This is a genomic window from Aeromonas sp. R7-4 (assembly GCF_040908055.1).
GTDB lineage: Bacteria > Pseudomonadota > Gammaproteobacteria > Enterobacterales > Aeromonadaceae > Aeromonas > Aeromonas sanarellii.
Genome location: NZ_JBFODA010000065.1, coordinates 110,884 through 160,887 on the forward strand (window position 1 = coordinate 110,884; position 50,004 = coordinate 160,887).

The 50,004-nt window shown below is 62.6% G+C and carries 47 protein-coding genes and 1 tRNA gene (1 of these 48 only partly in view); 36 read left to right on the plus strand and 12 right to left on the minus strand.

Annotated features, from left to right (window positions below; genetic code table 11):
* Nucleotides 1–115 carry the final stretch of a protein YgfX gene (locus AB5Y72_RS18725; RefSeq protein WP_219144296.1) on the plus strand. It extends 257 nt beyond the left edge of the window, so the window shows 115 of its 372 coding nt (coding positions 258–372); the start codon falls outside the window, past its left edge; the stop codon is at nt 113–115.
* A gap of 65 nt (nt 116–180) precedes the next feature.
* On the opposite strand, the gene nadB is transcribed toward AB5Y72_RS18725, so the two are convergent.
* Complete coding sequence (nadB, locus tag AB5Y72_RS18730) at nt 181–1,788, minus strand: L-aspartate oxidase (RefSeq protein ID WP_219143522.1); 1,608 nt, start codon at nt 1,786–1,788, stop codon at nt 181–183.
* Between the two features lie 182 nt (nt 1,789–1,970).
* On the opposite strand from nadB, the gene rpoE reads away from it, so the two are divergent.
* From rpoE to pdxJ, 10 genes are all read left to right on the plus strand, one after another.
* Nucleotides 1,971–2,552, plus strand: coding sequence for an RNA polymerase sigma factor RpoE (gene rpoE / locus AB5Y72_RS18735; protein ID WP_042077219.1), 582 nt, complete (start codon nt 1,971–1,973; stop codon nt 2,550–2,552).
* 22 nt (nt 2,553–2,574) lie between these two features.
* On the plus strand, nt 2,575–3,162 hold the full coding sequence (locus AB5Y72_RS18740) for a sigma-E factor negative regulatory protein (RefSeq protein ID WP_042077217.1): 588 nt from the start codon (nt 2,575–2,577) through the stop codon (nt 3,160–3,162).
* A gap of 21 nt (nt 3,163–3,183) precedes the next feature.
* Nucleotides 3,184–4,164, plus strand: a complete 981-nt coding sequence (locus AB5Y72_RS18745; protein WP_325782886.1) for a MucB/RseB C-terminal domain-containing protein — start codon at nt 3,184–3,186, stop codon at nt 4,162–4,164.
* A 90-nt stretch (nt 4,165–4,254) separates the two neighbouring features.
* Entirely contained in the window at nt 4,255–4,716 is a 462-nt protein-coding gene (locus AB5Y72_RS18750; RefSeq protein WP_209794120.1) for a SoxR reducing system RseC family protein, read from the plus strand.
* A gap of 170 nt (nt 4,717–4,886) precedes the next feature.
* Nucleotides 4,887–6,680: a translation elongation factor 4 gene (gene lepA / locus AB5Y72_RS18755; protein WP_042077214.1), complete on the plus strand. Its 1,794-nt coding sequence runs from the start codon at nt 4,887–4,889 to the stop codon at nt 6,678–6,680.
* Nucleotides 6,681–6,683: 3 nt separating this feature from the next.
* Nucleotides 6,684–7,622 (plus strand): signal peptidase I, encoded by a 939-nt coding sequence (gene lepB / locus AB5Y72_RS18760; protein ID WP_219143523.1) that lies wholly within the window; start codon nt 6,684–6,686, stop codon nt 7,620–7,622.
* On the plus strand, nt 7,623–8,294 hold the full coding sequence (gene rnc / locus AB5Y72_RS18765; RefSeq protein WP_042077212.1) for a ribonuclease III: 672 nt from the start codon (nt 7,623–7,625) through the stop codon (nt 8,292–8,294).
* Between the two features lie 58 nt (nt 8,295–8,352).
* Nucleotides 8,353–9,258, plus strand: a complete 906-nt coding sequence (era, locus tag AB5Y72_RS18770) for a GTPase Era (protein ID WP_209794061.1) — start codon at nt 8,353–8,355, stop codon at nt 9,256–9,258.
* Nucleotides 9,259–9,966 (plus strand): DNA repair protein RecO, encoded by a 708-nt coding sequence (recO, locus tag AB5Y72_RS18775; RefSeq protein ID WP_318162624.1) that lies wholly within the window; start codon nt 9,259–9,261, stop codon nt 9,964–9,966.
* Between the two features lie 72 nt (nt 9,967–10,038).
* Nucleotides 10,039–10,776, plus strand: a complete 738-nt coding sequence (gene pdxJ / locus AB5Y72_RS18780; RefSeq protein ID WP_042077208.1) for a pyridoxine 5'-phosphate synthase — start codon at nt 10,039–10,041, stop codon at nt 10,774–10,776.
* A gap of 152 nt (nt 10,777–10,928) precedes the next feature.
* Here the strand turns inward: pdxJ and AB5Y72_RS18785 are convergent, their stop codons facing one another.
* The 3 genes from AB5Y72_RS18785 to barA form a co-directional block, all read right to left on the minus strand.
* Nucleotides 10,929–11,825 carry an N-acetylmuramoyl-L-alanine amidase gene (locus AB5Y72_RS18785; RefSeq protein ID WP_368199418.1) on the minus strand — a complete coding sequence of 299 codons (897 nt, stop codon included), beginning with the start codon at nt 11,823–11,825 and terminating at the stop codon, nt 10,929–10,931.
* A gap of 32 nt (nt 11,826–11,857) precedes the next feature.
* Complete coding sequence (locus AB5Y72_RS18790; RefSeq protein ID WP_042077205.1) at nt 11,858–12,343, minus strand: DUF1456 family protein; 486 nt, start codon at nt 12,341–12,343, stop codon at nt 11,858–11,860.
* 63 nt (nt 12,344–12,406) lie between these two features.
* Nucleotides 12,407–15,142 (minus strand): two-component sensor histidine kinase BarA, encoded by a 2,736-nt coding sequence (gene barA, locus AB5Y72_RS18795; RefSeq protein WP_216990982.1) that lies wholly within the window; start codon nt 15,140–15,142, stop codon nt 12,407–12,409.
* A gap of 272 nt (nt 15,143–15,414) precedes the next feature.
* Between barA and rlmD the strand changes: the two genes are divergently transcribed.
* From rlmD to rpoS, 14 genes are all read left to right on the plus strand, one after another.
* A complete protein-coding gene (gene rlmD / locus AB5Y72_RS18800; protein WP_209794064.1) occupies nt 15,415–16,737 on the plus strand; it encodes a 23S rRNA (uracil(1939)-C(5))-methyltransferase RlmD in 1,323 nt (440 codons plus the stop codon).
* A gap of 320 nt (nt 16,738–17,057) precedes the next feature.
* Complete coding sequence (gene relA, locus AB5Y72_RS18805) at nt 17,058–19,268, plus strand: GTP diphosphokinase (protein ID WP_216990981.1); 2,211 nt, start codon at nt 17,058–17,060, stop codon at nt 19,266–19,268.
* 171 nt (nt 19,269–19,439) lie between these two features.
* Entirely contained in the window at nt 19,440–20,237 is a 798-nt protein-coding gene (gene mazG, locus AB5Y72_RS18810) for a nucleoside triphosphate pyrophosphohydrolase (RefSeq protein WP_325782891.1), read from the plus strand.
* Between the two features lie 219 nt (nt 20,238–20,456).
* Entirely contained in the window at nt 20,457–22,094 is a 1,638-nt protein-coding gene (pyrG, locus tag AB5Y72_RS18815; protein WP_041211063.1) for a glutamine hydrolyzing CTP synthase, read from the plus strand.
* A gap of 89 nt (nt 22,095–22,183) precedes the next feature.
* Nucleotides 22,184–23,485: a phosphopyruvate hydratase gene (gene eno / locus AB5Y72_RS18820; RefSeq protein WP_219143528.1), complete on the plus strand. Its 1,302-nt coding sequence runs from the start codon at nt 22,184–22,186 to the stop codon at nt 23,483–23,485.
* A gap of 177 nt (nt 23,486–23,662) precedes the next feature.
* A complete protein-coding gene (ftsB, locus tag AB5Y72_RS18825; RefSeq protein ID WP_041211065.1) occupies nt 23,663–23,980 on the plus strand; it encodes a cell division protein FtsB in 318 nt (105 codons plus the stop codon).
* Complete coding sequence (ispD, locus tag AB5Y72_RS18830) at nt 23,973–24,704, plus strand: 2-C-methyl-D-erythritol 4-phosphate cytidylyltransferase (RefSeq protein WP_318162629.1); 732 nt, start codon at nt 23,973–23,975, stop codon at nt 24,702–24,704. Before ftsB ends, ispD begins: the two co-directional genes overlap by 8 nt.
* 73 nt (nt 24,705–24,777) lie before the next feature.
* The gene (ispF, locus tag AB5Y72_RS18835; RefSeq protein WP_325782892.1) at nt 24,778–25,254 is read left to right on the plus strand and encodes a 2-C-methyl-D-erythritol 2,4-cyclodiphosphate synthase; all 477 of its coding nucleotides are present in this window, start codon (nt 24,778–24,780) and stop codon (nt 25,252–25,254) included.
* On the plus strand, nt 25,254–26,312 hold the full coding sequence (gene truD, locus AB5Y72_RS18840) for a tRNA pseudouridine(13) synthase TruD (RefSeq protein ID WP_325782893.1): 1,059 nt from the start codon (nt 25,254–25,256) through the stop codon (nt 26,310–26,312). The genes ispF and truD overlap by 1 nt, the downstream gene beginning before the upstream one ends.
* A complete protein-coding gene (gene surE / locus AB5Y72_RS18845; protein ID WP_325782894.1) occupies nt 26,293–27,039 on the plus strand; it encodes a 5'/3'-nucleotidase SurE in 747 nt (248 codons plus the stop codon). The genes truD and surE overlap by 20 nt, the downstream gene beginning before the upstream one ends.
* A gap of 4 nt (nt 27,040–27,043) precedes the next feature.
* Nucleotides 27,044–27,661: a protein-L-isoaspartate(D-aspartate) O-methyltransferase gene (locus tag AB5Y72_RS18850; protein ID WP_325782895.1), complete on the plus strand. Its 618-nt coding sequence runs from the start codon at nt 27,044–27,046 to the stop codon at nt 27,659–27,661.
* Entirely contained in the window at nt 27,658–28,239 is a 582-nt protein-coding gene (locus tag AB5Y72_RS18855; RefSeq protein ID WP_042077190.1) for a YqaA family protein, read from the plus strand. The genes AB5Y72_RS18850 and AB5Y72_RS18855 overlap by 4 nt, the downstream gene beginning before the upstream one ends.
* Nucleotides 28,240–28,248: 9 nt before the next feature.
* Nucleotides 28,249–29,316, plus strand: coding sequence for a LysM peptidoglycan-binding domain-containing protein (locus tag AB5Y72_RS18860; protein ID WP_325782897.1), 1,068 nt, complete (start codon nt 28,249–28,251; stop codon nt 29,314–29,316).
* A 46-nt stretch (nt 29,317–29,362) separates the two neighbouring features.
* Nucleotides 29,363–30,346, plus strand: coding sequence for an RNA polymerase sigma factor RpoS (gene rpoS / locus AB5Y72_RS18865; RefSeq protein WP_209794070.1), 984 nt, complete (start codon nt 29,363–29,365; stop codon nt 30,344–30,346).
* A 79-nt stretch (nt 30,347–30,425) separates the two neighbouring features.
* Here rpoS and tsaD read toward each other — a convergent pair whose 3' ends face one another.
* Entirely contained in the window at nt 30,426–31,439 is a 1,014-nt protein-coding gene (gene tsaD / locus AB5Y72_RS18870) for a tRNA (adenosine(37)-N6)-threonylcarbamoyltransferase complex transferase subunit TsaD (RefSeq protein ID WP_368199423.1), read from the minus strand.
* A gap of 179 nt (nt 31,440–31,618) precedes the next feature.
* Here tsaD and rpsU point away from each other — a divergent pair, with 179 nt between their 5' ends.
* The 5 genes from rpsU (at nt 31,619) to AB5Y72_RS18895 (ending at nt 36,516) form a co-directional block, all read left to right on the plus strand.
* Nucleotides 31,619–31,834 (plus strand): 30S ribosomal protein S21, encoded by a 216-nt coding sequence (gene rpsU / locus AB5Y72_RS18875; RefSeq protein ID WP_005309452.1) that lies wholly within the window; start codon nt 31,619–31,621, stop codon nt 31,832–31,834.
* Nucleotides 31,835–31,849: 15 nt separating this feature from the next.
* Nucleotides 31,850–32,293 carry a GatB/YqeY domain-containing protein gene (locus tag AB5Y72_RS18880; protein WP_368199424.1) on the plus strand — a complete coding sequence of 148 codons (444 nt, stop codon included), beginning with the start codon at nt 31,850–31,852 and terminating at the stop codon, nt 32,291–32,293.
* 88 nt (nt 32,294–32,381) lie between these two features.
* A complete protein-coding gene (dnaG, locus tag AB5Y72_RS18885; protein ID WP_209794073.1) occupies nt 32,382–34,169 on the plus strand; it encodes a DNA primase in 1,788 nt (595 codons plus the stop codon).
* A 183-nt stretch (nt 34,170–34,352) separates the two neighbouring features.
* Entirely contained in the window at nt 34,353–36,248 is a 1,896-nt protein-coding gene (gene rpoD / locus AB5Y72_RS18890; protein WP_318163315.1) for an RNA polymerase sigma factor RpoD, read from the plus strand.
* A 191-nt stretch (nt 36,249–36,439) separates the two neighbouring features.
* Nucleotides 36,440–36,516: transfer RNA gene (locus AB5Y72_RS18895), tRNA-Ile, on the plus strand.
* A gap of 245 nt (nt 36,517–36,761) precedes the next feature.
* Here the strand turns inward: AB5Y72_RS18895 and AB5Y72_RS18900 are convergent.
* The 5 genes from AB5Y72_RS18900 to purH form a co-directional block, all read right to left on the minus strand.
* A complete protein-coding gene (locus AB5Y72_RS18900) occupies nt 36,762–39,338 on the minus strand; it encodes an alpha amylase C-terminal domain-containing protein (RefSeq protein WP_325782900.1) in 2,577 nt (858 codons plus the stop codon).
* Nucleotides 39,339–39,605: 267 nt separating this feature from the next.
* Nucleotides 39,606–40,160, minus strand: coding sequence for a cytochrome b/b6 domain-containing protein (locus AB5Y72_RS18905; protein ID WP_325782901.1), 555 nt, complete (start codon nt 40,158–40,160; stop codon nt 39,606–39,608).
* Nucleotides 40,141–40,515 carry a cytochrome b562 gene (locus AB5Y72_RS18910; RefSeq protein ID WP_042077177.1) on the minus strand — a complete coding sequence of 125 codons (375 nt, stop codon included), beginning with the start codon at nt 40,513–40,515 and terminating at the stop codon, nt 40,141–40,143. Before AB5Y72_RS18910 ends, AB5Y72_RS18905 begins: the two co-directional genes overlap by 20 nt.
* A gap of 254 nt (nt 40,516–40,769) precedes the next feature.
* Nucleotides 40,770–42,059 carry a phosphoribosylamine--glycine ligase gene (gene purD, locus AB5Y72_RS18915; protein WP_042077251.1) on the minus strand — a complete coding sequence of 430 codons (1,290 nt, stop codon included), beginning with the start codon at nt 42,057–42,059 and terminating at the stop codon, nt 40,770–40,772.
* A 106-nt stretch (nt 42,060–42,165) separates the two neighbouring features.
* Entirely contained in the window at nt 42,166–43,758 is a 1,593-nt protein-coding gene (gene purH / locus AB5Y72_RS18920; protein ID WP_325782902.1) for a bifunctional phosphoribosylaminoimidazolecarboxamide formyltransferase/IMP cyclohydrolase, read from the minus strand.
* Between the two features lie 432 nt (nt 43,759–44,190).
* On the opposite strand from purH, the gene zntR reads away from it, so the two are divergent.
* From zntR to AB5Y72_RS18940, 4 genes are all read left to right on the plus strand, one after another.
* The gene (gene zntR, locus AB5Y72_RS18925) at nt 44,191–44,628 is read left to right on the plus strand and encodes a Zn(2+)-responsive transcriptional regulator (protein ID WP_042077173.1); all 438 of its coding nucleotides are present in this window, start codon (nt 44,191–44,193) and stop codon (nt 44,626–44,628) included.
* Nucleotides 44,618–45,154, plus strand: coding sequence for a dihydrofolate reductase family protein (locus AB5Y72_RS18930; RefSeq protein ID WP_325782903.1), 537 nt, complete (start codon nt 44,618–44,620; stop codon nt 45,152–45,154). Before zntR ends, AB5Y72_RS18930 begins: the two co-directional genes overlap by 11 nt.
* Nucleotides 45,155–45,271: 117 nt before the next feature.
* Nucleotides 45,272–45,490, plus strand: coding sequence for an alternative ribosome-rescue factor A (locus tag AB5Y72_RS18935; protein WP_219143538.1), 219 nt, complete (start codon nt 45,272–45,274; stop codon nt 45,488–45,490).
* A gap of 35 nt (nt 45,491–45,525) precedes the next feature.
* Nucleotides 45,526–46,071, plus strand: a complete 546-nt coding sequence (locus AB5Y72_RS18940; protein WP_216990968.1) for a cysteine hydrolase family protein — start codon at nt 45,526–45,528, stop codon at nt 46,069–46,071.
* A 49-nt stretch (nt 46,072–46,120) separates the two neighbouring features.
* Here the strand turns inward: AB5Y72_RS18940 and hemW are convergent, their stop codons facing one another.
* Both hemW and rdgB read right to left on the minus strand, forming a co-directional pair.
* Nucleotides 46,121–47,266 (minus strand): radical SAM family heme chaperone HemW, encoded by a 1,146-nt coding sequence (hemW, locus tag AB5Y72_RS18945; protein ID WP_219144298.1) that lies wholly within the window; start codon nt 47,264–47,266, stop codon nt 46,121–46,123.
* Nucleotides 47,267–47,399: 133 nt separating this feature from the next.
* Nucleotides 47,400–47,996 (minus strand): RdgB/HAM1 family non-canonical purine NTP pyrophosphatase, encoded by a 597-nt coding sequence (gene rdgB, locus AB5Y72_RS18950; RefSeq protein WP_219143539.1) that lies wholly within the window; start codon nt 47,994–47,996, stop codon nt 47,400–47,402.
* Between the two features lie 233 nt (nt 47,997–48,229).
* On the opposite strand from rdgB, the gene AB5Y72_RS18955 reads away from it, so the two are divergent.
* Nucleotides 48,230–49,393 carry a multidrug effflux MFS transporter gene (locus AB5Y72_RS18955; RefSeq protein WP_042077163.1) on the plus strand — a complete coding sequence of 388 codons (1,164 nt, stop codon included), beginning with the start codon at nt 48,230–48,232 and terminating at the stop codon, nt 49,391–49,393.
* A gap of 114 nt (nt 49,394–49,507) precedes the next feature.
* Nucleotides 49,508–50,004: Gfo/Idh/MocA family oxidoreductase (locus tag AB5Y72_RS18960; RefSeq protein ID WP_368199427.1), on the plus strand; the 497-nt coding region annotated here is incomplete at its 3' end.

Here is a 50,004-nt window from a genome sequence, read left to right on the forward strand (position 1 = left end):
GAGGCTGTCGCCTGAGCGGGGGCCGGTCCGTCACCTCTGGCTCTGCTCCGATGCGCTGGCGCCCGAGCACTACCGTACCCTGGCCCGCGCCATCCATCTCGCCGCTCCTCGTTGAGCTCCTACCCTGGCACCCAATGAATGACCCCGCCGAAGCGGGGTCATGGAGGAAAAGCCTGGAGGTCAGTCCCGCTCCGGTGTCAGCACCGTCGGCTTGGGATTGGGCTGCATGTCCGGATAGTCCAGGTTGTAGTGCAGACCCCGGGACTCCTTGCGCTGCAGGGCGCAGTTGACGATCAGCTCGGCCACCTGCAACAGGTTGCGCAGCTCCAGCAGGTTGTTGGAGACGCGGAAGTTCGCGTAGTACTCCTGCACCTCCTGCTTGAGCAGGTCGATGCGACGCTTGGCCCGGGCCAGGCGCTTGTTGGTACGCACTATGCCCACGTAGTCCCACATCATCAGCCGCAGCTCGTGCCAGTTGTGCTGGATCACCACCTGCTCGTCGGAGTCGTCCACCTGGCTCTCGTCCCAGGCCGGCAGGCTGGGGGGGGCCACGCTGGTGGGAAGCTTGGCCAGGATGTCGGCCCCCGCCTGGTGGGCATAGACCACGCATTCGAGCAGGGAGTTGGAAGCCATGCGATTGGCGCCGTGCAGCCCGGTGTAGGTCACCTCGCCGATGGCGTAGAGACCCGGGATGTCGGTCTGGCCGTTGTTGTCGATCATCACGCCGCCACAGGTGTAGTGCGCCGCCGGGACTATGGGCATGGCCTCCCTGGTGATGTCGATACCGACCGCGAGGCAGCGCTCGTGGATGGTCGGGAAATGCTTGATGATGAAGTCCGCCGGCTTGTGGCTGATGTCCAAATACATGCAGTCGGCGCCCAGGCGCTTCATCTCGTGGTCGATGGCACGGGCGACTATGTCGCGGGGCGCCAGCTCCGCTCGGGGATCAAAATCCGGCATAAAGCGGCTGCCGTCGGGGCGGCGCAGATAGGCGCCCTCGCCGCGCAGGGCCTCGGTCAGCAGGAAGTTGGGGTCATCCGGGTGGAACAGGCTGGTGGGGTGGAACTGGTTGAACTCCAGGTTCGCCACCCGGCAGCCGGCGCGCCATGCCATGGCGATGCCGTCACCCGAGCTCACGTCCGGGTTGGAGGTGTACTGGTACACCTTGGAGGCGCCGCCGGTGGCCAGCGCCACGAAGCGGGCGCGGATCACCTCGACCTGCTCGACGTTGCGATTCCAGACATAGGCGCCCAGCACCTTGTTGCCCGGCAGCCCCAGCTTGCGGGTGGTGATGAGGTCGACCGCGTTGAAGCGCTCCATCAGCTGGATGTTGGGATGAGCGCGCACCTGATCGATCAGGGTGAGCTGCACCGCCTTGCCGGTGGCATCGGCCGCGTGGAAGATGCGGCGATGGCTGTGGCCCCCTTCCCGGGTCAGGTGGTAGTGGGACTCCCCCTCGGCATCCTCCTCCTGATCGAAGGGCACTCCCTGCTGGATCAGCCACTGGATGGAGTCGCGGGCATTGCGGGCGGTGAACTCCACCACCGCCGGGTCGCACAACCCGGCTCCGGCGTTGAGCGTGTCGCTCACGTGGGATTCGATGCTGTCGGTCTCGTCGAACACGGCAGCGATGCCTCCTTGCGCATAGAGAGTGGCCCCCTCACTGATGGGCCCCTTGCTCAGAACCAGGACTTTGGCCTGGTCTGCCAATCGCAACGCGAGGGACAGACCGGCGGCACCGCTGCCAATGATCAGTACGTCGCAAAGGTATTCAACACTTGCTTTCATAAGTATCATTGGCCTGGATTAAGAACTGGCCCCATGGTAGCCCAAGGGGGGGCTGTGGTGCAGCCCGCATCACATTTTTTTCAATGCAAGCGAACTTTCTCTGATTCCTCCTGTCTGAACTTGTGCGCTTAGAAGGGGCCGGAAAAGAAGAACGATAACCTGATGGGGGTTTTACGGCTCTGATGAGCGACCAGAATCTACTGGACGAACAGCTGGTTGAACGGGTCCAGCGTGGCGATAAGAATGCATTCAACCTGTTGGTACGCAAATACCAGCACAAGGTGGTCAACTTGGTGGCCAGGTATGTCAACAATCCGGGCGATGTACCGGATGTGGCGCAAGAGGCCTTCATCAAGGCTTATCGTGCGCTGCCGACATTCCGTGGCGAGAGCGCGTTTTACACCTGGTTGTACCGGATCGCCGTCAACACGGCCAAAAATTACCTGACGTCACAGGGGCGCAGACCGCCCAGCAGTGATGTCGAAGCGGATGAGGCTGAATACTATGGTGGTGGTGAAGCCCTGCAAGAGGTGGCCACCCCGGAAAACCTGGCGCTGACCGACGAGATCAAGCGCACCGTGTTTACCGCCATAGAAGCCCTGCCCGAAGATTTGAGAACGGCGATCACCCTTCGCGAAATGGAAGGGCTGAGCTACGAGGAGATTGCGGAGATCATGGATTGCCCTGTGGGTACGGTGAGATCCCGCATCTTCCGGGCGAGGGAAGCAATCGATAAAAGGTTGCAACCTCTGATCGAGCATTAACTGGGGAAAGACAGGCAAACTTATGGCAAATAAAGAGCAACTTTCAGCCCTGATGGATGGTGACCTCAGCGAGATAGAGGTTCTGAAAGAGCTGGGAACGGATCCCGCTCTGCAAGATACCTGGGCGCGTTACCATCTGATCGGTGATGCCATGCGGGGAGACCTGCCGGTCAATCTGCAACTGGATCTCAGCGACAGCATCATGCTGGCGCTGGAAGACGAACCGGCCATATTGGCGCCCAAGCCGGCCCAGCCCGCCGCACCTGCGGTGAAGACGGCTGGCAAGGTGGTGCCCCTGGTTCGCCGGTTCGGTCAGCAAATGGGACAGTATGCCATTGCCGCCTCCGTGGCTGCCGCCGTCATCTTCGGGGTGCAGCAGTATCAGGGCCAGGATGGTGTCCCCAGCAACCCGGTGCTCAACACCATTCCGGTCGGCGGTAGCGCAGCCCCGGTGAGCGTGCACTACCCCCAGGACGGCAGCCGGGCCGGCGTGCGTCAGCAAGGCTTGAGCGAGCAGCAGATGCAGGAACAGCGCGAGCGGATCAATGCCTTCCTGCGCGACCATCAATTGCAACAACGTCTGCTGCAAGACAAGCAGATTCAGGAATAACGCATTTTTAGGGATCAGATCGTGCGCCAGTCCAGCCTCATTCTGCTGGCCTCTCTCCTGTTGACTTGTGCCAAGGCCTCGGCCGACGATCTGTCGGCCGAGGCCTTGTTGCAGCAGATGCAGAGTGCCGTTTCGCAACAGAACTTCGAATTGTCCATGGTCAAGGCCCGGCAGGGTCGGCTCGAGCCCATCCGTTTCAGCCACGGCGTGATCGATGGCAAGGAGGTGGCCCACCTCAGCTATCTCGATGGCAAGGCGGTGGAGTACCTGCAGCGCCAGAACGAGTACACCTTCTTCGAGAACACCCACGAGCCCTACACCCTCAAGGGGGCTCGTTTCCCCGGGGTCTGGTCGAGCCTGGTGAAGATGCCGCTGCCCCGGGTGCTGGAGAGCTATGACCCCGTGCTGGCCGGACGCAGCCGGGTGGCGGGTCTGGTGGCCCAGGTCGTCAGGCTGGTGCCCAAGGAGGCAGACAAGTACGGTTTCGTGCTCTGGATCGACGAACAGAGCCATCTGCTGCTTAGGGTGGACATGGTGGATCGGGAAGGCAACCTGGTGGAGCAGGTGCTGGGAGTGGATCTGGACAAGCAGTCTGCCCCGGCACCCTGGCTGGTGACCCTGGCCAAGAGCCAGCTGCCCGAGGCGCTGGCGCTGGAAGATGCCTATCCCACGCCCCAGCAGACCCTCAACTGGCACCTGACCTGGCTGCCGGATGGGTTCAAGGTGCTCTCCCAGGACAGGCACCAGCTGGTCAGTACCAGCCTGCCGGTGGATTACATGATGCTCTCGGACGGTCTGGTGGATCTCTCCGTCTACGTCGCCCGGGTCGACCCCAAGCAGGCGGTGCGCCAGCAACTGATCCGTCAGGGCGCCACCTCGCTGGTGAGCTATGTCAACGAGGTCGGCGTGGAGATCACAGTGGTCGGCGAGGTGCCTGCCGAGACCGCCAAACGCATCGCCGAGTCGGTGCAGCCCCTGACCCGCAACGAGGTGGTGCAGTGAGGCGTGAGTGCGACACTTGCCGAACCCGGGCTGGCGTGCTGAGATCGGGTAAACCCATTGCCACCCGTCTGGAGTCACCTGGTGAGTAACATGAGCGAAGAGCTGGCGACCGTGGTCGCCATCGAGGGGCCCTATGCCTGGGTGGAGTGCGAGCGCCGCTCCGCCTGCAGCGGTTGCCATCAGCAGTCCAGCTGCGGCACCGGGACCGTCGCCAAGGCTTTTCCCATGAAGGCGCAGCGATTGCGGGTCGCCCTCACCGGCGAAGTGGCTGTGGGCCAGCAGATCCGTCTCGGCATCCCCCAGGCCAGCATCCTGCGCGGGGCCGCCCTGGTCTACGTGCTGCCACTCTTTTGTTTGCTGCTCGGCGCCCTGATCGGCCAGCTCTGGCTGGCACCGCTCTTGTCGGCGGGGGAAGGGGTCACCATCCTCAGCTGCCTGCTGGGCGGCACAGTCGGATTTTTACTGGTTCGTTACTTTTCCGACCGGCTCGAGCAGGGGGAATATGGCCCCCGCATGCTCGGCGTGGTGCTCAAGACCCGCCATCTCTCCTGAGGGGCGGGATCCTCTGCTGGCGCTGGCGCCGCCACCTTGGTGCCGGAAGCCCGCCAGACAAGGCGCTATTTCTGGTGCCCGCCGACTAAAGATTGGCCGTCGACCGGGTTATCCAGTAAAATCCTGCCCTCATATCCGACCCTAACTTAATTTTGAGTGATTCTTGCTCGATGAAACACATTCGTAACTTTTCGATTATTGCGCACATCGACCACGGTAAGTCGACCCTGTCGGACCGTCTGATCCAGACTTGCGGCGGCCTGTCCGACCGCGAGATGCAGGCCCAGGTGCTGGACTCCATGGATCTGGAGCGCGAGCGCGGCATTACCATCAAGGCACAGAGTGTGACCCTGAACTACCAGGCACAAGACGGTAACACCTATCAGCTGAACTTTATCGACACCCCGGGCCACGTGGATTTCTCCTACGAGGTTTCTCGCTCCCTGGCTGCCTGTGAAGGGGCTCTGCTGGTGGTGGATGCCGGTCAGGGGGTTGAGGCACAGACTCTGGCCAACTGCTACACCGCCATGGAAATGGATCTGGAAGTGGTGCCGGTGCTGAACAAGATCGACCTGCCGGCCGCCGAGCCCGAGCGGGTGGCCGAGGAGATCGAGGATATCGTCGGCATCGACGCGATCGACGCGGTGCGCTGCTCCGCCAAGACGGGCCTGGGGGTGGACCTGGTACTCGAAGAGATCGTCGCCCGTATCCCGGCCCCGGAGGGGGACCCCGATGCGCCGTTGCAGGCGCTGATCATCGACTCCTGGTTCGACTCCTACCTGGGGGTCGTGTCGCTCGTACGGATCAAGAACGGTTCCCTCAAGAAGAACGACAAGATCAAGGTGATGAGCACCGGCCAGACCTGGGGTGTGGATCGCATCGGCATTTTCACGCCCAAGCAGGTGGATACCGACGGCCTGGGCTGTGGCGAGGTGGGTTGGGTGGTCTGCGGCATCAAGGACATCCATGGCGCCCCGGTGGGCGATACCCTGACCCTGGCCAAGCACGGCGCCGACAAGCCGCTGGCGGGCTTCAAGAAGGTCAAGCCTCAGGTCTACGCTGGCCTGTTCCCCATCTCCAGCGATGACTATGAAGCGTTCCGCGATGCGCTGGAGAAGCTCTCCCTCAACGACGCCTCCCTGTTCTACGAGCCGGAGAGCTCCACCGCCCTGGGCTTCGGCTTCCGCTGCGGCTTCCTCGGCATGCTGCACATGGAGATCATCCAGGAGCGTCTGGAGCGTGAGTACGATCTGGATCTGATCACCACGGCGCCGACCGTGGTCTACGAGATAGAGCAGACCGACGGCACCACCATCCACATCGACAGCCCGGCCCAGATGCCCGCCATCAACAGCATCAAGGAGATGCGCGAGCCCATCGCCGAGTGTCACATCCTGCTGCCGCAGGAGTACATGGGCAACGTCATCACCCTGTGCATCGAGAAGCGCGGCGTGCAGACCAACATGGTCTACCACGGCAACCAGGTGGCGCTGACCTACGAGATCCCCATGGCGGAAGTGGTGCTCGACTTCTTCGACCGCCTGAAGTCCACCAGCCGCGGCTATGCCTCCCTGGACTACGGCTTCAAGCGCTTCGAGACTTCCGACATGGTGCGTCTCGACATCATGATCAACGGCGAGCGGGTCGACGCCCTGGCCATCATCACCCACAAGGAGAACGCCCAGTATCGCGGTCGCCAGGTGGTGGAGAAGATGCGCGAGCTGATCCCGCGCCAGATGTTCGACATCGCCATCCAGGCCGCCATCGGCAACCAGATCATCGCCCGCAGCACGGTCAAGGCCCTGCGCAAGGACGTGACCGCCAAGTGCTACGGTGGCGACGTGAGCCGTAAGAAGAAGCTGCTGAACAAGCAGAAAGAAGGCAAGAAGCGGATGAAGTCCCTCGGCCGTGTCGACGTGCCGCAGGAAGCCTTCCTCGCGATCCTCCATGTCGGAAAGGACTAATCGATGGCAAGCACCTTTTCCCTGATCCTCGTCGTCGTCACCGTACTGACCGGCATCATCTGGACCGTCGACAAGCTGGTCTGGGCCAAGCAGCGGGCGGCCAAGATCGCGGCCGCCCGTGCCAGCGCCGGCCCGGGCGTGGACGAGAAGACCCTGGCCAAGGTGGCCCCCATGCCGGTCTGGATCGAACAGACCGGCGGGGTCTTTCCTGTCATCGCCCTGGTGCTGATCCTGCGCTCCTTCATCTTCGAGCCGTTCCAGATCCCGTCCGGCTCCATGATGCCCACCCTGCTGGTGGGCGACTTCATCCTGGTGGAGAAGTTCGCCTACGGTCTCAAGGACCCGGTGACCAACACCAAGTTCCTCGAGACCGGCGAGCCCAAGCGCGGCGACGTGGTGGTGTTCAAGTATCCGCTGGATACCCGGGTGGACTACATCAAGCGGGTGGTCGGCATGCCGGGAGATAGGGTCATCTACCGCAACAAGGAGCTGATGATCCGGCCGCGCTGTGTGGAAGAGAGCCGCGATGAACAGGCAGGGAAAACCTGCCCGGGCTTCGAGAAGCTGGACGTCAAGTTCGAGCAGCGTGGCGAATTCAGCCAGATGGGGATCCCGCTGGATCGCTACACCGAGCAGCTGGGCGAGGTTTCTCACGAGACCCTTCGCAACCCGCTTATGCCGGACCTGGTGGATCGCTACTATCGCCAGCCCGGTACCTACCCGGATGAGTGGGTGGTGCCGGAAGGCCACTACTTCGTGATGGGCGACAACCGCGACAACAGCACCGACAGCCGTTTCTGGGGCTTCGTGCCCGAGCAGAACCTGGTGGGCAAGGCCGTCGCCATCTGGATCAGTTTCGAATTCGAGCGCGAGGAAGGCTCCAGCTTGCCGAGCTGGGTGCCGACCGGTGTGCGCTTCAACCGCATTGGCGGAATCAAGTAAATGAATATCAAGATGAACAGACTGCAGTCCCGTCTCGGGCATGTCTTTCAGGAACCTGAGCTGCTGACCCGGGCACTGACCCATCGCAGCGCCGGCTCCCGCCACAACGAGCGCCTGGAATTCCTGGGAGACTCCATCCTGAGCCTGGTGATTGCCGACGATCTCTTCCACCGCTTCCCGCAGGCGGCGGAGGGGGATCTCAGCCGGATGCGCGCCACCCTGGTGCGCGAGAAGACGCTGGCCGAACTGGGCCGGGAGTTCGACCTCGGGGATCACCTGATCCTGGGGCCGGGCGAGCTCAAGAGCGGCGGTTTTCGCCGCGAGTCGATCCTGGCCGACACGGTCGAGGCGGTGATCGGCGCCATCTATCTGGATACGGACCTGGAACGGGTGCGCAGCCTCCTGCTCGGCTGGTACGCCAGCCGCCTGGAGGAGATCAAGCCCGGCATCGAGCAGAAGGATCCCAAGACCCGGTTGCAGGAGATCCTGCAGGGCAGCCGCAAATCCCTGCCGACCTACACGGTGACCAACGTCAAGGGCGAAGCCCACAACCAGGAGTTCACCGTCCAGTGCGAAGTGGATGGTCTGGATGGTCCCCTGGTCGGGGTCGGCACCAGCCGCCGCAAGGCCGAACAGGCCGCCGCGCAGCAAGCATTGGAAAGGCTGTCATGACTGCTATGAATGCAAGAGGCCGCGGTCTTTCGACACAACCAGCATTGGAAAGATTGTCATGACGGATACAGATAGCACCTACTGCGGCTTTGTTGCCATCGTCGGCCGCCCCAACGTGGGCAAGTCCACCCTGCTGAACAAGCTGCTCGGTCAGAAGGTCAGTATCACCTCGAAGAAGCCCCAGACCACCCGTCACCGGATCCTGGGGATCGACACCGAGGAGAACTACCAGACCATCTACGTGGACACCCCGGGTCTGCACATCGAGGAGAAGCGGGCCATCAACCGCCTGATGAACCGCGCCGCCACCAGTTCCCTGGGGGACGTGGCCATGGTGGTGTTCGTGGTGGACGGCACCCACTGGACCAAGGACGACGAGATGGTGCTGGGCAAGTTGCGCCACCTCAAGTGCCCCGTGGTGCTGGCGGTCAACAAGATCGACAACGTCAAGGAAAAGGAAGACCTGCTGCCCCACCTGGAGTGGCTGGGCCAGCAGATGGCCTTCTCCCACATCCTGCCCATCAGCGCCGAGAAGGGCACCAACGTGGAGAAGATCCGCGAGTGGGCCAAGGATCTGCTGCCGGAGAACGTGCACTTCTTCCCGGAAGACTACGTGACCGACCGCTCCTCCCGCTTCATGGCCTCCGAGATCATCCGCGAGAAGCTGATGCGCTTCACCGGTGAGGAGCTGCCCTACTCGGTGACGGTGGAGATCGAACGCTTCAAGGTCGAGGAGAACGGCCTCTACCATATCCATGGCCTGATCCTGGTGGAGCGCGACGGCCAGAAGAAGATGGTCATCGGCAACAAGGGCGAGAAGATCAAGACCATAGGCACCGAGGCGCGCCTCGACATGGAGCGACTGTTCCAGAACAAGGTGCACCTGGAGCTCTGGGTCAAGGTCAAGTCCGGCTGGGCCGACGACGAGCGCGCCCTGCGCAGCCTCGGGTATGGTGATGACTGATTGCTGACCCCGGCTTTCGTCATCCACAGTCGGCCCTATCGGGAGACCAGCCAGCTGGTCGAGGTCTTCACCCAGGATAGCGGCCGATTCACCCTGGTGGCTCGCGGTTCCCGCGGGCCACGCTCCTCTCTGAAGGGGCTGTTGCAGCCCTTCACCCTGCTCACCATCGCCTGGCGCGGCAAAGGGGATCTCAAGAACCTCACCCAGGTGGAGTGCCCGGATCACTCCCTGCGTCTCGGCGGCGATCGCCTCTTCTACGGCCTCTATCTCAACGAGCTGGTCTACTACCTGCTGGAAGCGCATACCCCCTTCCCCGAGGTGTTCGACGCCTATGCCCGCGCCATTATGGCCCTGGCGGATGGCGAGACCCCGGAGCTGCCGCTGCGCCGCTTCGAGTTTCTGCTGCTGCAGGCGCTGGGTTATGCGGTGGACTTTGAATATGCCGCCGACGATGAGTCGCCGATCCAGCCCGAACTGCTGTACGGCTTCGAGCGGGAGCTCGGCTTTGTCGCTTGCGAGCGGGCGCCGGATCCCCGTACCCTGTTCCTCGGCGCCCACCTGCTGGCCTTCGCCGAGGGGCGTTTCGACACGCCCCCCCTGTTGCAGGCGGCCAAGCGATTCAGCCGGCTGGCACTGCAGCCCTATCTGGGAAAGCGGCAGTTGAAGAGCCGGGAGCTGTTTTTAAAACGCAGAGCCACGCAAGGCTGACATACGGATATCGAGGCTGGCGCCAGGGCGGCAGCCGCACAGTTAACAGAAGTATTTTCAAGGAGTTAAGCAATGAGCGAGATCTACCTGGGCGTGAACATCGACCATATCGCCACCCTGCGCAATGCCCGCGGCACCCAGTACCCGGATCCGGTGCAGGCCGCCTTCGTGGCCGAGCAGGCCGGGGCCGATGGCATCACTGTGCACCTGCGGGAAGATCGCCGCCACATCACAGACCGGGACGTGGAGATCCTGCGCCAGACCATCCAGACCAGGATGAACCTGGAGATGGCGGTGACCGAGGAGATGATAGGTATCGCCTGCCGCATCAAGCCCCACTTCGTCTGCCTGGTGCCGGAGAAGCGTACCGAGGTGACCACCGAGGGGGGCCTGGACGTGGCCGGCCAGCTGGACAAGGTGACCGATGCGGTGACCCGCCTCGCCGCCGTCGGTGCCCAGGTGTCGCTCTTCATCGATGCCGACCCCATCCAGATCGACGCGGCTGCGGAGAGCGGCGCCCCCTTCATCGAGATCCACACCGGCCGCTACGCCGATGCCACCACGGATGCCGAGCGTAACGCCGAGTTCAAGCGCATCGCCGCCGGGGCCTCCTATGCTGCCGGCAAGGGGCTAAAGGTCAATGCCGGCCACGGCCTGCACTACCACAACGTCAAGGCCATCGCCGCCATCCCCGAGCTCTATGAGCTCAACATCGGCCACGCCATCATAGGTCGCGCCGCCTTCGACGGCCTGGCCAAGGCGGTCAGCGACATGCGCCTGCTGATGCAGGAAGCCCGTCAGGGGATCTGACTTCAGCCCTGTTGCCGATGACAACCAACGAGGGACGCCGTGGCGTCCCTCGTCGTCTTTGGTGTGCAGGGGGCAGTCCGGCCCTGCTAGGTCGCTCAGGAGAGGGGTTGGTACCCAGCATCCCCATATCTGCGAAGACCGCAGGCCCTTGCCTATTGCTCGGGGAAGTAGCGCTCCAGCAACGCCATCAGGATGGCCTGGCACTCGGCATCCGACTCTCCGGTGATCAGGGCCGGGCGGAAATGGAGCTGGAAGGCGCGCATCGCGGCGCGGCTCTGCTCGTCCCACTCGCCGCTCGGCGCTATGCCATAGCCGTAGCGGGCCAACTGCTGCTGCCATTGCAGGGCATCCCAGGCGGGGAGTGGCGTCTGGCGCAGCTCGGCCACCCTGGCCTCGTCGGGCCAGGCGCCGACCCCGTACTCCAGGGCTAGCGTGCGCCAGGGGAAGTGGGGACCGGGATCCTGCTTGCGCTCGGGGGCGACGTCGCTGTGGGCCAGCACCTGGGTCGGCGGTATGTCGTAACGCCGGACCAGTTCACGGGCCAGGGCGCCGACGGCGGCGATCTGGGCCGGGGTATAGGGCTGCCAGCGTCTCAGGTGGGCGGGCAGGGCCGCTTCTGTCTCGTCATACCCGAGATTCACTATCTCTATGCCCAGGGAGCTGGCGTTGAGCCCCGCATACTGATGCCAGCGGCTGCGACCGGCATGCCAGGCGCGCTGGCTGTCGGGCACCAGCTGGTAGACGGGCAGCGGACTCTGATCGGTATCGCGCGGCACCAGATAGTGGGCGCTCACCTTGTGCTCGGGTTCGGTCAGGAGGCGCAGGGAGCGGGTGTCGTCCTCATCCGTGTAGTGCAGGATCAGGAAGGCGATGCGGCCATTCTGGCTGGCGCTGGCATGCCGGGTATCGAGGCGGTAGGGGGCGGGCTGGCAGGCGCCGAGCAGCAGGATGAGGGGGAGTGACCAGAGCCAGCGCAGGCCGGCAGGGGGCCGGCACGCCCCGCCGCCTGCCGGTTGACGGGGGGGCAACGGCCTGCCGCGCCGGCTCATGGCTCAGCCTCGCGCCTTGCCAGGGGCGGTGATCACGGCTCGGACCTGTACTTGGCGGTCAGGCCGATGAGGAAGTTGCGCAGGATCTGATCCCCGCAATCCTGATAGTGCTTGTGATCCCTGGCGCGGAACAGGGCGCTCAGCTCGGACTTGGAGAGGTTGAAGTTCGCGAGCTTGAGGGTGCCCAGCATGTCCTCTTCCTTGTAGTTGAGGCCGATGCGCAGCTTGCGCAGGATCAGGTTGTTGTTGATCCGGTTCGGGATCACCTGGGGCGGCGCATCCTCCCGCACGCCGCGGCGCAGGGCGATGAAGCCGTCGAGAAACTGGCTCAGGGCCGAGTCCGGGCAGGCGGCGAAGCCCGCTTCCTGTGCCTCGCCCTCTTCCGCCTCCTTCATCAGCCAGCCGTGGAGCTGGGCGTGGGTGATGGCCAGATTGCCCTTGGCGAAGATCTCGACCATCTGGTCGTTGCTGATGCTGAGGGCATAGCGCAGGCGGCGCAGAATATCGTTGTTGGTCATGTTGACTCCTGTGGAAACGGCGCGATGTTACCACCTGCCGGCGTCGCAGTCAGAAAAAGCGCCTCAGTCGGCCAGGGCCAGGTAAGGGGGGGCCTCCCGCCTCACCTGCTCCAGGGCATCCTGCAGCTCCAGCAACTCGGGTTCGAGATCGCTCACGGCCACCCCGTCCCGCAGCTGCTGCTCGAGCTGGGAGAGCAGGCGTTGCAGGCCGGGGACTCCGGAGTAGGCGCAGCCGCCGTTGAGGCGGTGGAGCTGGGCCAGCACCTCGGCGTCGTCGGCCGTCCCTTCCAGGGCTGCCTCAAGCAGGGGCTCCACTTCGTCGAAACTGGCCAGCAGCATGGTCAGCATCTCCTTGGCCAGCGCCTGCTTGCCGGCGGCCTGGCGCACGGCGAGGTCCCAGTCTATCTGTCTATCCCCGTGATTCTGGTGGCGCCGGTGGGCGAAGTCGGTGATGAGCTGCGCCAGCATCCCCTCGTCGATGGGCTTGGCCAGGTAGTCATCCATCCCCTGGCGGATCAACCGCTCCCGCTCGCCCGGGATGGCGTGGGCGGTCACCGCGACGATGGGGGTCTCGGTGTTGAGGGAGTGATGGCGGATCGCCTGGGTGGCGCTGATGCCGTCCATGACGGGCATCTGGATATCCATGAAGATGATGTCGAACGGCTGGCTCTGGGCCAGGTTGACCGCCTCCTTGCCGTTCTTGCACACCACCACCTCGGTCACCATCTCCTTGAGCATGGCGGCGATGAGCTTGAGGTTGGCGGCGTTGTCATCCACCGCCAGCACCTTGACGGCCTGCACCTTGATCTCCTGCCCGGTGCGCTGCGACGGTGCGGGCAGCGGCGTGCTCCTGGCCGCCTCGGGGGAGAGCAGGGCGTGCAGCAGCTTGCGATGGTTGATGGGCTTGGAGAGGCAGTGGACGGCACCATGGGCCAGCATGGCGTCATAGAGCGACGGCTCGTGGCTGCTGAGCATCACTATGGTGTTCTGCTGGCCGTCCAGGCCGTCGAGGCGGGCAATCACCTGCTGCGGGCTGTGCAGGGTGCTGCTGCCGATGAGCACCATGTCCTGGCTGCTCATCTGGGGCCACTCCTCGTCCACCGTCAGGGAGTGCACGTCCAGCTGCCACTCGGCCAGCAGGGCGAGCAGGGAGGCGTGGGTGAAGGGATCCGGCTCCAGCAGCCAGACCCGCTTGCCGAGGATGCGATCCAGCGGAAGCCGCTCGGTCTGAGGCAGGGGGGAGACATCCAGCTCCAGGTTGAAGGAGAAGACGGAACCCTTGCCAAGCTCGGATTCGAACCGGATCTGCCCCCCCATCTGCTGCACCAGCTTCTGGGTGATGACGAGCCCGAGGCCGGTGCCCCCATAACGGCGCGAGATCGACGAGTCGGCCTGGTTGAAGGCCTGGAACAGCTGGCGCTGCTGCTCTTCCGAGATGCCGATGCCGGTATCGCGAATGAGCACCCGCAAGCGCACCTTGTTGCCGCTCGATTCGCCGGTCTGCTCGACACGCACGTCCACGTTGCCGCGCTCGGTGAACTTGATGGCGTTGCCGGTGAGGTTGGTGAGCACCTGCTGCAGGCGCATGGGGTCGCCGGTGAGGTAGTCCGGCACGGCGGCATCCACCTGCAGGGAGAGCTCGAGCTGCTTGTCGTGGGCGCTGGGGCCCAGCAGGTGCATGGTCTCGTTGAGGGTGTCCCGCAGGCTGAAGGGGATATGCTCCAGTTGCAGCTTGCCCGCCTCCAGCTTGGAGAAGTCGAGGATGTCGTTGATGATGCCGAGCAGGTTGCGCGCCGACTTCTCTATGGTCTGCATGTAGTCGGTCTGGCTCGGGGTCAGGCTGGTCTTGAGCAGCTGGCGGGTGAAGCCGATGACACCGTTCAAGGGCGTGCGCAGCTCGTGGGACATGTTGGCGAGGAACTCGGACTTGACCCTGGCCGCCTCCTGGGCGCGCTTCTTCGCCATGTCGAGCTCGACGTTCTGGATCTCGATCTGTTCCAGCGTCTCGCGCAGATCCGAGGTGGCCTGATCGATGTTCTGCTGCATCTCCTCGTGGTATTCAGAGAGCGCCTTCGCCATGGCGTTGATGCCGTTTTTCAGCATGTCCAGCTCGCCGGTGAGTTGTCCGCTGACCCGGGTGTCGAGCCGCCCCTCCCGGATTCGGTGCACCGCCTGCACCATGTCGGTGATGGGCTGGGTCACGCTCTTGACCAGACGAAAGCCGAACAGGGTGCTGATGGCCAGACCGATGAGCACGATGACCACGGCGAAGAAGGCGTCGCGATACTGCAGGACGATGGCCCTGTCCGTGGCGAGCTGCATGGAGATGTAGCCGATGACGGGCGGCTCCAGATCGCTTGGCAGCGGGAAGCCGTCCAGGCTGGTCTCGGCCTGGATGGGGGTGCGCAAGATGATGTCATCGCCATTGAAGGAGACGCTGGTCAGGGCCGGGATGACGCTGCCGTCCGGCAGGCGCAACTGGCTGAAGTCCCGGTGGTAATTGGAGGTGACGAAGAGCTGGTTGTCCTGGGTGAAGACGGCGATGGACTTGATGAAGGGCGAGTTCTTGCGATGGGTGAGCCCGATCAACCGCTTGAGGGACTCGCGGCTGTGCTGGGTCATTCCGTATTCGCTGGCGATGGCCAGCGGCTCTATGATGTTGATGCCCTGATCGATCAGGTTGTTTTCCAGCTGATGGTAGCGATGGAAGGTAAAGTAACCGGCGATCAGGCCGCCGATGATCAGGGTCGGCAAGATGGTAAAGGCCAGCACACGGGCTCTGAGGCCATACTTGGTCATGCTGGCAAACCGGCGGCAAGGGGGAACAAGGTCATCGCCCCGGGGGCGTGCCGGCGGAGGGGTCGGGCAGGCAATACAGTCGATGTCGCTGTACGGGGTCTCAGGCCGTATCCGGTCATATCAATGGGCCACTTTTGGTCAGAATGGGCGATGGGGCGGATGTCGCGGCTCGGGCACTCAGGCCGTATTTGGTCATACGATTATTCTTGTGGGACAATGGTCTGCCGCAGATTCCACAATCATGACATAGCCACCTATAGGCACCAAGTTTTATGGCCCAGTTTTTCAAGCCCCAAAAGAAATCCACCCAGCCCCAACGTATTGAATTTACGATAGACAGTCTGGATCACCACTGTGTCGGTGTCGGCCGTCATCAGGGCAAGGCGATCTTCGTCGAGGGGGCGCTGCCCGGCGAGCGGATCCAGGCCCGCATCATCGACGACAAGAAGCACTATGCCCACGGTGCCCTGCAGCAGGTGCTGACCCCGGCAGCCAATCGCATCGCCCCCTTCTGCGACCACTATCGCGAGTGTGGAGGTTGCAGCGCCCAGCACCTTGGTGAGGCGGATCAGCAGGCGGTCAAGGAGGCCGGTCTGGTCAGCCTGTTCGAGCGCCTCGGCAACATCCAGGCCCCGGCACTGGATCCCGTGCTGACGGGGGAGTCTCGCGCCTACCGCCGGGTCTGCCGGCTGGCCATCAAGTTTGACAAGAACGGCCGCTGCACCCGGGTGGGTTTCCGCCGTCGTCAATCGAACGATCTGGTGGAGATTGCCGGCTGCCCGGTGCTGGCCGCGCCGCTCTCGGCCCTCATCGCGCCGCTGCGGGACTGCCTCAACCGTCTCAAGAGCCAGCGCGAGCTGGGTCACGCCGAGCTCATCCAGGCCGAGCAGGGCATCATGATGCTGCTGCGCCACACGGGTCGTCCCAACGAGGCGGATCGCGCCCTGCTGATCGAATTCGCGCAAGCGCAAGGGATCGACCTCTATCTGCAGGCGGCGGACGATCGCATCGAACCCCTGCGCCAGCAATTTGCACTCGATTACACACTGGATGGCCTGTCTCTTGCATTTGCCCCCGGTGACTTCATCCAGGTCAATGGCCCCATCAACCAGCGCATGGTCGAGCAGGCGCTGGCCTGGCTCGGGGCGACCCGGGACGACAAGGTGCTGGATCTCTTCTGCGGCATCGGCAACTTCACCCTGCCGCTGGCCCGTCAGGCCCGGGAAGTGGTGGGGGTCGAGGGGGAGCTGGCCATGGTGGCCCGCGCCGAGGAGAACGCCCGCCGCAACGGCATCACCAATGCCCGCTTCTACAAGGCGGACTTGAGTGGCGACATCGTCGGCATGTCCTGGGCGCGGGAGGGATTTGACCTGGTCCTGCTGGATCCGGCGAGGCCCGGCGCCCTGGAGGTGATGAGCCACGTGGTGGCACTTGCACCGAAACGGGTGGTCTATGTCTCCTGCAACCCCGTCACCCTGGCCCGGGACAGCCGGGTGCTGGTGCAGGGGGGCTATCGGTTGACCCGGCTGGGGATGCTGGACATGTTCCCCCACACGGGGCATCTGGAATCCATGGCACTGTTCGAGCGGAAGTAAATGGATGTTCCCAAACAGCGGCCACTTGGAGTCCATGGTGCTGTTTGAACTGGGGGGGAACGGACGTTTGTGCCGTGCCCCGGGGCAGGAGGGCGAAGCGGCGACATCGGTTTTCCGATGGCCGCGGCGCTGTTTGAGCGGGAGTGATTAGGGTAATCTAGATCTTCAAAAATGGACCGGATGTGGGGGAGAGCCCTGCTGCCTTGCACGGCGGCATGCCTTGAAAACTCGCCCATGCATCCCCATTTGAGGCAGTCATCAGCTGATGAGGGGTAGGGAAGGCATCGGCTTTCGGCCCCACACTTTTAAGGATTGATACCATGGTTGCGGTGCGCGATATTCATTTGAAAGACAATTTCACCCTGGAGGAGTGGGTCAGTTCCCTCTCCTTAAGTGAAAGTGACAAGAATCAGCTGCGAACCGTTTACCAGTACTGTCTGACGCTGGGTGACGAGGCGCTCACCAACCGCTTGCTGGTGCGCGGCGTCGAGATGGTGGGCATACTGCTGATGCTCAGCATGGATCTCGCCACCCTCAAGGCCGCCATTCTCTACCCCTTCGTCGAAGCGGGCCTCATCAGCCAGGAAAAGGTGAACGAGGACTTCGGCGCCAAGATCGCCAAGCTGGTGGAAGGGGTGCTGGAGATGGAGGCCATCCGCTCCCTGCAGACCCTGCACCGCAGCGAAACCTCCCCGGAACAGGTCGACAACGTGCGCCGCATGCTGCTCGCCATGGTGGAGGATGTGCGCGCCGTGGTGATCAAGCTGGCGGAGCGCATCGCCTGCCTGCGGGAGGCGAAGAAGGCCGATGAAGAGACCCGGGTGCTGATGGCCCAGGAGATCACCAACATCTATGCGCCGCTGGCGAACCGCCTCGGCATCGGCCAGCTCAAGTGGGAACTGGAGGATCTCGCCTTCCGCTACCTGCATCCGGACACCTACAAGCAGATCGCCAAGCAACTCGACGAGAAACGTCTCGATCGGGAGCGTTACATCCGCGACTTCGTGCAAACCCTGCGGGATGCCCTGAAGGAGGCGGGGGTGGAGGCCGAGGTCTACGGCCGGCCGAAACACATCTACAGCATCTGGCGCAAGATGCAGAAGAAGCACCTCGAGTTCAACGAGCTGTTCGACGTGCGCGCGGTGCGGGTGATCACCAAGCGGCTGCAGGATTGCTACGCGGCGCTCGGCATAGTCCACACCCACTTCCACCATATCCCCCGGGAATTTGACGACTATGTCGCCAACCCCAAACCCAACGGCTACCAGTCCATCCACACCGTGGTGGTGGGGGAAGAGGGCAAGACGGTGGAGATCCAGATCCGCACCGAACAGATGCATCAGGACGCGGAGCTCGGCGTCGCCGCCCACTGGCGCTACAAGGAAGGGGCCCAGGCGGCCACCAAGACCAACACCTTCGAAGACAAGATCGAGTGGCTGCGCAAGCTCCTCGCCTGGCAGGAGGATCTCTCCGAGAGCGGATCATTGCTGGACGATCTGCGCAGTCAGGTGTTCGAGGACAGGGTCTATGTGTTCACCCCCAAGGGGGACGTGATTGACCTGCCGGCGGGCGCCACCCCGCTCGACTTCGCCTATCACGTGCACAGCATGATCGGCCACCGCTGCATCGGCACCAAGATAGACGGTCGCATCGTGCCCTTCACCTATACGCTGCAGACCGGCGATCAGGTGGAGGTGATCACCCAGAAGGAGCCGAACCCGAGCCGCGACTGGATGAACCCGAACGCCGGCTTCCTGCGCTCCAGCCGGGCGCGAGCCAAGGTGGCCACCTGGTTCAGAAAACTGGATCGGGACAAGAACATCGCCGCCGGCAAGGAGTTGCTGGAGAAGGAGCTGGACAGGCACAACCTGACCCTCTCCAAGGTGGACAAGGTGGTGCTGGAACGCTTCCACGCCGAGGAGCTGGAGGACCTGCTGGCCGGCATCGGCAGCGGCGACATCCGCATCAACCAGCTGCTCAACTACCTGGACACCCGCTACAACAAGCCGACCGCCGAGGAAGAGGATCGCCGGCTGCTGGAGAAGCTGGAGCAGAAGGCCAACGTGCCGTTCCGTCCCAAGCCCAAGGACCACATCGTGGTAGAGGGGGTCGGCAATCTGATGACTCATATAGCCCGCTGCTGCCAGCCCATTCCGGGGGACGCCATCCAGGGCTTCATCACCATGGGCCGGGGTGTCTCCATCCACCGGGAGGATTGCGAGCAGCTCAAGGAGCTGTCGCGTCGCAACCCGGAGCGGCTGATCGATGCGGTCTGGGGGGAAAACTACTCCGGCGGCTACGGCCTCACCATCCGCATCCTCTCCAACGACAGATCCGGCCTGCTGCGCGACATCACGACCGTGCTCGCCAACGAGAAGATCAACGTGATGGGGGTGCGCTCGCGCTCCAACGTGCGCGAGCAGACCGCCGAGATCGACATGGAGCTGGAGATCTACAACATCAACGCCTTCAACCGGGCCCTGGCCAAGCTCAGCCAGCTCAACGACGTGATCAGCGCCAAGCGGCTGTAATGCCCAATCGACCGGCCCCAGTGGTCGGTCTGCATTTTCGCCCTCTTTGTAGCGCATTGAAGACGGATATCACGTGCCCCATCTCCTCCCGCAACTGCTCCACATCATGTGGAGCAGTTGCGGGACCTGACATTGATGAACCCCATTTACCGAATCGAAAGTGAGTTGCCCATGTCCCAACGCTACGACCTGCCCCAACTGCTCGACATCATGGCCCGCCTGCGCGACCGGGACGGGGGTTGTCCCTGGGATCTCAAGCAGAGCTTCCAGACCATAGTGCCCCACACTCTGGAGGAGGCCTATGAGGTGGCCGACGCCATCGAGACCCAGGACTGGCAGGGGTTACAGGGCGAGCTCGGGGATCTGCTGTTCCAGGTGGTGTTCTACGCCCAGCTCGGCAAGGAGCAGGGGCTGTTCGATTTCGCCGACATCGTCGACACCGTGAGCGAGAAGCTCATTCGCCGCCACCCCCATGTCTTCTCCGATGCCGACCTTGGCGACGAGCAGGCTGTGAAGGCGAACTGGGAGGCGGAAAAAGCCAGAGAGCGCGCCGCCCTCGACAAAGCGAGCGTGCTGGATGACATTCCCCTCTCGCTGCCGGCCCTGACCCGGGCCGCCAAGATCCAGAAGCGCTGCGCCACCGTCGGCTTCGACTGGAAGACCCTGGGCCCCGTGGTGGACAAGATCCACGAGGAGATCGACGAGGTGATGGAAGAGGCGCTGATGGCGGACGTGGACGAGGCACGGGTGAGCGACGAGCTCGGCGACCTGCTGTTTGCCACCGTCAACCTGGTGCGCCATCTGGGCAAGGATCCCGAGCAGGTGCTGCGGGCCGCCAACGCCAAGTTCGAGCGTCGTTTTCGTCAGGTTGAGCAGTTTATTGCCGCGGAAGGGCTGAAAATGACGGATTGCTCCCTGGAGAAGCTGGACGCCGCCTGGTCCAAGGCCAAGGAAACCGAGCAGAGTTGACAGCGCGGGAATGGTGGATTGCCCCTGCAGAAACCGGATGTCATCCGGGACGGAACCAAAGAATCCGAGCAAAGTTGATTTGGCGCAAGACGGGGGGGCGGGGAGCCTGATAGATTTTTGTTCATTGTTTGGGAGTGGGGGTTTTGGTATACTGTTTCCCCGTCCTGCTTCATCCCCGAAGCACCCCTTAAAATTCCCTAAACTTCTTTCAGGTTCAGCATGACGACCAAATATATTTTTGTGACTGGTGGCGTTGTTTCATCCCTCGGCAAAGGCATTGCCGCAGCTTCTCTGGCAGCCATTCTGGAAGCCCGTGGTCTGGATGTGACCATCATGAAACTGGACCCCTATATCAACGTGGATCCGGGCACCATGAGCCCGACCCAGCACGGTGAAGTGTTCGTGACCGAGGACGGGGCCGAGACCGATCTGGACTTGGGCCACTATGAGCGTTTCATCCGCACCAAGATGACCCGCCGCAACAACTTCACCACTGGCCGCATTTACGCTGACGTGCTGCGCAAGGAGCGTCGTGGCGACTATCTGGGCGCCACCATCCAGGTCATCCCGCACATCACCAACGCCATCAAGGAGCGGGTGATTGCCGGTGCCGAAGGCCACCAGGTCGCCATCGTCGAGGTGGGCGGCACAGTGGGCGACATCGAGTCCCTGCCGTTCCTCGAAGCCATTCGTCAGCTGGCGGCCATCGTGGGTCGCAACAACGCCATGTTCATGCATCTGACCCTGGTTCCTTACCTGGCCGCTGCCGGCGAGGTGAAGACCAAGCCGACCCAGCACTCCGTGAAGGAGCTGCTCTCCATCGGCATCCAGCCGGACGTGCTGATCTGCCGCTCCGACCGCGCCATCCCGGCCAACGAGCGCGCCAAGATCGCCCTGTTCTGCAACGTGCCCGAGCGCGCCGTCATCTCCATGAAAGACGTCGACTCCATCTACAAGATCCCGGCGCTGCTGAAGTCCCAGGGTCTGGACGGCTACATCACCGAGCGCTTCGGCATCGAGTGCAAGGAAGCGGATCTGGCCGAGTGGGAACAGGTCATCTATGAAGAAGCCAATCCGACTGCGGAAGTGACCATCGGCATGGTCGGCAAGTACGTCTCCCTGCCGGACGCCTACAAGTCCGTCAACGAGGCGCTCAAGCACGGTGGTCTGAAGACCCGTCTCTCCGTCAACATCAAGTACATCGATTCCCAGGACATCGAGACCCGTGGCGCCGAGCTGCTGGAAGGTCTGGATGCGATCCTGGTGCCGGGTGGCTTCGGCGAGCGCGGCGTGGAAGGCAAGATCCTGGCCGCCAAGTATGCCCGCGAGAACAAGATCCCCTACCTGGGTATCTGCCTCGGCATGCAGGTCGCCCTGATCGAATACGCCCGCAACGTGGCGGGCATGGAAGGGGCTCACTCCTCCGAATTCAAGAAAGATTGCGCCTATCCGGTCGTCGGCCTTATCACCGAGTGGGTGGATGATGAAGGCAACGTCGAGACCCGGACCGAGAAGTCCGATCTGGGTGGCACCATGCGTCTGGGTTCCCAGCTCTGCCATCTGGTGGAAGACTCCAAGGTGCGCCAGATGTACGGCAGCCCGACCATTTACGAGCGCCACCGTCATCGTTATGAGGTGAACAACAAGTTGCTGCCGCAGATTGAAGCGGCAGGCCTGAAGGTGACCGGTCTCTCCGCCGACAAGAAGCTGGTGGAAATCATCGAGATCCCGGATCACCCCTGGTTCGTGGCCGCGCAGTTCCACCCGGAGTTCACCTCGACTCCCCGTGATGGCCACGCCCTGTTCGCCGGTTTTGTGAAGGCGGCGGGCGAGTATCAGAAGCGTAATTTGAAGTAATTGAAAATAAATGCGGTTGGGGCCCTGTGCCACAGCCGCTTTTTTTGGCATATTTTTGTTGTTTTTTTACGAAACCTGAGGAAATACACATGTCCAAGATCGTTAAAGTGATCGGTCGTGAAATCATCGACTCCCGTGGTAACCCGACCGTTGAGGCCGAAGTTCACCTGGAAGGTGGTTTTGTTGGTATGGCAGCCGCTCCGTCTGGCGCGTCCACCGGTTCCCGCGAAGCGCTGGAACTGCGTGACGGCGACAAGAGCCGTTTCCTGGGTAAAGGCGTGCTGAAAGCCATCGAAGCCGTCAACGGCCCGATCGCCCAGGCTCTGCTGGGTAAAGATGCCAAGGACCAGGCCACTGTCGACCAGATCATGATCGACCTCGACGGTACCGAGAACAAATCCAAGTTCGGCGCCAACGCCATCCTGGCTGTTTCCCTGGCCAACGCCAAAGCTGCTGCCGCTGCCAAAGGCATGCCGCTGTACGCCCACATTGCCGAGCTGAACGGCACCCCGGGTGTCTACTCCATGCCGCTGCCCATGATGAACATCATCAACGGTGGTGAGCACGCCGACAACAACGTCGACATCCAGGAGTTCATGATCCAGCCGGTTGGCGCCAAGACCCTGAAAGAAGCCGTCCGCATGGGCGCAGAAGTGTTCCACAACCTGGCCAAGGTGCTGAAGTCCAAGGGCTACAACACCGCCGTCGGTGACGAAGGTGGTTTCGCTCCGAACCTGAAATCCAACGCCGAAGCGCTGGAAGTGATCGCTGAAGCCGTTGCCGCTGCCGGTTACAAGCTGGGCACCGACGTGACCCTGGCGATGGACTGCGCCGCTTCCGAGTTCTACGACGCCGAGAAGAAAGAGTACAACCTGAAGGGCGAAGGTCGTATCTTCACCTCCAACGGTTTCTCCGACTTCCTGGAAGAGCTGACGGCCAAGTTCCCGATCGTCTCCATCGAAGACGGCCTGGACGAATCTGACTGGGAAGGCTTCGCCTACCAGACCCAGAAACTGGGCAAGAAAATCCAGATCGTGGGTGACGACCTGTTCGTAACCAACACCAAGATCCTGAAGCGCGGCATCGACAACGGCATCGCCAACTCCATCCTGATCAAGTTCAACCAGATCGGTTCCCTGACCGAGACTCTGGCTGCCATCAAGATGGCCAAGGACGCTGGCTACACCGCCGTCATCTCCCACCGCTCCGGTGAGACCGAAGACGCCACCATCGCCGACCTGGCCGTGGGTACCGCTGCTGGCCAGATCAAGACCGGTTCCATGAGCCGTTCTGACCGTGTTGCCAAGTACAACCAGCTGATCCGCATCGAAGAAGCCCTGGGTACCAAGGCTCCGTTCCGCGGTCTGAAAGAAGTGAAGAACCAGGCTTAATTTTCGCCTGCTTCCTAGCCTCCCAAAGCCCCGCCATCCGGTGGGGCTTTTTCGTATCCGCCTCGCCCATGGGCGGGCGCCATGTTTTTTATTCCGGGCACCCCATCCGCGATACAGGCTTTCTTTTGTCTTGCCTGCGAATATGGGAAACTAGGCCGCTTGAAGGAGACTCAGTGCATGCGGCTACTCACTCTTATCCTGCTCCTCCTGTTGGGAGGGCTGCAATATGACTTCTGGCTCGGGAAGAACGGCCTCTCCGACTATCGGGATCTCTCCAATGCCATCGAGCGGCAGCAGCAGGACAACCTGGTGCTCAAGGACCGCAACAACCTGATTTACCGGGAGATCGACGATCTGACCTCGGGCCTGGAGGCCATCGAGGAGCTGTCACGCAACGATCTCGGCTATATCAAGCAGGGCGAGACCTTCTACCGCATCATTCCCAAAGAAAAAGATCAGGCCACCGAGCCTGACGGCGTGCCCTACGATGACTGATCACCATGGCGGCTTGACCGCGATAGTCCCGGCCGCCGGCATCGGCAGCCGCATGGGGGCCGAGTGCCCGAAACAGTATCTGTCGCTGGCGGGGAAGTGCATCCTGGAACACACCCTGGAGCGCCTGCTCTCCCATCCGGCCATAGCCCGGGTGATAGTGGCGCTGGCTCCCCACGACCGCTGGTTCGAGACGCTGGCCGTGGCCGCCGATCCGCGGGTGTGGCGGGTGGAAGGGGGAAGCGAGCGCGCCTGGTCGGTGCTCAATGGGTTGCATGTGGCGCAAGGGGAGTGGGTGCTGGTGCACGACGCCGCCCGTCCCTGCCTCACCCACGGCGATCTCGACCGGCTCATCGCCACCGCCATGGCGTGCGACGGCGCCATCCTCGGCAGCCGGGTGCGCGATACCATGAAGCGCACCGATGCCGCCGGCAACATCCTCGCCACCGTCGAGCGCGAACAGCTCTGGCACGCCCTGACGCCCCAGATGTTCCCCACCGGCCCCCTCAGGCGGGCGCTGGAGGAGGGGCTGGCGCTGGGGGCGGCCATCACCGACGAGGCCTCCGCCATGGAGCGCGCCGGTTTCGCCGTCAGGATGGTGGAGGGGCGGGCCGATAACATCAAGGTGACCCGGCCGGAAGATCTCTCCCTGGCCGAGCTCTATTTACAGCAACAGCGTGCGCGCCAGCCGGCGCGACCCGATTCACCCACAGAGGAGCAGGCATGATCCGCTTGGAACATGGTCTTGAGGCATACCCATTCGATGGGGAAGGTTTGTGCATGATGGGGGAGCAGCAGGCATGATGCGGATCGGACATGGTTTTGACGTACACAAGTTTGGCGGTGAAGGTCCCTGCATGCTGGGCGGGGTGGCGGTGCCCTACGAACAGGGGCTGATTGCCCACTCCGACGGTGACGTGGTGCTGCACGCGGTGAGCGATGCCCTGTTGGGGGCCATCGGCGCCGGCGACATCGGCCGCCACTTCCCCGATACTGCGGCCGAATTCAAGGGCATAGACAGCCGCATCCTGCTGCGGGACGTGTTTGCCCGGGTACGGCAGGCGGGCTATGCCATCGGCAACCTGGACGTGACCATCATTGCCCAGGCTCCCAAGATGGCGCCCCACATCGGCGCCATGTGCGCCGTGCTGGCCGCGGATCTGCAATGTGAATTGAACCGGGTGAACGTCAAGGCGACCACCACCGAACAACTGGGCTTCACGGGGCGCAAGGAAGGGATCGCCACCGAAGCCGTCGTCCTGCTGGTGAAACAATGATGCTGGAACAGCTTAGCTATCTGCACGGGGCGCCCACCGCCCGGGGCATCCTCAAGGCCGAGGCCGCCGACTTCGTGGTCAATGAAGATCTCGGGTTTGAGCCCTGCGGGGAGGGGGAGCATATCTTCGTCCGGGTGCGTAAAACCGGCGAGAACACCGCCTGGGTGGCTGGTCTGCTGGCGGATGCGGCCGGAGTCGCCCGCAACGCGGTGACCTGGGCCGGTCTCAAGGATCGCCACGCGGTGACCGAGCAGTGGTTCGGCATCCACCTGCCTGGCAAGGCAGAGCCGGATCTGTCGGTCATCGAGAGCGACAGCATCCGGATCCTGCAGGTGAAGCGCCACAACAAGAAGCTGCGGGTCGGCTACCTCAAGGGCAACCACTTCACCCTGCGTCTCACCGGACTGGAGCAGGCCGATGGCCTGGAATCCCGCCTGCAGGCCATCGCCACACTGGGCGTGCCGAACTATTACGGCGAGCAGCGTTTCGGGCGCGAGGGCAACAACCTGGAAGCGGCCAGGGCGATGTTTGCCGGCAAGCGGATCAAGGATCGCAATAAGCGCTCCCTCTATCTCTCCGCGGCGCGCAGCATGCTGTTCAACGCCATCGTCAGCGCCCGCATCGAGCAGGGGCTGGCCCATCAGCTGCTGGCCGGTGACTGCGTGATGCTCAAGGGCAGCCACTCCATCTTCAGCGAAGAGAGCGTGACCCCCGAGCTGGAAGCGCGCCTCGCCTCCGGTGACGTGCAGCTCACCGCGCCCCAGTGGGGTCGTGGCCGACTGGCCAGCCAGGGCGTCGCCGCCGAGTTCGAGCAAGGGGTGCTGGCACCCTATGCCGATTGGTGCGAGGGGCTGGAGAAGGCCGGGCTGGATCAGGACAGGCGCCCGCTGCTGCTCAAGCCGGAAGGCATGAGCTGGCAGTTGGCAAACGGGGCGCTGACCCTGTCGTTCTTCCTGCCGGCCGGCGCCTTTGCCACCAGCGTGGTACGCGAGTTAATGCAGGCCGAAGAGGCCGATCACGGTTTCAGGAACTCAACCGATGCGAATTCTGGTCAGTAATGACGATGGAGTATATGCCGAGGGCATTCGCGCCCTCAGCGAGGCACTGACTGCCTGTGGCGAGGTCATCGTGGTGGCGCCGGATCGCAACCGCAGCGGCGCGAGTCACTCGTTGACGCTGGAGGTGCCGCTGAGGGTCACCCGCATCGCCGAAACCGGGTATCATGCGGTGAAGGGGACGCCGACCGACTGCGTCCACCTCGCGGTCAACGAGCTGGTGCGCCCGGAACCCGACATGGTGGTGGCCGGCATCAACCACGGCGCCAACCTAGGGGATGACGTCATCTACTCCGGCACGGTGGCGGCCGCGACCGAAGGACGTCACCTGGGGTTCCCGTCGCTGGCCATCTCCCTGGTGGGCAAGACCCATTTCGCCACGGCGGCCCACTATGCGGCCCAGCTGGTGAGGGGGATGATGGTGCATCCGCTGCCCGCCGATCAGATCCTCAACGTCAATGTGCCGGACCTGCCTCTCGATCAGATCAAGGGGATCAGGGTGACGCGTCTTGGCAACCGCCATCGCGCCGAGTCGGTGATCTGTACCGAGGATCCCCGTGGCCAGTCCATCTACTGGATAGGCCCTCCCGGCAGCCAGCAGGATGCGGGCGAGGGGACGGATTTCGCCGCCATCGAGCAGGGCTATGTCTCCATCACTCCCCTGACCATTGACATGACCGCCTACAGCAGTCTGGCGAGTCTGGGTGCCTGGCTGGATCTGCAGGGATGACGTTGTGATAGTACAGCGCCTGTTGAACCAATTGATTGCCCAGAATGTGCGAGATTTCCGCGTGCTGGCGGCGATCGCGAAAGTGCCGCGCCAGCTGTTCGTGGACGAAGCCATGGCCCACAAGGCCTGGGACAATACGGCTCTGCCCATCGGGCATGGCCAGACCATCTCCCAGCCCTACATAGTGGCACGTATGACGGAACTGCTGATCCAGAACGATCCGGCCCACGTGCTGGAGATCGGGACGGGCTCAGGCTACCAGACGGCGGTGCTGGCCCATCTGGTGGAGCATGTGTATACCGTCGAGCGGATCAAGTCCCTGCAGTTCCAGGCCAGACGCCGGCTGCGCCAGCTCGATCTGCACAATGTCTCGGCCAAGCACGGCAACGGCTGGCTGGGCTGGCCGAACAAGGGCCCCTTCGACGCCATCCTGGTGACGGCGGCGGCGAGCGAGGTGCCCAAGGCCCTGACCGATCAGCTGGCCGACGGGGGCCGTCTGGTGTTGCCGGTGGGGGATAGCCAGCAGACCCTGCAGCTGATCGAGCGTTCGGGTTCCCAGCTGACCAGCCGGATCCTGGAGCCGGTGCGTTTCGTTCCCCTGATTGACGGAGATGTCGAGTGAAGTTGTTTTCCCGCCTCTATGTGCTGGTGATGCAGTGGGCACGCCACAAGTATGCCCCCTGGTATCTGGCCATCACCGCCTTCATCGAGTCCGTATTCTGGCCCATTCCGGTGGATGTGATGCTGGCTCCCATGGCCTTGGCCAAGCCCCGTCGGGCCTGGCACTATGCCGCACTGGCGACCCTGTTTTCGGTGCTGGGCGCGCTGTTCGGATATCTGCTCGGCTATGCCCTCTGGGAGCCCGTGGTCCAGCCGCTGGTGGCCTCGGTCGGTTATGAAGACAAGATCGCCCTGGCTGAACAGTGGTTCGAGCAGTGGGGCATCTGGGTGATTTTTATTGCCAGTTTCACGCCGATCCCCTACAAGGTGTTTACCGTCACGGCGGGCTTGCTCCATATGGCGCTATTGCCCTTCATCGTCACCTCCCTGATCGGTCGCGGCATGCGCTTCTTCCTGGTGGCAGGCCTGATGCGCTGGGGTGGGGAGAAGATGGAGCGCAAGCTGATGCACTACGTGGATGTGCTCGGTTGGCTCTGTATTGGTTTGGCCGTTGCGGCCTATTTCTGGTTTAGTCGTTAAGGATCCACTATGTGTTCGCGTGTTTGGCAAGGTAGCGGTGTCGTCGTGTTGTCATGGCTGCTGCTTGCCTGCTCCTCCAGCAAGACTGCTGCCCCGGTGCATAGCCTGGGCAATGATCAGATCGCCTCGACCATACCGGTCCGCCAAGGGGGGGCCAAGCCTGCCGCCCAGAGCGGGGGCTATACCGTGGTCAAAGGGGATACCCTGTACTCCATCGCGTTCCGTTCGGGCATGGACGTGGCTTCGCTCATCAGCATCAACGGCATCAGCCCTCCCTACAACATCTATCCCGGTCAGCAGCTCAGGCTGGATGGCTCGGCGTTCAGCTCGGTGGTGAGCGTCGGCAGCCCGGTCAGCCGTGGCAGCGTGACGGGATCGGGCACCTATGAGGTGCGCCGTGGCGATACTCTGAGCAGCATCGGTCGCCAGTTCGGTCTATCCAACCAGACGCTGGCACAGCGCAACAACCTCCAGGCGCCCTATGCCCTGCACGTGGGCCAGGTGCTCAACGTGGGGACTGCGGGGTCGGCCAGCGGCCAGATGGTTGCTGCCGCGACCCCGGTCGTGACCAGCACAGGCCCCAAAGCACTGGCGACGGCGCCGGCAGGTACGACCACCCCGTTTATCGCTCAGAAAACGATTGCTCCTGCCTCGTCAACAGCATACGCTCAGGCGACAGAACAAAAAAACATCAGCACCAAGTCAACACTCTCCTGGCATTGGCCGACCAAAGGGCGGATCGTCGAAGGCTTCTCCGTTGCCGAACAGGGCAACAAGGGCATCGACATCTCGGGTCAAAAGGGTCAACCCATTTACGCCGCAAGTGGCGGCAAAGTGGTCTACGCGGGCAGCGCACTCAGGGGTTACGGCAAGCTGATTATTCTCAAGCACAACGATGACTACCTCTCCGCCTACGCTCACAACGACGAGCTGAGGGTCAAAGAGGGAGACAGCGTCAAGGGCGGAGCAGTTATCGCCAATATGGGTAGCACGGATGCGCCGGATGTGCGCTTGCACTTTGAAATCCGGTACAAAGGCAAGTCGATCAACCCGATGGGCTATTTGCCAAAGCGTTAACTCAGAGAGCTAGGTCTTACTCTGGTGCAGGTCAGGGAGACATATCATGAGCCAAGAACAACTGGTAATGCAGGATGCAGAGTTAGAGTTCGACGAAGAGCTGGAGGTTCAGGAGGAAGAAGAGGTTCAGGAGGTGGCGGCCGAGGCCGAAGAGACCATCTCCGATGAACTGATGGCGCCCGAGCTGAACAAGGTGATGGACGCCACCCAGCTCTATCTGGGGGAGATCGGCTTCTCCCCCCTGCTCACGGCCGAAGAGGAAGTCTACTACGCTCGCCGTGCCCTGCGCGGCGACAAAGCGGCGCGCAAGCGCATGATCGAATCCAACCTGCGCCTGGTGGTCAAGATTGCCCGGCGCTACAACAACCGCGGCCTGGTGCTGCTGGATCTTATCGAAGAGGGCAACCTCGGCCTCATCCGGGCGGTCGAAAAGTTTGACCCCGAACGGGGCTTCCGCTTCTCCACCTATGCCACCTGGTGGATTCGCCAGACCATAGAGCGGGCCATCATGAACCAGACCCGCACCATCCGTCTGCCCATCCATGTGGTCAAGGAGTTGAACGTCTATCTGCGCACCGCCCGCGAGCTCTCCCATCGTCTCGATCATGAACCGACCGCCGAGGACATCGCCTTCGCGCTGGATCGCTCCGTCGACGACGTGAATCGCATGCTCAAGCTCAACGAGAAGATCACCTCGGTGGATACCCCCATCGGTGGCGATCGGGACAAGGCGCTGCTGGACGTGCTCTCCGACGAGCGCGGCATGGGCCCTGAGCTGGAGTCCCAGGAAGATGACATGCGCAGCAGCATAGTGCACTGGCTGGAAGAGCTGAATCCCAAGCAGCGCGAGGTGCTGGCCCGCCGTTTCGGCCTGCTCGGTTATGAGCCGGCGACCCTGGAAGACGTGGGCGCCGAGATAGGGTTGACCCGGGAGCGGGTGCGCCAGATCCAGGTGGAAGGACTGCGCCGCCTGCGGGAGATCCTGCTGGGGCAGGGGCTCTCCATCGAGGCCCTGTTCAGAACCAATTAGCCTTGGACAGTGCGAATACCGTCATCAGAGACAACAAAGGGGCCATGGGCCCCTTTCTTCTAGCAATGGATCCTTTGGATCACACCGGATCCAGGGTGTCCAGCGGCCAGCGTGGCACGGCCTTGACGACCAGCGGCTCGAACACGCCCGCCTTCAGGCGCTGCATGCCGGCATAGGCGATCATGGCGCCGTTGTCGGTGCAATATTCGGTGCGTGGATAGAACACTTCTCCCTTGAGACTCGCCATCAGCTCGGCCAGCTGGGCGCGCAGATGACGGTTGGCACTGACGCCACCGGCCACCACCAGACGGTTGAGGCCGGTCTCCTTCAGCGCGCGGCGGCACTTGATGGCCAGCGTATCGACGACCGCATCTTCAAATGCACGGGCGATATCGGCACGGGTCTGTTCGTCGTCACCGTTGGCGGCGATGGTATTGGCGGCGAAGGTCTTCAGGCCGGAGAAGCTCATGTCGAGCCCGGGGCGGTCGGTCATGGGGCGCGGGAAGGTGAAGCGTCCCTTCACGCCCTTCTCCGCCAGACGGGAGAGCAGGGGGCCACCCGGGTAGTCCAGTCCCATCAGCTTGGCGGTTTTGTCGAACGCCTCGCCGGCGGCATCGTCGATGGATTCCCCCAGCAGCTGATAACTGCCGATGCCGTCGACCCGTACCAGCATGGAGTGACCACCGGAGACCAGTAGGGCGACGAAGGGGAACTCGGGGGCCTTCTCCTCCAGCATGGGGGCCAGCAGGTGGCCTTCCATATGGTGCACCGCCACTGCCGGTTTGCCCCAGGCCATGGCCAGGGAGCGGCCTATGGTAGCCCCCACCAGGATGGCGCCAACCAGACCCGGACCTGCGGTGTAGGCGATGCCGTCGATCTCATCCTTGCCGAGCCCAGCTTCCTTCAGGGCGGCCTGGATCAAGGGGATCGTCTTGCGGACATGATCCCGGCTGGCCAGCTCGGGAACGACGCCGCCGTAGTCCGCATGCAGCTTGACCTGGCTGTATAACTGGTGGGAAAGGATCCCTTTTTGATCATCGAAGATCGCGATCCCGGTTTCGTCACAGGATGTCTCTATGCCCAATACACGCATTGCTAAAAAATTTCACTGCTAAAATGAGACGGCTATGGTAACCTTCGCGGGTTTTTTAAACCAGAGCGATCTCTGCGGGTTTACTTTCATTCCCTGTCCAGAGTATAATTTCGCACCATTTTAAGACATGCTGATCGATTGAAGGTCAGCTAACAATTTATCACTGAGGTGAAAGGCACATGCCAGTAATCAAAGTCCGTGAAAATGAGCCGTTTGACGTTGCTCTGCGTCGCTTCAAGCGTTCTTGCGAAAAGGCCGGTATCCTGTCCGAAGTTCGTAGCCGTGAGTTCTACGAGAAGCCGACTACCATTCGCAAACGTGCCAAAGCGTCCGCCGTCAAGCGTCACGCCAAGAAGCTGTCCCGCGAGAACGCACGTCGTATCCGCCTGTACTAATCAAGGGATCATGCCGTGTCTCTGAAGGATCAACTCAAGGATCAACAAAAGCTCGCCATGCTTGCCAAAGACAAGGCTCGCCTGGGAGCGATCCGTTTGTTGATGGCCGAGATCAAGCAGCGTGAAGTCGATACCCGTGTCGAGCTCGATGATCAGGAGATCCTCGCTGTCGTGACCAAGATGGTCAAACAGCGTCGCGATTCCATCAGCCAGTTCGAAGCAGCCGGTCGCCAGGATCTCGCCGACAAAGAGTCCGCAGAGATCGTTGTGCTGCAGGAGTTCCTGCCGCAGCAGCTGACCGCAGCCGAGATTGCCGCACTGATTGAGCAAGCCATCGCTGAAAGTGGTGCTGCCGTCATGGCTGACATGGGCAAGGTCATGGCTGTCTTGAAGCCGAAAATTCAGGGGCGTGCCGATGTCGGCGCCGTCAGTGTGCAGGTGAAAACCCGCTTGGCGTAACAGGCAACTCTCTTGTTTGGTCAAAGAAGCCGTGCTTCCCCGGGAATGCGCGGCTTTTTTATTTTCTATGCAATGAAACAGGACGGTTATGGCAGGCAGGATCCCGCAATCCTTTATCGATGATCTGCTCGTACGCACCGACATAGTCGAACTTATCGATTCCCGTGTGCGGTTGAAGAAAGCCGGTAAGAACTACCAGGCTTGCTGCCCTTTTCATAACGAAAAAAGCCCCTCCTTTACCGTCAGCCAGGAGAAGCAGTTCTATCACTGCTTCGGTTGTGGCGCCCACGGCAATGCCATCGGCTTTGTCATGGAGTACGACGGGCTCGAATTTCCCGATGCCATTGAGGAGCTCGCCAGCCTGCACGGCATGCAGGTGCCCCGCGAGCAAACCTCTGGCGGGTCTGGCAATAGCCAGCCTGCGGTCAGCAAGGATCTGTTCGAGCTGATGAACCAGATAGCCCGCTTCTATGAGAGCAATCTCAAGAGTGCGCCGCAGGCGGTGGAGTACCTGAAGGGACGTGGTCTGACCGGGGAAGTGGTCAAACGCTTCAACATCGGGTATGCCCCGGGCGACTGGGACCAGGTGAGGCGGCGGTTTGGTGCCAGCCGGGATCACGAGCAACTGCTTATCTCGGGTGGCATGTTGATCCCCCGCGACAGCGGCCCCGGCAGCTATGATCGCTTCCGCGATCGCATCATGTTCCCGATCCGGGATAAACGCGGCCGGGTCATCGGCTTCGGCGGCCGGGTGCTGGGTGACGGCACCCCCAAGTACCTGAACTCCCCGGAAACCCCCATCTTCCACAAGGGGCGGGAGCTGTTCGGCCTCTATGAGGTCAAACAGGCGCACAAGGATCCTCGCCGGATCCTGGTGGTGGAGGGCTATATGGACGTGGTGGCGCTCGGCCAGTACGACATCGACTACGCGGTGGCGGCGCTGGGGACTGCGACCACCAGCGATCATATCCACACCCTGTTTCGCACCACCGCCGAGGTGGTCTGCTGTTACGACGGTGACAACGCCGGTCGTGAGGCGGCCTGGCGGGCGCTGGACAACGCCCTCTCCCATCTGCAGGATGGCCGCGAGCTCAAATTCGTGTTCCTGCCAGATGGCGAAGATCCCGACTCTCTGGTGCGCCAGATTGGCAAGGAGGGATTTGAGGCCCTGCTCGACAAGGCCCAGCCCTTCGCCGACTTCATGTTTGAGCGCCTCGGGCGTGACGCAGCTCTCTCCGGTGAGGCAGGCAAGTTCGAGGTGGCCAACAAGGCTGCTGAACTGATACGCCGCGTACCGGAGGGCTTCACCCGCGAGGGGTTGATCACCCGTCTCTCCAGCATGATGCGCTGGGGGGAGAACAAGCAGCGGATTGCTGAGCTGTTTGCCAGAGGCAGTCAGCCGAAGGCCGAGGTCAACAAGCCCAAGGCTGCCAAGCTGACACCGCTGCGCCGTGCGCTGGCCCTGATGGTGCAGTATCCGGCGATCACTGCCGAGTTGCCGGCCATGCCGGAACTGGCCGGATTGCGCCTGCAGGGGATCACCTTCCTGCTGCAGCTGCATCAGCAGATCCTGACTCAGCCCGGGGTAACGACGGGTATCCTGTTGGAGCACTGGCGTGGCACCAAGGAAGGAGAAATCCTGGCCCAGTTGGCGATGCACGACCTGTTTGAAGAGGTAAAGCTCGACCAGGAGCCCGATATTCTGGGAGAATTGCAGGATACCTTCGTCGGTTTCATCAACCTGTTTCTGAAGCAACGCATCGAGGAATTGCAAGCCAAGGTGGTGCAGGAGGGGCTAAGCTCTGAGGAAACACAGGAGCTGATGATGCTGATCAGAGAGGTGCAGATTGAGAAAAGAAATGAGAATGGGGCTTGATATTTGAGTGAGTCACCCCAATATGAACATCGTTGCCCGAATCGACGGGATGAAAAGCAAACATTTCATAACCGCCTGGCCCCGACAATACTGCGGGCAGGGGTTTCTCATGACCGACGCCGCAACCAGACATAGCATGTCTGGCGGTTTTCTATTAGAATTGGCTATTTGCGCAGCAGCGCACTGTACGCGCAACCTAGCAACACCAACCGGATGAGTTCTATGGAGCAAACCCCGCAGTCTCAGCTTAAACTCCTCGTTGCCAAAGGTAAAGAACAGGGCTACCTGACCTATGCCGAGGTGAACGATCACCTCCCGCAAGACATCGTCGATTCCGACCAAATCGAAGACATCATCCAGATGATCAACGATATGGGCATTCAAGTGGTTGAAAACGCTCCGGATGCCGATGACCTTATCATGGCTGAAGGTGGTACCGCCGATGAGGACGCTGCCGAAGCAGCGGCCCAGGCTCTGGCATCTGTTGAATCCGAGATTGGTCGCACGACCGATCCCGTCCGCATGTACATGCGGGAAATGGGTACCGTCGAACTGCTGACCCGCGAGGGCGAGATCGACATCGCCAAGCGGATCGAAGACGGTATCAATCAGGTACAAAGCTCCGTCGCCGAGTACCCGGAAGCGATCACCTATCTGCTCGAACAGTACGACAAGTACGAAGCCGAACAACTGCGCCTCTCCGACATCATCTCCGGCTTCATCGACCCGAACGAAGTGGACGATATGGCGCCGACCGCCACCCACATCGGTTCCGAGCTCAGTGAAGACGACCTCGCTGACGAAGACGAAGACGAGGACGAAGACGAGGACGAAGACGGCGATAATTCCGACGACGACGGCGACGGCGGTCCGGATCCGGAAGTCGCTCGCGAGAAGTTCGGTGAACTGCGTGCCCAGTACGAAGTCACCCGTCTCTCCATTCAGAAGAATGGCCGCGCCCACGACGACACCCAGAACGCCATCGCCCAGCTGGCCGATGTATTCCGTCAATTCCGCCTGATGCCCAAGCAGTTCGATCGCCTGGTCAACAACATGCGGGAGATGATGGAGCGTGTCCGCGTGCAGGAACGCATCATCATGAAGCTCTGCGTCGAGCAGGCCAAGATGCCGAAGAAGACCTTCGTTGCTGCCTTCACCAACAACGAATGTGAGACTGCCTGGTTCGAATACCAGAAGCAGGCCGGCAAGGCCTGGTCCCCCCGTCTGCTCGAGATGGACGAAGAGATCCTGCGCTCCATCGGCAAGCTGCAGCAGATCGAGGAAGAGACAGGTCTGTCCATCGCCCAGATCAAGGACATCAATCGCCGCATGAGCATCGGTGAGGCCAAGGCCCGCCGTGCGAAGAAAGAGATGGTCGAGGCGAACCTGCGCCTGGTTATCTCCATCGCCAAGAAGTACACCAACCGGGGTCTGCAGTTCCTGGATCTGATCCAGGAGGGCAACATCGGTCTGATGAAGGCGGTCGACAAGTTTGAATACCGTCGTGGCTACAAGTTCTCGACCTATGCCACCTGGTGGATCCGTCAGGCCATCACCCGCTCCATCGCGGATCAGGCCCGTACTATCCGCATTCCGGTGCACATGATCGAGACCATCAACAAGCTCAACCGTATCTCCCGCCAGATGCTGCAGGAGATGGGTCGCGAACCGAACCCGGAAGAGCTGGCCATGCGCATGGGCATGCCGGAAGACAAGATCCGCAAGGTACTGAAGATCGCCAAGGAGCCCATCTCCATGGAGACGCCCATCGGTGATGATGAAGACTCCCACTTGGGCGACTTCATCGAAGATACCACCCTGGCTCTGCCGGCTGATGCCGCGACCAGCGAGAGCCTGCGCAACGCCACCCGCGAAGTGCTGGCCGGCCTGACCGCTCGTGAGGCCAAGGTACTGCGCATGCGCTTCGGTATCGACATGAACACCGACCACACCCTCGAGGAAGTGGGCAAGCAGTTCGACGTCACCCGTGAGCGTATTCGTCAGATCGAGGCCAAGGCGCTGCGCAAGCTGCGCCACCCGAGCCGCTCGGAAGTGCTGCGCAGCTTCCTGGACGAGTAGTCCGAAAGCAGCATGCGTTTCCCCTCTCGAAAGCCCCGCCATGCGGGGCTTTGTTTTATCTGCACCAGCCGATGGATGACGGTGAGCAAGGGATGCGCTTGAAGATGGATAAAATCTCGCCAAGTGGTTGATCTGACTATGGACGGGTCATCCCGCATCCCCTATAATCCACGCCGCAAAACCAACATCATGGCCCCTTAGCTCAGTTGGTTAGAGCAGTCGACTCATAATCGATTGGTCGCCCGTTCAAGTCGGGCAGGGGCCACCACATTCAGACAAGGCCGCTCTTCGTGAGCGGCTTTGTCGTTTCTGGCGCTCACCAGCGCTTCATCATAGTGCCCATTGGTATGAGAGGCGCAGGCCAGGGTGGGCCGCCCCGCTCTGCGATGTCTTCCAGAGCCCCAGCGCGATGGCCTTGGCACGCGGGGCCCGCCATACGAAAAAGGCCTCCCGCCGATATGGCAGGAGGTCTGGTTCTGTACTCTGGGGCCTAGTGACCGAGCGTATTGAGCCTTACTGGGCGCTCAGGCTGTAGGCCAGGGTCTGGTCGTTGAAGCGCACCACATAGGCACCGACCACTGCCGTGGTGATGTCTGCCCCGGCCAGCTCGGCCACGCCGTCCCTGTTGGTGTCGCCGTAGTTCTGGGTCCAGTCCCCCTTGACGTCGAACTTGAAGCGCTGACCGCCGTTGCCATCGCCGCTACCGGTGAAGGTGACGCTGGCCTGCCAGAGGTGATCGCCTACCAGCGACATGGGGGTGGTGCCCCAGTTGTTGGGGGTGCCGCGAATGTTGAGGCTGGCGATATTCCTGGCATAGGTGACGCTCACCGGGGTCAGGCTGTATTGCAGTGTCTGATCGTTGAAGCGTACCCGGTACTGGCCGATGACCGGGGTGAGGATGTCACTGCCGGTCAGTTCGGCCACGCCGTCCTTGTTGGTGTCGCCATAGTTCTGGGTCCAGTCCCCCTTGACGTCGAACTTGAAGCGCTGGTTGGTCTGACCGTCGAAGGTGACCAGGGCTTCCCACTGATTGTCGGCGACCAGCGTCATGGCAAGGGTACCCCAGGCATTGGGGGTGCCGCGGAAGTTCAGGGTGGGCAGTACGCTGGCGTAGGTGCCGTTGTCGTCGGTGACGGTCACGGTGGCGCTGGCACTGGCGGTCAACCCTTCCGCATCGGTTACGGTGACCGTCACGGTATGGGTACCCGGGGTATCGAACCGGACTGTCTCCGTGGCGGCGATGCCCCCGCTGGACCAGCTGTAGCTCACCACGCCGCCGTCATCGCTGGAAGCGGAGGCGTCGAACGCCACGCTCTCGCCCGCCTTGACGCTGAGGGCCTTGGGAGAGAGGGCGGCGACCGGTGCCTGGTTGCTGGTGAGGGGGGTGACCGTGTAGCGCAGATCGCTCTCGCTCAGGGTGATGCGGTAGGTGCCCGCCCCGCTGACCAGGATATCCTTGCTGCTGCCCTTGTCGGCGATGCCATCCCCTTCGTTGTCGCCGTAGTTCTCGGTCCAGTTGCCGAAGACGTCGAACTTGAAGCGCTGGGCACCGGTGGCATCACCGTTGCCGGTCAGGGTGAGGGTGGCGGACCAGACACGGTTGGCATCGACGGTCATGGGGGTGTTGCCCCAGGCGTTGTGGGTGCCGCGCAGGTTCATGCTGCTGAACTTGTTGCCCGGCAGGACGGAACCGCCGCAGGGGCTGGCCTTGGTGCAACCGGCGATGATGGCGGCCGCCTTCATGCCGGGGACGTTCAGGCTGGCCTTGCCGCTGCCGTCGACGGTGACATAACCCCCGCTGCAGTAGTCATTGCCACCGAGGAGGTTGCAGTACTCGCCCGCCGGCAGGCCGGTCTGCACCGAGGCCACCAGGCTGCCGCTCTCGTTGTTGATGGCGACGAAGCCCTTGTCACCGCGGCCGAAGGCTATCTGGTTGTTGCCGTTGTCCCACCAGTGGCTGACGGGCTGGCCTTCGGTTCTGTTGTGGAACAGGGCCATGTTCATGATGGTCGGGCGACGCTGTTCGCAGTTCCACTGGCTGTCCGTGCAGGGCGTGCTGCCCGGCGCCCCCTTGTCGGTTTCATAGGTGCCCATGTTCTCGAAGCGATAGCCCGACATCACCTGCTTCCAGCCATAGGGCCAGGCCATCATGAAGGTGTTGGCCAGATCGTAGCGGGCGCCGCTCATGAAGGTGAGCATGCCGCCACCGCCGTGGCCCCGCTCGCGGTCGTGGTTGACCACGAAGACGAAGGCCTTAGCGGAGGGGAGCAGGCCCCAGCTCTCGCCCAGGGTCTTGAGGTTCTTGATCTGGCCGTTGAAGTTGGCGGCGAGATCGGTGCCGTATTTGAAGTCGGTGACGGTGTCGATATGGGTGTAGCGGCCCGGCTGGATGTCGGGGGATTCCCCGCCTGCGCCGATCACCTCTAGGTAGGCCCTGGGGCTGCCCGCCTTGTCGAGGATGGCCTTCACGTCGGCCGGCGCCATGTGCTTGGCCGCATCGATGCGAAAGCCCGCCACGCCCCAGCCGAGCAGGGTCTTCATGTAGGTGGCGATCTGATCCTGCACGTAGGAGGAGCCGGTGTTGAGGTCCGGCATGCCGTAGAGGGCGCCGTTCCAGACGTTGTTGCTGTCGCCGTAGTTGGTGATGTCACCGCTGTGGTGGAAGTCGTTGTAGCCGAACTGGGGATACTGGTACTGCCCCGAGTTGTAGCTGCCGCCGCCGGTGGCGGTCCCGGTGCCCGACGCCAGCTGGTTGAAGACGGCGTCGGCATAGACCTTGACCCCGGCTGCATTGCAGCGGGCGATCATGCTCCTGAGCTGTGCCTCGCTGCCGCCGAAGCTGTTGAAGTTCTTGAAGCTGACCGGTTGATAGACGGTCCACCAGACCTGGCTGCCCTGCTTGTGCTCGGCGGGCGGGGTGATCTGGACGCCGCCGAATCCCTTGGGACCGAGCACGGTCTCGCACTCGTTGGCGATGTCGTTGAACTTCCATTGGAACAGGTGAACCATGACCCCTTCGGCGGTCGCGGTGTGGCTGAAAGAGCCGAGTGCCGCCGCCAGCAGGGCGGTTCGAAGCAGTGTGCTGTGCATGACGATTTTCCCTTCGATCTTGTTATTGACGTATCACTGTCGTTGAGTCGAACGGACAACGAACAACCTCGTTCGGCTCTGTAGCATTCATGAAATCGGAGTGGTTGAAAATCGAACAAGCTGAATTAATTAAGAAATGTGAATGAAAATGCTTTCATGAACCCCTGGGGGAACCAGCTTCCGATCGGAGGTGCGGGCGGGATAGGAGGGGAGAGAGGCGCGAGCGATTAGGGGAAACACAGGGGCCCCGAAGGGCCCCGCAAGCATTCAGGCGTTGGGTTCCTGCTGCCGGACCCGGGTATGGCTCCGGCGCCGGGGCAGCATGCGGGTCACCAGGTTGCTGCGCTGGCGCCAGGAGGTGTAGACGATGGCGCACAGGTGCAGGGCGATCATGGCCTGCAGGGCCCAGGTGCACCACTCGTGCCAGTCATCCGCCCCCAGCTCGAAGCCGGTCTCGGTGTTCTGGAACCAGCCGCTACCGGCGGTGGCCAGCACCAGCAGCCAGAGGGCCCAGACCGCCAGCTTGCCACTGCCGTGATGGCCGGGGGCCGCGGGGGCGCGCGTACGCAGCGCCTCGGCCTGCTGGCGAAAATCGTCCCGGCTCGGGATCAGGGCACGCAGGCGGGCGTGGCCGCGTGCGAAGGTGAGCCCCCACAGCAGGCGCAGGCCTATCAGCACCATGACGGCGTATCCCAGCCGCTCGTGCCACTCTTCCCCTGCCTCGTTGAGCCAGAGGTTGCCGATGCAGATGGCCGCCACCCCCCAGTGGGTGAGGCGGACCAGGCCATCCCAGTGGAAGGGATCAGCCTTTCTGCTTGGCATAGTTGTGATACTCCTTCTTCAGGTCGTTGACCTTGGCCAGGTGGGCCTGGGCTTTCTCCTGATCACCGGCCTGCAGGGCCGCCAGGCTGGCATCCAGCTCGGTCTGTACCTTGTTCATGCCTTCGAGGAACTTCTCCTTCTTGGCGGCCGGCATGTTTCTCTCCTTGGCCACATCCAGCTGCGCCTTCATCTCCTTGATGTGTTTCTCCATGGTGGCCGCATCGTCGGCCTTCACGGCCTGCTTGTAGTTGAAGCCGATCTTCTTCATCGGCTGTTCCAGATCACCGGCCATGGCGGGCAGGGTCATCAGGCCGAACATCAGGGGCAGCAGCAGGGGACGCACAGTTTTCAACATGGGATTTCCTCTTGAGACGACGACATTGCGGGTTCTAATGGCACTCATTTGAGTGCGGTGTCACGCAGCATGATGCCACGAAAGCGGGGTAATTGTATGGGGAAAGTGCGACCAATTGTGACTAAATGTGTGCATTGTGCTGGCGTTATGTAACCAAAACGCGGATGGCGCCAGGGGAAAAGGGGGCCCTCATGGGGGAAAGAGAGGCAGAGAAAAGGGCCCGCAGGCCCTTTGATGTGATCGGGATCCGGCCCTTATTCGGCCTGTTCGCGCTCGATGGCACGCCAGCCGATGTCCTTGCGGTAGAAGATGCCGTCCCAGTGGATGCGGCCAGCCAGGGCATAGGCCCGCTGCTGGGCTTCCTGCACCGTGTGGCCGAGGGCGGTGGCGCACAGCACGCGGCCACCCTGGGTCAGGCTGGTGTGCCCTTCCAGGCGGGTGCCTGCATGGAACACCTTCTCCCCTGCCACTTCGTCCACCGGCAGGCCGCTGATGGGGTGGTTGCTGCTGTAGTCGCCGGGATAGCCACCCGCCGCCAGCACCACGCCGATGGCGGCACGGGGGTCATAGACGGCTTCCTTCTGATCCAGCTGGCCGGCGCAGGCGGCGAGGCAGAGATCCACCAGATCGGATTGCATCCGCAGCATGATGGGCTGGGTTTCGGGGTCGCCGAAGCGGCAGTTGAACTCGATCACCTTGGGGTTGCCCTCGGCATCGATCATCAGACCGGCGTAGAGGAAGCCGGTGTAGACGTTGCCTTCGGCCGCCATGCCGCGCACGGTCGGCATGATCACCCGCTCCATCACGCGCTGGTGCACCTCGTCGGTCACCACGGGGGCCGGGGAGTAAGCCCCCATGCCGCCGGTGTTGGGGCCGGTATCGCCGTCGAAGGCGCGCTTGTGATCCTGGCTGGTGGCCATGGGCAGAACATGCTCGCCGTCCACCATGACGATGAAGCTCGCCTCTTCCCCGTCCAGAAACTCCTCGATCACCACCCGGGCACCGGCGTCGCCGAAGGCATTGCCGGAGAGCATGTCACGCACCGCCGCTTCCGCCTCGTCGAGGGTCATGGCGACGATCACCCCCTTGCCGGCGGCCAGACCGTCGGCCTTGATCACGATGGGGGCGCCCTTCTCGCGCAGATAGGCCAGCGCCGGCTCCACCTCGGTGAAGTTCTGGTAGTCGGCGGTGGGGATGGCGTGGCGGGCCAGGAAGTCCTTGGTGAAGGCCTTGGAGCCTTCCAGCTGGGCGGCGGCGGCGGTCGGGCCGAAGATGGTCTGATCGGCGGCGCGGAAGGCGTCGACTACCCCTTTCACCAGGGGGGCTTCCGGCCCGACTATGGTGAGGCCGATCTGGTTCGCCTTGGCGAAGGCCAGCAGGCCGTCGATGTCGGTGGCCTGGATGGCGACGTTCTCGATGCCCGGCTCAAGCTGGGTGCCCGCATTGCCCGGTGCCACGAAGACCTGGGTCACCAGGGGGGAGTGTTTGGCCTTCCAGGCCAGGGCGTGTTCACGGCCGCCGTTGCCAATGATCAGTACTTTCATCGTCTCGCTCGCTTCTGTCTGAGTTCACTGGCGCTGCGGAGGCAAGCTGCCAGTGGAAAGGATCCGGTGCTAAAGAGGCAGGGCCGCCATCGGCGGCCCTGGGCTGTCAGTGACGGAAATGACGCATGTTGGTGAACACCATGCACATGCCGTGTTCGTTGGCGGCGTCGATCACCTCCTGGTCGCGCATCGAGCCACCGGGCTGGATGACGCAGGCGATGCCGGCGGCAGCGGCGGCATCGATGCCGTCGCGGAACGGGAAGAAGGCGTCGGAGGCCATGACGGAGCCCGCGACTGTCAGCCCTTCATCTTCGGCCTTGATGCCGGCGATCTTGGCGGAGTAGACCCGGCTCATCTGGCCGGCGCCCACGCCTATGGTCTGGCCGTTCTTGGCGTAGACGATGGCGTTGGACTTGACGAACTTGGCGACCTTCCAGCAGAACAGCAGATCCTGCAGCTCGGCCTCGGTGGGCTGGCGCTGGCTGACCACGGTCAGATCTCCCAGGGTCACCATACCGAGATCGCGCTCCTGCACCAGCAGGCCGCCGTTGACGCGCTTGAAGTCAAAGCCTTGCGCCGGGGCTGTCCACTGGCCGCACTCCAGCAGGCGCACGTTCTGCTTGGCGGCGACCGCCTCGCGGGCTGCCTGGCTGACGGTGGGGGCGATGATCACTTCCACGAACTGGCGGGCAACGATGGCCGCGGCGGTGGCGCCGTCCAGTTCACGGTTGAAGGCGATGATGCCGCCAAAGGCCGAGGTGGGGTCGGTCTGGTAGGCGCGATCATAGGCAGCCAGCAGATCGTCACCGATGGCGACGCCACAGGGGTTGGCATGCTTGACGATGACGCAGGCCGGCTCGCTGAACTCCTTCACGCACTCCAGTGCCGCATCGGTGTCGGCGATGTTGTTGTAGGAGAGCGCCTTGCCCTGCAGCTGGATGGCGCTCGCTACCGAGCCCGGTGTGGCCTGCTCTTCGGCGTAGAAGGCGGCAGCCTGGTGGCTGTTCTCGCCGTAGCGCATGTCCTGCTTCTTGATGAACTGGGCGTTGAAGGTGCGCGGGAAGCGGGACTCCTCGTCACCTTCCTTGTTCTCGCCATAGGAGGGCACCAGGGTGCCGAAGTAGTTGGCTATCATGCCGTCGTAGGCGGCGGTGTGCTCGAAGGCGGCGATGGCGAGATCGAAGCGAGTGGAGAGGGTCAGGCTGTTGCCGTTGCCATCCATCTCGGCGATGACGCGGTCGTAGTCGGAGGCCTTGACGACTATGGTCACATCCTTGTGGTTCTTGGCGGCGGAGCGCACCATGGTCGGGCCGCCGATGTCGATGTTCTCGACGGCGTCTTCCAGGGTGCAGCCGGGTTTGGCCACGGTGGCGGCGAAGGGATAGAGGTTGACGACGACCATGTCGATGGGGGAGATAGCGTGCTCGGCCATGATGGCGTCATCCCGGTCGCGGCGACCGAGGATGCCGCCGTGCACCTTGGGATGCAGGGTCTTGACCCGGCCGTCCATCATCTCGGGGAATCCGGTGTAGTCGGACACCTCGGTCACCGGCAGGCCGGCGTCGGCCAGCAGCTTGGCGGTACCACCGGTGGAGAGCAGGGCCACACCACGCGCGTCGAGAGCCTTGGCAAATTCCAGGATGCCAGTCTTGTCAGACACACTCAGCAGTGCACGGCGAATGGGTCGAGCTTGTTCCATCACACTATCGTCCTCAGCATAACGGGGACCGTTCCATGGGAGGCGAGGCTCAACACAGAGAGTCCCCAAATAAATGGAAGTGGGGGATTTCGCAAACCACTCTCGCCGGGGCTGGCCGTTGGCAAAAGCGTTTTAGGAAATGCCCGCTTGACGCGACGCTCTCTTGTGGGCGCGTATTCTACACAAAAAATGTGAGCCGTGGTGGATTTTTTAAAGAGGCAAAGCCTTGTGTGGTGCGGTGTTAAACGTTTTCTGGTGATTTTTTGTGAAACGTTTGTCTTTTCAGTGTTTTGAGGATAAAGCGCCGGGAAGGCAGGGGTTGGCTGCCGCTTTCCTGCCTTTGGCTGGCAATCGCCGGGCAAAGGGGTGATAGTGGAGGTCGGTTTATATTGAGTACCATTTTGGGCGCTATGCCATGTCGGGGAGAGGGTTATGTATCGGATAGGGGAACTGGCCAGGGCGTGCGGGGTGAAGGCGGACACCCTGCGCTTTTACGAGAAGAACGGGCTCATCTCGCCGGGGATCCGCAACGAGTCGGGCTATCGCCTCTACGGGGAGCAGGACAGACGGCGGCTGGAGTTCATCATTCGCGCCAAGTCGGTGGGCTTCTCCCTCGCGGACATAGGCGAGCTGCTCGCCCTCGACACCAACAAGGCCAGGGTCACCTGCCAGGAGGTGAAGGCGGTGGCCGACACCAAGCTCGAACAGGTGGAGCAGAAGATCCTGGAGCTGACCCGTTTTCGCGAGAACCTGAAGGCTCTCTCCGATATCTGCTGCGGTGGCCCGCGCTCGGCGGAGCACTGCGCCATCCTGGAGACCCTGGAGTCCGGTGCCCCCTCCCGTCACGAGCATCACGACCATGAACACTGAGCTGAACAGACCCCGGATCTCCGCCTTTCTCGCCCTCTCCCTCGACGGTTTTATCGCCGGGGAGGGCGGCGATCTGGCCTGGCTTGAGCCCTACAACGGCGATTCCCAGGAGGAGACCGGCTACAGCGCCCTGATGGCCAGTGCGGATACCCTGCTGATGGGGCGCAACACCTACGACATAGTGAGCGCCTTTCCCGAGTGGTTTTATGGCGACAAACCTGTGGTGGTACTGACCCACAGACCCGCCGCTCCCCGTGAGCACGTCTCCTTCCGGCAGGGGGCCCTGGCGCAGGTGCTCAGGGATCTTTGGCAGGCGGGGAGCCGCCACCTCTACCTGGACGGCGGCGATCTGGTGCGCCAGGGGTTGCAGGCCGGGGTCGTCGACGAGCTGACCCTGTTCTGGGTGCCGGTCACCCTGGGGGGCGGGGTGTCGCTCTTTGCTGGGCCGCTGCCCGGCTCGCTGGTGCCGGTGTCGAGCACCGTGCTGCCAAGCGGGTTGGTGCAGGTTGTCTATCACCCCGCCTGATCCCTTGCGCGGGGGAGACAAGAGGCGCACAATCGGCGCGTTTTTTCACCGCCTGGCCACGGAGATGTCGTGTTGTGGCCGGCGCGGCAAACACGACAACAACTTGAAGGAGCCAACATGGCCAAGAAGAAGGTGACTTCCGTCACCGCCGAACCCGCCTGCGAACATCAGCGCGGCATCATTCAGGACAACCACCTCAAGGCACTGGTGACCTCTCCCCTGTTCCAGGCCCGGGTCGAGCCGAGCAAGAAGGGCAAGGGCAGCTATCAGCGCAAGGCCAAGCACGGCAAGCGGTGGGAGCCCGGCCAACAGCAGATGATAAGCGTCTGCTGCTGAGCGGGTTTCTGCCCTTAGCTGACGAGGTTGAGAAGATGACAGGAGTGCTGGTTATTGATGTACAACGGGCGCTGTTTGAACCGGAGCCGAAACCCTTCGAATCTGAGTCGGTTGTTGAGCGCATCAACGCTATCACCGCATGGGCGCGGGCTCGTGGTTACCCTGTCTTTTTCATCCAACACGAACAGGCAGAGGGTGCAATGGCCTTCGGCAGTGAAGGATGGAGCCTGCATAGCAACCTTGAGACGGCCACAACGGATGTGATGGTACGCAAGACCACCCCGGACTCGTTTCATCGGACTGAACTCGAGTCGGCCCTGTGTGAGCGGGGCCTGAGCCATTTGATCGTCTGTGGCTATGCCTCCGAGTTCTGCGTTGATACCACGATAAGGCGTGCCGCTGCGTTGGGTTTCCCCATCCAACTGGTATCAGATGCGCACACAACCCATGATAAAAGCCATGCAACGGCTAGACAGATCCGGGAGCATCACAACAATACGCTCTCGAATGTCACCAGCTTTGGCGTTCGCATCTGCACGATAGAAACGCAGGCACTTATCCAATCCATGCCGAGTGTATGAGCTCAATGCAGGGAGTTGAACCCCGAGGGCGCCTTCATTCGGGGCAAAACTACTCGTCCATAAAGAGCTCAAGCAGCACATTCAGGTAGCGATGCCCCAAAGGGGTGAGCTGCCAGCTGTCGCCGAGATCCTCGATAAGCTCCTTGGTCCGGGCGATGGCGAGCACAGCCTCCACCCGCTCCAGCGCCAGCCCGGTATAGGCCTCGAACTCCGCCTTGGGGGCGGGCTCGAACAGTCTGAACCGGTTCATGAAGTACTCCAGCGGCAGATCGTCCGCCGCTACCTGCCATTGGCTGTCCAGATAGGGGCGGCTGGCGTCCAGATACCCCTTGGGGTGCTTCACCTTGGCGGTGCGCAGGATCTGCTGGTTCGCGAGGTCCGTCACCTTGCCGTGGGCGCCGCAGCCGATCCCCAGATAGTCGCCGAAGCGCCAGTAGTTGAGGTTGTGGCGGCACTGATACCCCTCTTTGGCATAGGCCGAGATCTCGTACTGCTGATAGCCCCGGGCGGTGAGCATGGCGTGGCCCTGCTCGTAGATGTCCCACAGAGTGTCATCTTCCGGCAGTGTGGGCGGCTTGGAGGCGAACGCCGTGTTCGGCTCTATGGTGAGCTGATACCAGGAGAGGTGCGGCGGCGCGCAGTCGATGGCCTGCTGCAGGTCGTACAGAGCATCGTCCAGGCTCTGATCCGGCAGGCCGTGCATCAGATCCAGGTTGAAGGTGGGCAGCGCGATGGCGTGGGCCAGGGCGGCGGCCTTGCGCGCCTCCTCGGGGCCGTGGATGCGCCCGAGCCGGGTCAATTTTTCCTGCTGGAAACTCTGTACCCCGATGGAGATGCGGTTGATGCCGGCCCGCTGGAAGCCGGCGAACTTGTCCGCCTCCACCGTGCCCGGGTTGGCCTCCATGGTGATCTCGCAGTCCGCAGTGAGTGCGATGCGTGCGCGCACCCCGTCCAGCAGCGCCTGCATAGCCTCCACGCTCAGAAGACTCGGGGTACCACCGCCTATAAAGATGGAGGAGAGGGGGCGCCCCTGGGCCCAGTGCAGATCCTGCTCCAGATCCTCCAGCAGGGCCGCCACGTACTCGAGATGGGGCAGCTCCCCCTTCTGGGCGTGGGAGTTGAAGTCGCAATAGGGGCACTTCTGGACGCACCAGGGCACGTGGATATAGAGGGAGAGGGGCGGCAGTTGCAGCATGGGGTTTCCAGTATTCAAAAAATCAAAAGGGGTCGGGTTGCCCTGGTTGCCGGTGACAACGGACGGGGCGCCGCGAACGAAATGGGGGCCGACGGCCCCCATTGTAGATGACAACGCGGCGGGAGACAGCGCCTTAGTTGACCGCCGCCAGGGCCGCTTTCAGCTTGGCCAGGGCCTGGCCCCGGTGGCTGAGCTGGTTCTTGAGCTCCGCCGGCATCTGGGCCGAGGTGCAGTCGTGGTCGGGGACGAAGAACACGGGGTCATAGCCGAAGCCGTGCTGGCCGCGGGGGTCGTCGATGATCATCCCCTCCCAGCTCGCCTGGCAGATGATGGGGGTGGGGTCGTCGGCGTGGCGCATGTAGACCAGCACGCACCAGAAGCGGGCGCTTTTCAGGTAGTCGGGGGCCCCTTGCAGTTCGGCCAGCAGCTTGTCGATGTTCTCCTTGTCGCTGGCACCGGCGCCGGCGAAGCGGGCGGAGTAGACGCCGGGGCGGCCGTGCAGCAGATCCACTTCCAGGCCGGAGTCGTCGGCGACGGCGGGCAGGCCCGTGACGCGGGCGGCATGGCGGGCCTTGATGATGGCATTCTCGACGAAGGTGGTGCCGGTCTCGTCGGCATCGGAGACTGCAAACTCGCTCTGCGGGATCACCTGGATCTTCATATCGGCCAGCATGGCGGCCAATTCTTTCACCTTTTTCTGGTTCCCTGTTGCCAGGACAAGCTTGTTCATCGCGCACCTCCGCAAAAATAATCTGCGCATTCTATGCGGGGCCGGGGCTGAGTAAAAGCGCAATTGTCCGAGGACCTATGCCGTGGGCTGGCTGCCGGCCTGCCTCAAGAGGGGTGGATACAATACATGTTTCCATAGGGGAATAACCGAAGTGATTAAATACCATTTCAATTCATTACTCTGAGTCAGTAGACTCGCGGCCCAATCGATATTCCTAGGGCTTGAGGTGACTGATGCCATTGATTCTTCTGCTTGTACTCCTGGTGCTGTTCAGCCCGCTGGCCATCGACATCTATCTGCCCGCCATCCCGCAGATGGCCGAGCAGCTGGGGGCAGAGGTGACCCTGATGCAGGGCACCATCACCTGGTTCCTGTTCAGCATGGGGCTGGGGCAACTGCTGGTGGGGCCGCTGGCGGATCGCTACGGGCGCAAGCCCGTCGCCCTGGGCGGCGTGCTGCTCTACGGCCTGAGCGCCCTGGGCGCCGGCTTTGCCGCCAGCCTGGGCGAGCTGATGCTGGCCCGGGTGCTGCAAGGCTTCGGTGCCTGCGCCACCTCGGTGGCCGCCTTCTCCGTGGTCCGTGACAGCTATGGCCCCAAGAAGAGCGGCCAGATGATCTCCTATCTCAACGGTGCCATCTGCTTCATTCCCGCGCTGGCGCCCCTGCTCGGCGGCTGGCTCACCGCCAGGGCGGGCTGGTCGGCCAACTTCTGGTTTATGGCCGGGTACGCCCTGCTCGTCGGGAGCTGGCTGCTGTGGCGGATGCCGGAGACCCGCCCGGAGGAGACCAGCAGCAGCGGCCCGCTCATCAGCTGGTCCCGCTACAGCCCGGTGCTGCGCTCCCCGAGCTTCCTGTTCAACGCGGCGCTGTGCATGCTGGCGATGGCGGTGATCCTCGCCTATGTCACCGCGGCGCCGGTGCAGCTGATGGTGACCCTGGGTCTGGACATGAACGGGTTCAGCCACTGGTTCACCGCCAATGCGGCGCTCAACATCCTGGCCTGTTTCCTGGCACCGCGTTTCATCGCCAGGGTGGGGGCGAGACGGACCCTGCGCATCGGCCTGCTGGTGCTGCTGTTCTCCGCCATCTCCCTGACGCTGGCCATGCACATCCCGCATCCGCTGGCCATGATGGGCCCGGTGTTCCTCTCCAGCATCGGCTTTGCCATGATACTGGGTGCCGCAGCCGGCATGGCGCTGGCCCCCTTCGGTCACTGTGCGGGTACGGCGGCGGCCCTGCTCGGCCTGTTCCAGATGAGCGGCTCCGGCGCCCTGGTGGGGATCACCGGATGGCTGCTGCCGGATCCCCTGAGCCAGCTGGCCCTGCACATGTGGCTGCTGCTGCCCCCCCTGCTGATGCTGATGACCCGCCAGGGCCGGCGCTTGTGTTTGCAATAAATCCTGTGCTCTGATGGGCACACTCAGGGGGCCTTGAGCCCCCTTCTCTATATTTGCATTTGCGGGCGACGCCTCGCCCGCTCCCCATGACCTCGATACCGTGGAGACAACCGGATGAGTCACACAATCAACGCCGCCCTGGTGGGTTACGGCTTCGCAGGGCAGACCTTTCACGCCCCCTTCCTCACCACGACCCCGGGGCTTGCCCTGCGCTGGGTGGTGAGCCGGGATGCCGTCAGGGTGCAGGCCGAGCTGCCCGGTTGTCTCGTCGGCACCCTGGAGCAGGTGCTGGCCGACCCGTCGGTGGATCTGGTGGTGATTGCCACGCCGAACGACACCCATGCCCCCATCGCCCGCGAGGCGCTGCTGGCGGGCAAGCACGTGGTGATCGACAAGCCCTTCGCCCTGGATCTGGCCGAGGCGAAGGCGCTGGTCGAGCTGGCCGAGAAGCAGCAGCGGCTGCTCAGCATCTTCCACAACCGGCGCTGGGACGGGGACTTCCTCACCGTGCGCCGCCTGCTGGCAGACGGGGTGCTGGGTCAGATCGCCCAGTTCGAATCCCATTTCGATCGCTATCGCCCCGAGGTGCGCCAGCGCTGGCGCGAGGCGGG

Excerpts from the sequence above, each read along its gene's own strand:
- ispF (WP_325782892.1), top strand. The coding sequence starts at position 24,778 with ATGATGCGGATCGGACATGGTTTTGACGTACACAAGTTTGGCGGTGAA.
- rlmD (WP_209794064.1), top strand. The coding sequence starts at position 15,415 with ATGGCCCAGTTTTTCAAGCCCCAAAAGAAATCCACCCAGCCCCAACGT.
- AB5Y72_RS18790 (WP_042077205.1), bottom strand. The coding sequence starts at position 12,343 with ATGACCAACAACGATATTCTGCGCCGCCTGCGCTATGCCCTCAGCATC.
- lepA (WP_042077214.1), top strand. The coding sequence starts at position 4,887 with ATGAAACACATTCGTAACTTTTCGATTATTGCGCACATCGACCACGGT.
- rnc (WP_042077212.1), top strand. The coding sequence starts at position 7,623 with ATGAATATCAAGATGAACAGACTGCAGTCCCGTCTCGGGCATGTCTTT.
- zntR (WP_042077173.1), top strand. The coding sequence starts at position 44,191 with ATGTATCGGATAGGGGAACTGGCCAGGGCGTGCGGGGTGAAGGCGGAC.
- ispD (WP_318162629.1), top strand. The coding sequence starts at position 23,973 with ATGACTGATCACCATGGCGGCTTGACCGCGATAGTCCCGGCCGCCGGC.
- AB5Y72_RS18905 (WP_325782901.1), bottom strand. The coding sequence starts at position 40,160 with ATGCCAAGCAGAAAGGCTGATCCCTTCCACTGGGATGGCCTGGTCCGC.
- dnaG (WP_209794073.1), top strand. The coding sequence starts at position 32,382 with ATGGCAGGCAGGATCCCGCAATCCTTTATCGATGATCTGCTCGTACGC.
- relA (WP_216990981.1), top strand. The coding sequence starts at position 17,058 with ATGGTTGCGGTGCGCGATATTCATTTGAAAGACAATTTCACCCTGGAG.
- AB5Y72_RS18955 (WP_042077163.1), top strand. The coding sequence starts at position 48,230 with ATGCCATTGATTCTTCTGCTTGTACTCCTGGTGCTGTTCAGCCCGCTG.
- lepB (WP_219143523.1), top strand. The coding sequence starts at position 6,684 with ATGGCAAGCACCTTTTCCCTGATCCTCGTCGTCGTCACCGTACTGACC.
- pdxJ (WP_042077208.1), top strand. The coding sequence starts at position 10,039 with ATGAGCGAGATCTACCTGGGCGTGAACATCGACCATATCGCCACCCTG.
- rpsU (WP_005309452.1), top strand. The coding sequence starts at position 31,619 with ATGCCAGTAATCAAAGTCCGTGAAAATGAGCCGTTTGACGTTGCTCTG.
- purH (WP_325782902.1), bottom strand. The coding sequence starts at position 43,758 with ATGGAACAAGCTCGACCCATTCGCCGTGCACTGCTGAGTGTGTCTGAC.
- AB5Y72_RS18900 (WP_325782900.1), bottom strand. The coding sequence starts at position 39,338 with ATGCACAGCACACTGCTTCGAACCGCCCTGCTGGCGGCGGCACTCGGC.
- ftsB (WP_041211065.1), top strand. The coding sequence starts at position 23,663 with ATGCGGCTACTCACTCTTATCCTGCTCCTCCTGTTGGGAGGGCTGCAA.
- mazG (WP_325782891.1), top strand. The coding sequence starts at position 19,440 with ATGTCCCAACGCTACGACCTGCCCCAACTGCTCGACATCATGGCCCGC.
- rdgB (WP_219143539.1), bottom strand. The coding sequence starts at position 47,996 with ATGAACAAGCTTGTCCTGGCAACAGGGAACCAGAAAAAGGTGAAAGAA.
- eno (WP_219143528.1), top strand. The coding sequence starts at position 22,184 with ATGTCCAAGATCGTTAAAGTGATCGGTCGTGAAATCATCGACTCCCGT.
- nadB (WP_219143522.1), bottom strand. The coding sequence starts at position 1,788 with ATGAAAGCAAGTGTTGAATACCTTTGCGACGTACTGATCATTGGCAGC.
- pyrG (WP_041211063.1), top strand. The coding sequence starts at position 20,457 with ATGACGACCAAATATATTTTTGTGACTGGTGGCGTTGTTTCATCCCTC.
- AB5Y72_RS18740 (WP_042077217.1), top strand. The coding sequence starts at position 2,575 with ATGGCAAATAAAGAGCAACTTTCAGCCCTGATGGATGGTGACCTCAGC.
- tsaD (WP_368199423.1), bottom strand. The coding sequence starts at position 31,439 with ATGCGTGTATTGGGCATAGAGACATCCTGTGACGAAACCGGGATCGCG.
- purD (WP_042077251.1), bottom strand. The coding sequence starts at position 42,059 with ATGAAAGTACTGATCATTGGCAACGGCGGCCGTGAACACGCCCTGGCC.
- AB5Y72_RS18910 (WP_042077177.1), bottom strand. The coding sequence starts at position 40,515 with ATGTTGAAAACTGTGCGTCCCCTGCTGCTGCCCCTGATGTTCGGCCTG.
- rpoS (WP_209794070.1), top strand. The coding sequence starts at position 29,363 with ATGAGCCAAGAACAACTGGTAATGCAGGATGCAGAGTTAGAGTTCGAC.
- hemW (WP_219144298.1), bottom strand. The coding sequence starts at position 47,266 with ATGCTGCAACTGCCGCCCCTCTCCCTCTATATCCACGTGCCCTGGTGC.
- AB5Y72_RS18935 (WP_219143538.1), top strand. The coding sequence starts at position 45,272 with ATGGCCAAGAAGAAGGTGACTTCCGTCACCGCCGAACCCGCCTGCGAA.
- AB5Y72_RS18750 (WP_209794120.1), top strand. The coding sequence starts at position 4,255 with ATGAGCGAAGAGCTGGCGACCGTGGTCGCCATCGAGGGGCCCTATGCC.
- AB5Y72_RS18785 (WP_368199418.1), bottom strand. The coding sequence starts at position 11,825 with ATGAGCCGGCGCGGCAGGCCGTTGCCCCCCCGTCAACCGGCAGGCGGC.
- barA (WP_216990982.1), bottom strand. The coding sequence starts at position 15,142 with ATGACCAAGTATGGCCTCAGAGCCCGTGTGCTGGCCTTTACCATCTTG.
- truD (WP_325782893.1), top strand. The coding sequence starts at position 25,254 with ATGCTGGAACAGCTTAGCTATCTGCACGGGGCGCCCACCGCCCGGGGC.
- surE (WP_325782894.1), top strand. The coding sequence starts at position 26,293 with ATGCGAATTCTGGTCAGTAATGACGATGGAGTATATGCCGAGGGCATT.
- AB5Y72_RS18930 (WP_325782903.1), top strand. The coding sequence starts at position 44,618 with ATGAACACTGAGCTGAACAGACCCCGGATCTCCGCCTTTCTCGCCCTC.
- AB5Y72_RS18860 (WP_325782897.1), top strand. The coding sequence starts at position 28,249 with ATGTGTTCGCGTGTTTGGCAAGGTAGCGGTGTCGTCGTGTTGTCATGG.
- rpoE (WP_042077219.1), top strand. The coding sequence starts at position 1,971 with ATGAGCGACCAGAATCTACTGGACGAACAGCTGGTTGAACGGGTCCAG.
- era (WP_209794061.1), top strand. The coding sequence starts at position 8,353 with ATGACGGATACAGATAGCACCTACTGCGGCTTTGTTGCCATCGTCGGC.
- AB5Y72_RS18940 (WP_216990968.1), top strand. The coding sequence starts at position 45,526 with ATGACAGGAGTGCTGGTTATTGATGTACAACGGGCGCTGTTTGAACCG.